This is a genomic window from Dolomitihabitans soli (genome assembly GCF_022213955.1).
Classification (GTDB): Bacteria; Actinomycetota; Actinomycetes; order Streptosporangiales; family Streptosporangiaceae; genus Streptosporangium_A; species Streptosporangium_A soli.
On sequence record NZ_JAKNTW010000001.1, the window covers coordinates 681366 to 737678 of the forward strand.

Sequence of the window (56313 nt, forward strand, 5' to 3'; positions counted from 1 at the left end):
GTCAGCCTGATTGGTCAGCCTGAGACGTCACCTGACCCTTGGGCATCGCCTGAAGCGAAGCGCTCGGAGCACCGGCCCTCGGCGACGAGGGCCGTCTTTGTGAGCGGTCCCGCAGCGCCGCGTACGTTCTCATGGGCGGTCGTCCTCATGAGCGGCCGTCTCCATGGGCGGCCGTCTTCATGAGCGGCCGTCTTCATGAGTTGTGCCGGGACGCGTGACCGGGCGGTCGCTCGACCGCGGCGGGGCGGGGCGGTGCGGTTGCGGTGCGGCTGTCGTGCGGCGCGTCCGTCGCGGTGCTGCTGAGTCGCGGTGCCGCTGAGCCCGGTCCGATTCGGGCCGGTGATCGCGCGCTTCCCGATAACGGTCCGGCATACTCGTGCCCCACGGGATTACCGCACGGCGGCACGACAACACTCGGTCCGATTTCACGCCTGAATCCGAATCAGATGGATGATCGTCCTCCCCCGTGCTCGCCCGGCCGAACACGCCCATGCGCGATGAGAACTCGCCTTTCCGCAGGCGATACGCACTCTGCGTACCTGCTCCGTCTCCGTGATGAACGTCACATAAACCCGGCCAGGTTGACAAGGGACGTCCGATCATTGGCATTGGCCCGAACTGATCGTGAAAGAGCCGACTCGCACGCACGGTCCCGAAATTTCCGGACCTGTGCCGTCTGTGCCGATCCCCGGCGGCCGGGGGCTCCAAGACGCCGCCCCGGCCCCTGATCGGCCGCTCCAGGGGTCTCTGCGGGCCGCTGAAGCGGCTCTGAAGCCGGCAATACGCCCGGCGTGCGGCTTCGGCGAGCTTTCGATCGCGATTACCGCTCATTTCCCATGTCAGGCCGTATAACGCCAGGGCCGGATCGGGAGTTTTCGCGCGAGAAGGGCCCGGCCGTTCAGCGGGCACGACCGGGGCGTGTGGGGCCGGAGTTTAACAGGGGACCGGCGAGGGGTAGGGGTGAATCGAGAAAGAAGTGACTGCCGGAGGCTTCGGGGGCGAGCGAATGGATCGCAGGATTGTGTGACTCATGTTACAGATGTGACGATCTTCAGGTTCGATTGAGGAATTGTGAGCAGGGTCACATTTAGGTAACTGAACCCCCTTATGTGCAGGGAAATCGAGCTGTACCGGCTGTCTAGTGGATCTTAATTCTTTGTTCGGGCTTTGCCGACATATGACGATCCGAGTACCTTCTCGCTCGCGGCGAGCAAGCCATGCCGTCGCCTCGAACATCGGCTGGAAATCAGCCGCTGTCTCCAAAAAGATCCATTGGTCGCCGCCACTCGAAGGCGCATGCCGTACTCCCTGCCGGGAGGTGGTGACCTGCCGAATCCATACAGCCAGGAGGTATGGAACCGGGGACCCAAAAGGCCCTTCTCGAAAGGGCCAGGGGTGAATCGGCGCAGCCGCGCCGTAGGGCGAACTTCCCCGCCCGAATCCGTCAGCTAACCCGGTAGGCATTCGTGGAAGAGTTGAGGAGCAATCCTGTCCACCTCAGTGAACACACTCCGTCGCCTCCGCCGTGCCCGCCTCTCCATCGGCGGTGCGGCACTCACCCTGACCGCCTCGGCGGGCGTGGTGACACTGCAGTCAACTGCGGTTGAAGCGGCGACGAGTACCGCACCGTCGCCTTCGACGGTCTCGCCCGACACGTCGACCCTGACCGAGCTGATCATTTCGGGGCCGACGACCACGAGCACGAACACGCCTGCCAAGGCGGAGCGCTCGGCGGCCACCGGGACGAAGGCCGTGACGAAGACGAGCAAGACCGCGAGGCAGCAGGCCAAAGCCGGCAAGGCCGTCTCGGCGGCCAAGAAACAGATCGGCGACCCGTACCGATGGGGGGGAACCGGACCCAACGGATTCGACTGCTCAGGTCTCGTCCAGTACAGCTGGAAGAAGGCCGGAGTGAAGCTTCCTCGCGTGACGCACAGCCAGTACGCACGCATCAAGACGAAGATCTCATTCGAGAAACTCCGCCCAGGCGACCTGATGTTCTTCAGCGGCAAGGGCCACGTGGGCATGTACGTCGGCAAGGGCAAGATGATCCACTCGCCGAGCAGCGGCAAGACGGTCCGCATCGAGAAGCTGAGCGGGTGGCGCAAGGCGTCCTTCAGCGGCGCCGTCCGGCCGGGTATCTGACCGGCTCCTCGCGGAACCCTGGTCGACACCCCGGCCGCCCTCCTTCGAGAAGGGCGGCCGGGGTGTCGACGATGAAGTACGTTGGGCGGCATGCCTGTCCAGGTGAGCCGCCGTCTGGCACTGTCCGGCCTGCTGGGCGTGGGCGGCGGCGTCCTGCTGACGGGAGCCGCGCGCGTCCGGCCGAGCGGGATCACCGTGTACGGCGAGCGGTCCACGGTGATCGGCTCGCCGGGTGACAGGGACCGCCTCGCCGCCATCGCGGCCGTCGCCGACAACGCGGTCGCCCGGGTGACCGCCCTGTGGCCCCTCCCCGGCCGTGCGGTGATCCAGGTGCCGGGCACGCTGGAGGAGGCGGCACGGCGCGCGGGCAGCACCGCCCTCGCCGGGCTCGCGGCGGTCGCCACGGCCCGCACGGTCGTCGTCGTCCCCGACGGGTTCGCCAGGCTGACCGACCTCGGCCGCGGTGTCGTGCTCACCCACGAGCTCACCCATGTCGCCACCGGCGCGGTCACCACCACGCACCTGCCCCGGTGGCTCACCGAGGGCTTCGCCGACTACGTCGGCTACCGCGACTCCGGCCTCGCCGTGCCCGACGCGGCGGCCGAGCTGGCCGAGGAGGTGCGCGCCGGCGTCGTGCCGCGCGAGCTGCCCGGCCGCCCCGACTTCGAACCGGGCTCGCCGCGCCTGGCCCAGGCGTACGCGGAGGCGTGGCTCGCCTGCCGCTACCTCTCCGGGCGGTACGGCGAGCGCGCGCTGGTCACGGTCTACCGCGAGGCGGTCGCGCGCGGTGTCCCCGCCGCGCTCGCCCGTCTCGGCCTCGACTCCTCCTCCCTGACCACCGGCTGGCGGGCCCACCTGGCCACGGAGCTGGGGTGATCGAGGGCCTGCGATGATACGAGCGGTCGGGGAGAACGGTGAGGCGGGATGGGCGTGGTTGACGGACTTGCCGGTGAGCGACGCGAAGGCGATCGCGGCGGCGGCGAGCGGACCGGGGGCGGGCGCAGGGCGGCGGGCTGGGCCCTGGCGGGCGTCGGCGTGGCGCTCGGGGCGATCGTCTGGGCGACGACGCCGTGGCGGGCGCTGCCGGCCGGGGCGCCCGAGGTGGCCGCCGACCCCGGCCGCGACTTCACGGCGGCGCAACTGGCCAGGGCACAGGCGTTCGACGCGGCGGTCAGCGTGCCGTCCTACCTGTCGCTGGCCCTCACCCTGGTCTTCGCTGGCCTGCTGGTGGCCACGCCGCTCGGCGCGCGGGTTGTGGGCCGGATCCGGGGGCCGTGGTGGGCGCGGGCGATCGGCGGCGTGGTGGCGCTCACGGCCGTCGTGGAGGTCGTGCGGTGGCCGCTCGGCATGTGGTCGGAGACCTACCTGCGCGACTACGGGCTCTCCACGCAGAGCTGGCCGTCCTGGACGGGTGACCGGCTGCTGAGCCTCGGCGTGCGCACGCTGCTGATCGCCGTGATGGTCGTGGCGGTCGTCGCGCTGGCGCGCAGGTTCGCGCGGTGGTGGATCCCCGCCGCGGTGGGCGCGTTCACCCTCACCCTGGTCGCCTCCTTCGTCTACCCGGTCGTGGTCGAGCCGCTGTTCAACGACTTCCAGCCGATGCCCGCCGGCCAGCTGCGCGATGACCTGCTGTCGATGGCCGCCAGGGACGGCGTGCCGGTCGAGGACGTGCTCGTCGCCGACGCGTCGCGGCGGACCACCGCGCTCAACGCCTACGTCTCCGGCTTCGGGGCGACCCGCCGGATCGTCGTCTACGACACCCTGCTGAAGGGCCCGCCGGGGGAGGTCGAGCTGATCGTCGCGCACGAGCTCGGCCACGCGAAGAACGGCGACGTGCTGTACGGCACGCTGATCGGCGGTCTCGGCGCGGCGGCGGGGGCGTGCCTGCTCTTCCTGGTCACCTCGGCCGGCGTGATCCGCCGCCGCACGGGCGTCGCGTCGCTCGCGGACCCGCGCGCGGTGGGCCTGCTGATGGGGTTGATGAGCCTGGCCGCCGTGCTGTCCGGCCCGGCGCAGAATCTGGTCAGCAGGCACATCGAGGCCCGCGCCGACGTGCACGCGCTCGACCTGACCCGCGACCCCGGCACGTTCGCGGCGATGCAGAGACGGCTGGCGGTCACCAACATCTCCGATCCGTCGCCCGACGCGGTCGAATACTTCCTGTACTCCTCCCATCCGTCCGCCCCTCAGCGGATCGCCGCCGCGCGATCGTGGGCGCTGCTGAACGGCCTCCCCGAGCCGTGAGCAGGACCCTGGTCGTCACCAACGACCTCCCGCCCAGGGCCGGCGGCATCCAGGCGTTCGTGCACGGTCTGGCGCTGCGCCGGCCGCCCGGCTCGGTGGTCGTCTACGCGCCCCGCTGGCCGGGCAGCGACGCCTTCGACCTGCGCCAGCCGTACCCCGTGGTGCGCCACCCCGGCCCCCTGATGCTGCCGCTGCCGTCGGTCGCGCGCCGCGCGGCCGCCCTGGTGCGCGCCCACCGGTGCGACACCGTCGTCTTCGGCGCCGCGGCCCCCCTCGGGCTGCTCGCCCCGGCCATGCGGGCCGCGGGGGCGCGGCGGATCGTCATGCTCACCCACGGGCACGAGGCGTCCTGGGCAGTGACGCCACTGTTCCGGCAGGTCCTCGCGCGGATCGGCGGCCACGCCGACATGGTCACCTATCTGGGCGAGTACACCCGCGGGCGGCTGGCGGGAGTGATCTCACCCGCCAAACTGGTACGGCTGGCCCCGGGCGTCGACACCGACCTGTTCCACCCGGGAGCCGGCGGAGACGGGGTGCGCAAGGCGTACGGCCTGGGCGATCGTCCCGTCGTCGTCTGCGTCTCCCGCCTGGTGCCGCGCAAGGGGCAGGACGTGCTGGTGCGGGCTTGGCCCCGGGTGCTGCGGGCGGTGCCCGACGCGGTCCTGCTGCTGGTCGGCGGCGGGCCGAGCAGGCGGCGGCTGGAACGGGCGGCCCGCGGCCTCGGCGACTCCGTGCGGATCACCGGGCCGGTGCCCTGGCACGCCCTGCCCGCCCACTTCGACGCGGCGCAGGTGTTCGCCATGCCGTGCCGCACCCGGCTGCGCGGCATCGACGCGGAAGGGCTCGGGATCGTCTACCTGGAGGCGTCCGCGACCGGTCTGCCCGTGGTCGCCGGCCGCTCGGGCGGCGCCCCCGACGCCGTACGGCACGGCGAGACCGGCCTGATCGTGAACGGGGCGGCGCCCGCGCAGGTGGCCGCCGCCCTGATCTCGTTGCTCGCCGACCCCGCCAGGGCGCGGGCGATGGGGGAGTCGGGCCGCGCCTGGATCACCCGCGAGTGGACCTGGGACCTGGTCGCCGCCCGGTTCGCCGAGCTGGTGGATCAGGCGTAGAGCTCGTCGACCTCCTTGGCGAAGTCGGCCAGCACGACGTTCCGCTTGATCGACTGCTTCGGGGTGACGTGCCCGGTCGCCTCGGTGAGCTCGATCTCCAGGACGGCGAACTTCTTGATCGCCTCGGCCTTGGAGACCATCCGGTTGGCGTCGTCGACCGCCTGCTGGACCTCGGCGGTGATCACCGGGTCGGCGCTCAGCTCGGCGAGGGTGGCGCCGCCTCGGCCGTTGGCCTGCTTCCACACCTCCAGCGCCTCGGCGTCGAGGGTGACCAGGGCCGCGATGTAGGGGCGGTCGTCGCCGACCACGACGGCCTGGCTGACGAGCGGGTGGGCGCGGATGCGGTCCTCCATGGGGGCCGGTGCGACGTTCTTGCCGCCCGCGGTGACCAGGATCTCCTTCTTGCGCCCGGTGATGCGGAGGTAGCCGTCGGCGTCGAGTTCGCCGATGTCGCCGCTGTGGAACCAGCCGTCGGCGTCGATGGCCTCGGCGGTGGCCGCCGCGTTGTTCCAGTAGCCGTCGAAGATGTGGCGGCCCTTGACGAGGATCTCGCCGTCGTCGGCGATCGCGACGGTCACGCCGGGGAACGGCTTCCCGACGGTGCCGATCTTGTTGGCTCCCGGCATGTTGACCGTGGAGGGCGCGGAGGTCTCGGTGAGTCCCCAGCCCTCGAAGACCTCGATGCCGACGCCGCGGAAGAAGTGGCCGAGCCGCTCGCCGAGCGCGGAGCCGCCGGACACCGCGTGGGACAGCCGGCCGCCGGTGGCGGCGCGCAGCTTGCCGTACACGAGCTTGTCGAAGACCGCGTGCTTGAGGCGTAGCCCGAACCCCGCGCCGCCGGAGCTCTCGGCCCTGCTCCAGGCGATCGCCGCCTCGGCCGCCGCGTTGAAGATCTTGGCCTTGCCCTCGGCGGTGGCCTTCTGCACGGCGCCGTTGTAGACCTTCTCGAAGACGCGGGGGACGGCGAGCAGGAAGGTGGGCCTGAGCGACTGCAGGTCGGGGGCCACGTTCTTCATGTTGGCGGTGTGGCCGAGCACGGTGCCGGTCTCGATGAGCACGACCTCGATGATCCGGGCGAAGCTGTGCGCCAGGGGGAGGAACAGCAGGCCGGCGCGGTCTTGCACCTCGAAGAGGCGTTCGAGCGGGCCCGCCACCACGTTGCGCGCGGTGAACAGCAGGTTGTCGTGGGTGAGGCGGCAGCCCTTGGGGCGTCCGGTGGTGCCCGAGGTGTAGATGACGGTGGCCAGGTCGGTGCCGCTCCTGGCGGTGCGGCGCTCCTCCAGGGTCTCGGCTGAAACCTCCGCCCCGGCGGCGGTCAGCTCGTCGAGCGCGCCGCTCTCCACGCACCAGACCGAGCCGAGTTCCGGCGCGGCCTCCCTGAGGGTCGCCTCGTGCGAGCCGAGCTCCACGAAGACGCGCTGGGCGCCGCTGTCGGACAGGATCCAGCCGATCTGGTCGGCCGAGGACGTCTCGAAGATCGGCACGCTGACCGCGCCCGCCGCCCAGATGGCGTAGTCGATGACGGTCCACTCGTAGCAGGTGCGCGACATCAGGGCGATCCGGTCGCCCGGTTCGACGCCCGCCGCGATCAGCCCGCGGGCCACTCCGCTCACCTGGGCGAGGAACTCGCCGGCGGTCACCGCCGCCCAGCTCTCGCCCGACTTGCGGCGGATCACCACCTTGCCGGGTTCCCGCTCGCCGCGCTGGAACACCGTGTCGGTGCAGTTGGCGGATGCCGGGACATCCACGAGCAGGGGGACGGTGTACTCGCGCACGGGATCGCTCCTCGCAGGTGGTGCAGGAAATCGATTTTGAGTGGACGCTACCGCGATAAGTTACGACTGGGTAGATGCCGTCACCCAGGCGTTACCAAGGTCGAACTTCACGCTGCCGACCACGTTACGTAGACAAGCGCTCGGTTGGTGCCGCGGCCGAGGTTAGGATGGCCTGCATGCGGGTTCATGTCGTGAGTGATGTGCACGGAAGGGCCGACGCCCTGGCCCGCGCGGGAGAAGGTGCCGACGCGCTGGTGTGCCTCGGCGACCTGGTCCTCTTCATCGACTACGACGACCACTCCCAGGGGATCTTCCCCTCCCTGTTCGGCAAGGCCAAGGCCGCCGAGTTCATCGGCCTGCGTACGGCGGGCCTCTTCGACGAGGCCCGCACGATGTCGGCCGCCCTCTGGGCCGAGCTGGGCGGTGACCCGCGCGACCACATCGACCGGATGGTCAACAAGCAGTACGCCGAGATCTTCGCCGCCATGCCGACACCGGCCTATCTCACCTACGGCAACGTCGACGTGCCCAGGTTCTGGCCCGACCACCTCCGCGACGGCCAGCACGTGCTCGACGGGGAGCGGATCGAGATCGGCGGCCTGACCTTCGGCTTCGTCGGCGGCGGCCTGCGCACCCGGTACCGCACGCCGTACGAGATCGACGACGAGGAGTACGCCGCGAAGGTCGAGGCGGTCGGCGAGGTCGACGTGCTGTGCTGCCACATCCCCCCGGCGGTGCCCGAACTGGTCTACGACGTGGTGGCCCGGCGGCTGGAGCGGGGCAGCGAGGCGACCCTGGCGGCGATCAAGAAAACGCAGCCCAGATACGCCTTGTTCGGGCACGTCCACCAGCCGCTCGTGGCGCGCACCAGGATCGGCCGCACCGAGTGCGTCAACGTCGGCCACTTCCGGGCCCGAGGCACGCCCTACGCGCTGGAGTGGTGAGGCGCGGATGCGAGTACGGTAAAGCCATGGCTGACCGCACCACCTCCAGCATCACGATCGGCGCCGGCCGGTCGACCGTCATGGCGGTGATCGCCGACTTCGCCGCCTACCCTGAGTGGGCGGGCCAGGTGAAGTCGGCCGAGACACTCTCCACCGGCGCGGACGGCAGGCCCGCCACCGTCAGATTCGTGCTGGACGCGGGCGTGATCAGCGACGAGTACGTCCTGGGTTACGACTGGCACGACGACGAGTCCGTCGGCTGGCGGGTCGTCGAGGCGGGCAAGATGGTCTCCGGGCTCACCGGCGGCTACCGGCTGGCCGAGACCGCCGCCGGCACCGAGGTGACCTACGAGCTGACCGTCGACCTGAGCGTCCCGATGATCGGGATGATCAAGCGCAAGGCCGAGAAGGTCATCGTGGACACCGCCCTGAAGGGGCTGAAGAAGCGCGTCGAGGCGGCATGAGCGAGCCGCGCGTCCTGCTGTTCACCGGCAAGGGCGGGGTCGGCAAGACCACCGCGGCCGCCGCGACGGCGGTGCTGGCCGCCCGCACCGGGCACAAGACGCTGGTCGTCTCCACCGACACCGCGCACTCGCTCGCCGACGCGCTCGCCGTCGCCCCCGCGGCCGAGCCCACCGAGGCCGCCCCCGGCCTCTACCTGCTTCAGATCGACACCCAGAAGGCGCTGGAACGGCAATGGGGGGAGCTGCGGGAATACGTCCGCGGCTTCTTCAGGGAGCTCGGCCTCGACGAGATCACCTCCGAGGAGATCACCGTGCTGCCCGGCGCCGAGGAGCTGCTGGCGCTGCTGGAGCTGCGCGAGCAGGCGAAGACCGGCCGCTGGGACGTCATCGTCGTCGACTGCGCCCCCACCGCCGAGACGCTGCGGCTGCTCGCCCTGCCCGAGGCGCTCGACTGGCACGTCAGCCGCCTGCTGCCGATCGGCCGCCGGCTCCTCAAGGCGATCTCGCCGGTGATCAGGCACGTCGCGAAGGTGAGCACCCCCGGCGACGACGTGGTCGGCGCGGGCGAGCGGCTGCACCGCGGCCTGCTGGAGGTCCGCGAACTGCTCACCGGCGACCACGCCTCGGTGCGCCTGGTGTTCACCCCCGAGGCCGTGGTCCTCGCCGAGGCCCGCCGCACCCTCACCTCCCTCAGCCTGTACGGCTACCGCGTCGACGCGGCCGTCGCGAACCGGGTCTTCCCCGCCGGCGGCGCGGACCCGTGGCGGCGCAGATGGGTCGAGGCCCAGGCGGAGCACCTCGCCGAGGCCGAGCACTCGTTCGCGCCGCTGCCCATCCACGTGGTGCCCTACCTCGACACGGAGCCGGTCGGCGTGGAGGCGCTCGCCGTCGTCGGCCAGGCCATGTACGGCGCGGCCGACCCGTTCGCCCCGCCGCCGGAGACCCGCCCGCTGACCATCACCGACGACCACGAACTGATCCTCGCCTTGCCGTTCGCCGACCGCGCGGACGTCGATCTGGCCAGGAAGGGCGACGAACTGATCATCACCGCCGGGCCGTACCGCCGCGTCCTGGCGCTCCCCGCCGCCCTCGCGCGCCGTACGGTCAAGGAGGCGGCGCTCCACGAGGGCCGTCTCCGGGTACGGTTCGAGTCGGGAGGGTCCGATGACTGAGAACAACGGAAACGAAGCGAGAGCCGAGTGGGAGCGCGCCCGCGAGCGTGAGCGCGCCCAGGAGCGCGACCCGCTGGGGTCGGTCGCCGACGAGGCGGCGAAGCTGTTCGACACCTTGCAGAACCGCGCCGCCAGAGAGGTGCGCCGCGGCCTGATCAAGGGCACGACGGCCGGCCTCGGCCAGGCGTTCGGCGGCGGCGGCGGGCGCAAGGAGCGCGACGTGTGGGAGGAGGCGGTCGCCGACCACCACGACGAGTACGTCTGCCGCGCCTGCCCGGTGTGCCGGGTGATCGCCGCGCGGCGCGAGGCGGGCGGTGTCGGCGACCATCTGGCGGCGGCCGGCGGTGAGCTGTTCGCGGCGTTCCGCCAGGCGGTCGACGTGGTGACGCGGCCGGCCCCGCCCCGCAGGCCCCGGGAGGACAACCCGGACGTGGAACACATCGACCTGGGCTGACGCCCGGATGGAAAGGTTGGGGAGATGGCGCTGACCATCGGTGTTGACATCGGCGGCACGAAGGTGGCCGCGGGAGTCGTGGACGACGAGGGCCACGTCGTCGAGCACACGTTGCGCCCGACCCCGGCAGACAGCCCGGACCAGGTGGCCCAGACCATCGGCGACGTGGTCAAGGAGCTGTCACAGGGCCGCGAGATCGAGGCGGTCGGGCTGGGCGCGGCCGGGTTCGTCGACGAGACGCGTTCGATCGTGCGCTTCGCGCCCAACCTCGCCTGGCGGGAGGAGCCACTGCAGCGGAAGGTCGCCGCCCTGGTCGGCCTGCCCGTCGTGGTGGAGAACGACGCGAACGCGATGGCCTGGGGCGAGGCCAGGTTCGGCGCCGGGCGCGGCGAGAGCCACGTCGTGTGCGTGACCGTCGGCACCGGCATCGGCGGCGGCATCGTGCTGGACGGCGGCCTCTACCGCGGCAGGTGGGGGATGGGCGCCGAGCTCGGGCACATGCAGGTGGTGCCGGAGGGCCGGCTGTGCGGGTGCGGCAAGCACGGCTGCTGGGAGCAGTACGCGAGCGGCAACGCGCTGGTCGCCAAGGCCCGCGAGATCGCCACCGCCGACCCGGCCAGGGCCAGGGTGATGCTGGAGCTGGCCGGCGGTGAGCCGGGCGACATCGAGGGCGAAGAGATCACCGAGGCGGCGCGGGCGGGCGACGAGGCGGCGCTCGCGGCCTTCGCGAGCGTGGCCAGCTGGCTCGGGCAGGGCATGGCCGACCTCGCGGCCGTCCTCGACCCCGGCTGCTTCATCCTCGGCGGCGGCGTGTCCAGGGCCGCCGACCTGTTCGTCGACGCGACCCGGGTGGCCTTCTCGCGTGCGCTGACCGGCGGAGGGCACCGTCCCCCCGCCGAGATCCGGCTCGCCGAGCTGGGCGCCTCGGCCGGTCTGGTGGGCGCCGCGGACCTGGCCCGCCACCGCTGAGGCCGATGCCCGCCGCCAGCGCCATGACGATCCCGTGACGATCAGGGTCGCGACGTACAACGTGCGTTCGATGTACGACGACGTGCCTGCGCTGACCAGGGTCATCAGGGCGCTGCGGGCCGACGTGCTGTGCCTCCAGGAGGCGCCGAGGCGCTCCTTCTGGCGGCGCAGGCGCGGCGGGCTCGCTCTGGCCACCGGGATGACCGTCGCGGCCGGGCGGCGGCGCGGCGGCATGGCCGTGTTCACCGGGCCCGGCGTGCGGATCCTGCACGCCGAGCACCACCTGCTGAGCTTCGACCCCGGGCTGGAGCGCCGGGCGACGGCGCTGGCCGTGGTGGAGGCCGGCGGCCTGCGGCTCGCGGTGGCCTCGGTCCACCTGGACCTGAACGCGGCCGCCAGGGTCCGGCACGCCGCGGAGGCCGTCGCCCTGCTCGAGGCGGCCGCGGCGCGGTACGGCGCGGCGATCGTGCTGGCGGGCGACATCAACGAGCGTGCCGACGGGGACGCCTTTCGCCACCTCTCGGACCGGCTCACCGACTGCTACGCGTCCGCGCCGCGGGGCGACGGGCTGACCTTCTCCGCCCGCCGGCCGGGAGCCAGGATCGACGCCGTCTTCGCAGGTCACGGGGTGAGCGTGGAGTCGTGCGGCGGAGCCGACGCCGACCCCGCCGACCTGGCCGCCGCCACCGACCACCTGCCGGTGGTGGCGGAGCTCGGGGCGAGCTGAACGGGGGTTCGTGTCCTCCGCCGCTGGATGGTACCCGTACGATTTGGCTATGACCACCCGCCGCTCTGTGCGGCGTGCGCTGGCGGTGTGCTCGGGGGCCGCGCTCATCGCCGGACCGATCGTCCACGACACATCGGCCGCGCACGCGCACGCCGATCCGACGCGCCCGCCCGCCGTGGCCGAGGCCTGGCAGCAGTCCGCCAGCGTCCGCCTGCAGGGCGACGGCTCGCTGTCCGACGTCGCCGGGCTGTCGGGCACCGACGTCTGGGCGGTCGGCCAGCAGAACATCTGGGACGCCTGGGAGAACCGAGGCGCCATCGCCCACTGGGACGGCCGGGCCTGGACCGAGGTGGGCATCCGCAACGACGACACCGGAGCCGGGCACCTGCGCTCGATCGCCGCCGCGTCCCCGACCGAGCTGTGGACCGTGGGAGCCGCCCACGACGGCCTCCCCTACGTGGCGCACGGCGACGGCGCCGCCTTCGACCGGGTGGGCGTGGACCAGTTGCGGTCCGGCGACTGGCTGGGCGGGGTGGCCGCGGTCCCGGGCAAGGTCGTCGCGGTCGGCAGCCGCGACCGGCGCCCGCTGGTCGTCAACCGCACGGGCGGGGTCTGGCAGGTCGCGCCGACCCGCGGCGAGGGCACCCTGTACGGCGTGTCGCTCTCGGCCAAGGGCGAGGGCTGGGCCGTCGGCGACGGCGAGGGCGAGCCGCTGATCATGCGGTCGTCCGGCGGCTCCTGGAAGTCCGTGAACATCCCCGACATCCCCGGCGGCTACCTGCGCGACGTCCACCTCGACGGGCCGAAGCAGGCGCTGGCGATCGGCGGGGTCTACCGCGGCGGGGGCAAGGTCGCGCCGCTGGCGCTGTCCTGGAACGGCAAGCGCTGGACGCGGCTCAGGCTGCCCGACGCCGACGCCAGCCTGTACGGCGTGACCGGCGACGGCAAGGGCAGGTTCTGGATCTCCGGGTTCGATCCGGGCAGGCCGGGACAGGCCTTCGTGCTCTACGACGACGACAGGTCGAGCATGAGGATCATCCGGGGCGAGACGGCCGCCACGTCGCGCACGATGCGCCTGCAGGCCCTGAGCTACCTGCCGGGAACCTCCGCCGTCTGGGCCGTCGGCCACGTGGTCGGCGCCGGCGACACCTACCGGGACGTCGTGGAGAGGTTCGGCCCGAAGGGCACGAAGACCACCTCCTCGTAGCCCACCGCGAGATCGCGCGCCCGAGGTTCGGGCGGGCAGGACGCCGGAGGGCGTCGAGCGGGCCGGAGCGGCGGCACGCAGAGCTGGAGCGAGGCTAGATCACTGCGCCGTCGTCCCAGCCGGAGTCGCCGCCGGACCCGTCGCCCATCCGCACCACCAGGGCCACGAACCCGCCGATGAAGGCGGCGACCGCGGCGAACAGCGCCCAGCCGCGCATCTCCCAGCCGAGCACCGCGGCGAGCAGGAGGTAGGCGGGGCCGCCGAAGAGCGCGACCCAGGCGATCTTGGTCGCCGGGTCGGTCCTGGGCAGTGGCGGGGGCGGCGGCGGCACGTAGTGGCCCTCGTCGTCCTGAGCCTTCTGCTCGTCCTCGGGCGTGTCGTCCGGCACGGCGTCGAAATCCTGCGTCGTCTGCTCGGGCTCGTCGGGCTGCCCGAGCGCCCGGCGCGCCGGATCGCCGGGCAGGTTCTCACTGTCCGGCCACGGCTGGCGGTCCGAGGTGTGCTCGGCCGGCTCGTTGAATGAGGCGACGATCTGCCGCCAGACCTCGTCCTCGTCGCTTTGGGGTGTCACTACCTGGGCCTGTCACTCATCGCCCGCTGCCTTCCTCCCGAGACCGCGCACCCCCGTCGGCGATCAGTCCCTATGTAAGGGTACCGATGCGTGCGTACTGATGAACTCCAGGCTCCCCGTGAAGATCCGATCAGCGTCGTTGTCGAGGGTCGCGACATGATAACTGTCTCGCAGTTCGACGACGGTGAGGTTGCCTCCGGTGAGTCGTTCACGCAGGATCCTGACGCTCGTGGGTTTGACGACGTGGTCGTCCGGGCTGTGGAAGACGAGCAACGGCTGGGTGACGTCGTCGAGGTGCTCCTGCACCCGTGCCCACAGCCGGGGCAGCGTGGCCGCCGCCTTGACCGGGGTCCGGGTGTAGGCGAGCTCGGTGGCGCCCTTCTTCTTGATGTCGCCGGCCACCCCGGGCACGGAGTTGATCAGCAGCTTGAGCACCGGGGCGAGCCTCAGCAGCGGCACGTCGATCGTGATGGACGGATTGACCACCAGCACGCCCCGCACCGCCGCACCGTGGACCTGGGCGAGGCGCAGTGCCATGCACCCGCCCAGGGACAAGCCTGCCACGAAGACCTCGGCGCAGCGCCCGCGCAGGTCGGCCAGGGCCTTGTCCAGCTCCGCGTACCAGTCCTCCCAGCGGGTGCGGGCCATCTCCTGCCAGGTCGTGCCGTGGCCGGGCAACCTGGGGAGCGACACCGTCAGGCCCGCGCCCGCGAGATGCTCGGCCCAGGGGCGGAGCGACTGCGGCGTACCGGTGAAGCCGTGACACAACAAGACACCGACCGGGCCTCCCTCATGACGGTACGGCTCGGCGCCGGGCAGCACAGGCATCGGGCTCCTCCCAGAGCGGTTCGCCTGATCGTCGCATGACAAATGCTGATTTGGGAGGGGGTCTTGGGTCGGAAGTGTGGGCGCGTGGACCGGAAGGTGGGAAGATGGTCTCTGTCCCCCGAGGCCGACGGCGGAGAAGAGGTGCCACGTGTTCTACTGGGTGGTCAAAGCCATCTTGGCGCCCCTGCTGCACCTGATCTTCCGCCCGTGGGCCGAGGGCGCGGAGAACGTGCCGAAGGAAGGCCCGGTCATTCTGGCCGGCAACCATCTCTCCTTCGCCGACCACTTCTTCGGCGCCCTCTTCCTGCCTCGCAAGGTCATCTCGCTCGGCAAGGCCGAATATTTCACGGGCAGGGGCCTGAAGGGCTACTTCAGCAGACTCTTCTTCTCCGGCGTGGGCACCGTGCCGATCGACAGGTCGGGCGGCAAGGCCAGCGAGGCGGCCCTGAGCACCGGCATGCGCGTGCTCAAGGAGGGCCACGTGCTCGGCATCTACCCCGAGGGCACCCGTTCGCCCGACGGCCGGCTCTACAAGGGCAAGACCGGCGTCGCCAGGCTGGCGCTGGAGTCGCGGGTGCCGGTGGTCCCGTGGGCGATGGTGAGCACCTTCGAGATGATGCCTCCGGGGCGGTTGCTGCCCAAACTCGGCATCCGGCCCGGGGTGCGGTTCGGCAAGCCGCTCGACTTCTCCCGCTACTACGGCATGGAGGAGGACCGGTTGGTCCTCCGGGCGGTCACCGACGAGATCATGTACGCGCTGATGGAGCTCGCCGGTCAGGAGTACGTCGACAAGTACGCCGCGAGCGCCAAGGTCGAGACGGCCCGCGCGGCCAAGAAGGCGAAGGCCGACTAGCGGTCAGCCGATCGCCAGCCGGGCCCGTTCGATCAGGCGCATCATGGCCAGGCTGTCGGCCAGCGGCATCACCGTGCTCTCGGTCGCGCCGGCCGCCAGGCGGTCACGGACCTCCCTGATCTCGCCCACGTAGCCGTTGTCGGACGGGTCCACGGTGATCTCCTCGATGTTCCCCCCGCCGTGCAGCACCATCCGGCGGGTGGCGAAGAAGGGCCCGTCCAGCTCCGCCCGCAGCTTCGTGCCGACCACCGTCGCGGTGTTGGCCAGCGGGCTGACCAGCGAGGTGTCGAGCAGCGCCCGCGCTCCGTCCGGGTAGCCCAGCAGCAACCCCGCCTCGGCGTCCACGCCCGACGCGGCCTGCGCGCCGGTCACGGCCATCGTCTCCGGCTCGCCGAGCAGGAGCTGCGCCAGGGCGAGCGGGTAGATGCCCAGGTCGAGCAGGGCGCCGCCGCCGAGCGACGGGTTCCACAGACGGTGCGCGGGGTCGTAGGGGAGGGAGAAGCCGAAGGAGGCCGTCACCGAGCGGATCGTGCCGAAGGCGCCGTCCAGCACGAGCGCGTGCAGTCGCCGTACGAGCGGGTTGAAGCGCATCCACATGGCTTCCATCAGGAACACGCCCGAGTCCTGGGCGAGTTTCACCATGCGCTCGGCGTCGGCGACGGTGGCGGTCAGCGGCTTCTCGCAGAGGACCGCCCGCCCGGCGGCGATGGCCAGCTCGGTGACCTGCAGATGGTGGGAATGCGGCGTGGCCACGAAGACGGCGTCCACCTCGGGGTCCCGCACCAGTTCGGCGTAGGAGCCGTAGGAGCGTGGCGCGCCCAGGTCCTCGGCGAGGCGCCGGGCGCGGCCGGCGTCACGTGAGCCGACCGCCGCCACCCGCATGCCGGGCTCGGCCGCGATGACCTGGCCGACAACACGCGCGATTCCCCCGGTGGCCGCAATACCCCACGAAAACAATAAATTTCCCCTCTTAGGTGGAACTGGTGGACTCGCGAATGACCAGTTCCGGCTGGAACATGATCTGCTGATGGGCGTGGGTGTCCGGATTGTCGCACTCGTCGAGCAGCAACTCGGTGGCCACCTGCCCCAGACGGTGGGTCGGCTGCCGGACCGAGCTGAGCGTGACCGCGGAAGCCGAGGCGAAGTCGATGTCGTCGTAGCCGATCAGCGCCACGTCGGCGGGCACGCGGACGCCCGCGTGCATCAGGCCGCGCAGCACTCCCAGGGCCAGCAGGTCGTTGGCGCAGAAGACGCCGTCGGGGAGCGGCCCCTGGGCGAGCAGCTTCTCGGCCGCCTGCTGGCCGTGACGGGCGGTCATCGCCGTCATCGAGATCTCCTGGAGCGCGGTGGCGGGTGTACGGCCGGCCGCGAGCAGCGCCCGTTCGGCCCCCTGCCTGCGCTCCAGGCACTGCCGGATCGTGGTGGGCCCGGTGACGTAGGCGATGCGCCGGGCGCCGCCCTCCAGCAGGTGGGTCACCGCCATCGCGCCTCCGGTGACGTCGTTGACCGCGACGGAGCACTGGTCGGCGCGGGCGGCGGGGTGGTCCACGAAGACCACGCAGATGCCGCGCTCCTTCAGCCGGTCGATCCTGCTCAGGTCTTCGTCGGACGGCGTGATGAGCACGCCCCGCACCCGCTGCTCGGCGAAGACGAGCAGGTTGCGCTCCTCCTTGAGCCGGTCGCCCGAGGAGTTGCCGAGGATCACCGCGTAGCCGCGCTCGCTCGCGACGTCCTCGACCCCGGTGGCCACGTCGGTGAAGAACGGGTTGCCGATGTCGATGACCGACAGCCCGATCGTACGGCTGTGCCCGGCGCGCAGGCTGGAGGCCGATCCGTGCCGGACGAACCCCAGCTCCCTGATGGCCCGCTCGACCCGGGAACGGGTGGAGGTGGCGACCTTCTCGGGGCGGTTGAGCACGTTGGAGACGGTGCCGGGCGAGACACCCGCGCGAGCCGCCACGTCTTTGATGCTCACCGAGCTCATGGACGTTGATTAAAACGTAACAAGCCCGCTGACGCCAGTTGGCTTCAGGTCTTGCGCCGATGACAGGCAAACGTTTTAATCCCCCCTAAAAGTAACCGTAACAAATGATCGCCCGATCGATGGCGTTCAGTGAAGCGCTTCGACAGCTGATTTCGATGAATCGGCGCGGTTTGCCGACACGTGGGTTCCGGCACCGGGAAAGCGCTTACCGCATATCTGAGGAGTGAGGACATGAAACACATCAAGGGCCGGGCTCGCCTGGCCGCCGCACTGTGCGCGGGGCTGCTCGTCACGCTCGCCGGCTGCGGCGTGGGCGGTGGCGGCGGGGAAGCCGCGACGGAGAAGACCAAGATCAGGTTCTCCTGGTGGGGCAACCCGGAACGGGCGGAACTCACCCAGAAGGCGATCGACCTGTTCGAGAAGAAGAACCCGGGGATCGAGATCCAGCCGGACTTCGCCGAGTTCGAGGCCTACTGGCAGAAGATGGCCACGGAGATGGCAGGCGGCGGCGGCCCCGACGTCCTGCAGATGGACTACTCCTACCTCAAGCAGTACGCGAGCCGTAACCTCATCCTCGACCTCGGCGGGCAGGCGAGCAAGGGCGCCCTCACCCTGACGGGCTTCAGGCAGGGGCTCGCCGACACCGGGAAGATCGACGGGAAACAGGTCGCCGTCCCGTGGTCGGGCAACACCTTCGCCATGCTCTACCGCCCCGACATCTTCGCCGAGGCCAAGGTGGACCTGCCGAAGAAGGGCTGGAGCTGGACGGAGTTCCACGCGACGATCGAGAAGCTGAGCAAGGCCGCGGTGGTCAAGGACATGAAGGGGGCCGGTGACTACACCGGCGTCTACCACCTCATGGACCTCTGGCTGCGCCAGCAGGGCAAGTCCTTCTACACGCCGGACGGCAAGCTCGGGTTCGGCAAGGAGGAACTGCGCACCTGGTTCACCCAGACCAAGCAGTTCCGCGACGACGAGTTGCTGCTCAGCGCGCAGCGGGCCGCGCAGCTCGACCCCAAGCCCGCCCTGAGCGCCGACGCCGTCGCGATGGAGCCCAACTGGGACAACTTCATCGGCCGTTATGTCGGCGAGGCGCCCGACGCGGAGTTCGCCATCGGGCCCGTCCCGTCGCTGAAGCCCGACACCGCCGGGCTGTATCTCAAGCCCTCGATGCTGCTCAGCGTGTCGACGCGGTCCCAGCAGCCCGACGCGGCGGCGAAGCTCGTCAACTTCATGGTCAGCGATCCCGAGGCGGCCAAGATCCTGGGCACCAACCGCGGCATCCCGGCCACCGAGGCCGCGCTCGCGGCCCTCGAACTCAACGACGTCGACCAGATGATCGTCGACTACGAGAAGAGCGTGGCGGACCTGATGCAGCCCGCGCCGCCCCCGCCGCCCGCCGGCGCGGGCACCATCGAGCAGGCGATGCGCGACATCTCCGAGGAGCTCAACTTCAAGCGGTTGACGGTCGACCAGGCGGTCGACAGATTCTTCACCGAGGCCGAGCAGGCGATCGCCGCCGGCACCGACTAGGCGCGTCATGACCCAGACGACGCTGACGAAGGGGCCCGCGCGCCGTGGCGCGGGCCCCCGGCGGGCGGTGGCCGGGCCGGCCCCCGGGCGGAGCGACGCCCGGGCGGGATACCTCTTCCTGTCCCCGTGGATCATCGGGATGGCGGTCCTCACGCTCGGCCCGATGCTCGCCTCGCTGTATCTCTCCTTCACCAACTACAACCTGTTCAACACGCCGGACTGGATCGGCCTGGAGAACTACCGCAAGATGTTCGCCGACGACCAGTTCCACCAGACCGTCTCGGTGACCCTCCGCTACGTCCTGCTGGCCACCCCGTTGAAGCTCGGGGCGGCGCTCGCCGTCGCCATCTGGCTCACCCAGAGCCGCAGGGCGATGGGGCTCTACCGCACCGCGTTCTACGCTCCCTCGCTCCTCGGGGCGAGTGTCGCGATGGCCATCGTGTGGCGGGCGCTGTTCGCGGACGACGGCGTGCAGGACCAGCTCACCAGCTCGGTCGGGCTGGGCATCGGCGGCTGGGTCGGCAATCCCGACTACTCGCTGCTGATGCTGGTGCTGCTGGCCGTCTGGCAGTTCGGCGCGCCGATGGTCATCTTCCTGGCCGGCCTCCAGCAGGTGCCCAGGGAGCTGTACGAGGCGGCCGAGGTGGACGGCGCCGGACGGTGGCGCAGGTTCGTCTCGGTGACCCTGCCGATGATCTCGCCGGTGATCTTCTTCAACCTGCTGCTGGAGACCGTCCACGCCTTCCAGGTGTTCACCTCCGCCTACGTCATCAGCGGCGGCGACGGCGGGCCGGCGGGATCGACGCTCTTCTACACGCTGCACCTGTACCAGCGCGCGTTCTCCGACTACCGGATGGGATACGCCTCCGCGATGGCCTGGGTGCTGCTGATCGTGGTGGGCCTGGTGACGGCGCTGCTCTTCCGCACCTCGCGGGCCTGGGTGCACTACGCGGGGGGATCACGATGAACCGCACCACCACACGCGGGGGGATCGCGGCGAACCGCACCGCCGGACGCGGCGGGGCGCGGTCGATCGCCTGGCACGCGGGGTCCCTGCTGATGCTGGGCGTGGTCCTGTATCCGCTGGTCTGGCTGGTCGGCGGGTCGCTGAAGCCGTCGAGCGAGATCGTGGGCAGCACGGACCTGATCCCGGCGAGCCCGGTCTTCGACAACTACCTCTCGGCCGCCGAGGGGATCGCCAGGGTCCCGGCCTGGGCGTTCTTCGTCAACTCGCTGATCATCTCGACGCTGACCGTGGTCGGTGTGATCTGCTCCTGCTCGCTGGCCGCCTACGCCTTCGCCCGGCTGCGCTTCAGGGGCCGGGGCGTGATGTTCGTCATGATGATCGCGACCCTGCTGCTGCCGTTCCACGTCATGCTGATCCCGCAGTACATCATCTTCAACAACCTCGGGCTGGTGAACACCTACGTCCCGCTCATCCTGCCGAAGTTCCTCGCCGTGGACGCCTTCTTCGTCTTCCTCTTCGTGCAGTTCATGCGGGGCATCCCGAGCGAGCTGGACGACGCCGCGAAGATCGACGGCGCCGGGCACGGGCGGATCTTCTGGAACGTCCTGATGCCGCTCGCCCGGCCCGCGATCATCACGGCCTCGATCTTCGCGTTCATCTGGAGCTGGAACGACTTCCTCGGCCCGCTCGTGTACATCAACACCCCGGGGAACTACCCCCTCCCGCTGGCGCTCCGGCTCTACATCGACCAGGAGGCGAACTCCGACTACGGGGCGATGATCGCCATGTCGTTGCTCTCGCTGGTGCCCGTCGTGCTGTTCTTCCTCGCCTTCCAGCGCTATCTGGTGCAGGGGATGGCCACCTCGGGACTGAAGGGGTGACCATGAGCTCCACGACCGAACGCCCGGCCGACACCGGCCGCTTCGCCCTCTTCGCGGAGTGCGCCATCACCGGCGTCTGGTTCACCGTGGCCGCGCTGCCCCTGGTGACGGCCCTGCCCGCGTTCGCCGCGAGCTGCGCCCACCTGCGCAAATTCCTGTACGGCTACCGCACCGGGCTGCCCGGGTTCGTGGCCGACCTCAAGGAGGCGTGCAAGGGATCGTGGCGGGTGAGCCTGGCCGGCTGGGCGGCGCTGGCCGTACTCGCCGGAGACGTCGTGATCGCGCGGTCGGGGCTGCCCGGCGGGCCGGTGGTGGCGGTGCTCACCGGGGCGGCCGGACTCGCGGTGATCGTCGTGGGCCTGCGCGCGGCGGCGGCCTGGACGGCGGGCGAGTCGTGGGCGGCGCTGGCCGGCCGGGCCGCCGCCCAGGCCAGGGCCGATCTCGCCGGATCGGCTCTGCTGGTGGGCGGCGTGGTCGTGGTGGCCGTCGTCACCTGGCAGTTGCCGCCTCTTTTCGTGCCCGCCGCGGGCTGTCTGGCGGGCGCCGCGCTCGCCGTACAGCTGAGGGGGCGGGACGGCTGAGAGCGCGGTTGGCCGGCGCGGTGATATCCGTGGTGTAACGCATCGGAAACGCCCCATTGACACCTCCTCGGAAGCTGGCTTAGCTTCCTGCCCAAACGTTAAAACGTTTTTCACTTCCGGGGAGGTGTCTTGGTGGAGGTGCCGCCCACACTCGCGCTCGCCTCGGTCAGCAAATCGTTCGGCGCCGTGCGGGCGCTGCACGAGGTCTCGCTGCAGCTTTTCGCCGGTGAGGCCCACGCGCTCGCCGGTGAGAACGGTGCGGGGAAGTCCACTCTGGTCAAGATCCTCGCGGGCGTGCACCGGCCGGACGGCGGGCAGATCGTGCTTGACGGCGAGCCGGTGCGGTGGAACGGCCCCGCCGACGCCCAGCGCGCCGGGGTCGCCGTGATCTACCAGGAACCCACGCTGTTCCCCGACCTGTCGGTGGCGGAGAACATCTTCATGGGCCGCCGGCCTCGCCTGCGGTTCGGCCGGATCGACCGCCGGACCACGAACGCCGAGGCCGCCAAGCTGTTCACCCGGCTGGGCGTGACGCTCGACCCCGGGCAGCCCGCCCGCGGCCTGTCCATCGCCGACCAGCAGCTCGTGGAGATCGCCAAGGCGCTGTCCGGGGACGCCAGGGTGCTCATCATGGACGAGCCCACCGCGGCGCTGTCGGGCAACGAGGTCGCCCGGCTGTTCTCGGTGGTCACGGCGCTGCGCGAGCACGGCTGCGCGGTCCTGTTCATCTCCCACCGGCTGGACGAGATCTTCACGCTGTGCCAGCGGGTCACGATCCTGCGCGACGGGGCCTGGGTGGCGAGTGAGCCGGCCGCCGCGCTGACCCCCGAGGACCTGGTCCGCCGGATGGTCGGCCGTGATCTGTCCACGCTCTACCCTAGGCGGGAGACGGTCCCCGGCGAGGTCGCTCTCACCGTCGAACGCCTGACCAGGGAGGGCGTCTTCACCGACGTCTCCTTCCAGGTACGGCGGGGCGAGATCGTCGCCCTCGCCGGGCTGGTCGGGGCCGGGCGCACCGAGGTGGCGCGGGCGATCTTCGGGATCGACCGGTGGGACGCGGGGACGGTCCGGGTGGACGGCCGCCGGCTGCCTCCCGCGAGCCCCTCGGCGGCCATGGCGGCCGGTCTGGCCCTGGTCCCGGAGGACCGGAGACAGCAGGGGCTCGTCATGGAGATGTCCATCGAGCGCAACATCGGCCTCACCGGCCTGGCGGCGCTGCGCCGCGGACCGGTGATCAGCAGGACCGCCGAGCGCGACCGGGCCCGCGACTGGGCGATCCGGCTCCAGCTCAAGTTCGCCCGCCTCACCGACGCGGTGAACGTGCTGTCCGGCGGCAACCAGCAGAAGGTCGTGCTCGCCAAATGGCTGGCCACCGAGCCCGCCGTACTGATCGTGGACGAACCCACCCGGGGCATCGACGTCGGCACCAAGGCCGAGGTCCACCGGCTGCTGTCGGAGCTGGCGGGCAGGGGCATCGCGATCCTGATGATCTCCTCCGACCTGCCGGAGGTGCTCGGCATGGCCGACCGGGTGCTGGTGATGCACGAAGGGCGGCTCGCCGCCGAGATCCCCCGGGAGGCGGCCACCGAGGAGAGCGTCATGTCCGCCGCGACCGGACGGACCGCCGCGTGACCGCCCTGGCCGCCGGCGGCCGCAGCGCACGCGACCTCGCCGGCCTGGTGTTCCGGGCCAGGGAGCTGAGCCTGGTCGCGGCCCTGGCGGCGCTGGTCCTCGTCACCACGGTGGTGAATCCCAACTTCCTGTCCGGCCAGGGCGTCGAGGACATCTTCCTGAACACCTCGATCCTGGCGCTGCTGGCCGTCGGCCAGACGATGGTCGTGATCACCAGGAACATCGACCTGTCCGTGGGGTCGGTGGTCGGCCTCGTCGCCTTCGCGACCGGCAAGTTCCTGGCCGCCGACCCAGACGGGCGCGGCATCGTGACGGCCCTGGTCTTCGGCGTCGCCATCGGCGCGGCCTGCGGGCTGCTGAACGGCCTGCTCGTCAGCTTCTGCCGGGTGCCCGCCCTGGTGGTGACCCTCGGCACGCTGTACGTGATCCAGGGCGTCGACCACTACGTCGCGCACGGCCAGCAGATCAACGCGGTCGACCTGCCGCCCGCCCTGCTGCACCTCGGCAACGAAGGCGTGCTCGGCGTCCCGTTCCTACCGATGATCACGGTCGCGGTGATGCTCGCCGTCGGCTACTACCTGCGCTCCTACCCCTCGGGCCGGGAGTTCTACGCGATCGGCTCCAGCCCCGACGCCGCCCGGCTGGCCGGCATCCCGGTGCGCCGGCGGATCCTGTTCGCCTACCTGTTCAGCGGTGCGCTCGCCGGACTGGCCGGGGTGCTGTGGCTGGCCAGGTTCGGCACGGTCATCGCCGGTACGGCACGCGGCTACGAACTGCTCGTGGTCAGCGCCGTGGTGGTCGGCGGCGTGGCCATCGTCGGCGGCGTCGGCACGGTGTACGGCGCGGCCCTCGGCGCCCTGCTGCTCACCACGATCGGCAGCGCCCTGGTGGTGCTGAAAGTGAGCTCCTTCTGGCAGCAGGCCATCACCGGCGCCCTCCTGCTGCTCGCCATCACCGTCGACCGGCTGCTCGCCCTGCGCGTCGCGCGCCTGCTGAGAAGGAGGAACGCCCGCCATGGCGGCTGACCTTCCGCGGACCGTCTCCCGGTTCCTGCGCTGGGACGTGCTGATCACCGCGCTGCTGGTCGCGGTGTTCCTCGGCGGCGCGGCCACCTCGCCCGACTTCACCGGCGCGGGCAACCTGTCCTTCGCGCTCGGCGACCTTGGCGAGATCGCGCTGATCGCGCTGGCGATGACCCTGCTGGTGGTGGCCGCCGAGGTCGACCTGTCGGTGGCCTCCGTGCTCGGCATGTCCAGCGCCCTGCTCGGCGCGCTGTGGGACGCCGGCTGGGCGATCGAGACGATCATCCCGCTGGTGGTCGCCGTCGGCGCGGTCTGCGGCCTGGTCAACGGGCTGCTGGTGACCAGGCTCGGGCTGCCCTCGCTGGCCGTCACCATCGGCACCCTGGCGCTCTACCGCGGCCTGGCGTACGTGATCCTCGGGGACCGGGCCGTCGCGGAGTTCCCCCAGCAGTACGTCTCCCTCGCGGTGGACACGGTCCCCGGCACCCCGATCCCGTACCCCGTGGCGATCTTCGTCGTGCTCGCCGTGATCACCGGCGTGGTGCTGCACGCCACCGGGCTCGGCCGTGCGCTGTTCGCCATCGGGGCCCAGCGCGACGCCGCCTTCTTCGCGGGCATCAGGGTCAACCGGATCAAGCTCGTGCTGTTCGTGGTGGCCGGCACGGTCGCCGCCTTCGCCGGCGTCGTCTACACCCTGCGGTACGGCAGCGCCCGCGCGGACAACGGGCTGGGCATCGAGCTGGCCGTCATCGCGGCGGTGCTGCTCGGCGGGGTCGACTTCGACGGCGGCAAGGGCACCCTCGCCGGGGTGGTCGCCGGCGTGCTGCTGATCGGCATCGTGCGCAACCTGCTCATGCTGGGCGACGTGGCGACCGAGATCCAGTCGATCGTCACCGGGCTGCTGCTCATCATCTCCGTGCTCACTCCTCGCCTCATGGCGGTCGTCAGGGAACGACGTCGGCCTCCCCGTCTGGAAGGAACCGCCCCATGACCAGATCTCCCCGGCGACTCGCCCCGATGGTGCTCCTGCTGGCGCTGGCCCTGACGGCCTGCGGCGGCACGACCAAGGAGAGCGCCCAGAGCGAGAACACCGCCCCGCCGGCCACCGAGTCCGCCGCCAAGGCGAACCCGGACGCGCCGCTCAAGCAGGGCCTGAAGCTCGCGTTCCTGCCGAAGCAGATCAACAATCCGTACGAGACGATCGTCGACAAGGCGGGCATCGAGGCGGCCAAGGAGTTCGCGGCGCAGGCCAAGGAGGTCGGCCCGTCCGACGCCTCCGCCTCCTCGCAGATCTCCTACATCAACACGCTGATCCAGCAGGGGCAGGACGCGATCCTGATCGCGGCCAACGACGCGAACGCGGTCTGCGGCCCGCTCAAGCAGGCCATGGCCAAGGGCATCAAGATCGTGTCCTACGACTCCGACGCGGCCCCGGAGTGCCGCGACATCTTCATCAACCAGGCCAGCTCGGAGGAGGTCGGGCGCAGCCAGGTGAAGCTGCTCGCGGAGATGGTCGGCCACAAGGGGGAGATCGCGATCCTGTCGGCCACCGCCAACGCGACGAACCAGAACACCTGGATCGACTTCATGAAGGACGAGCTGGGCAAGCCCGAGTACAAGGACATGAAGCTGGTCAAGGTCGCGTACGGCGACGACGACGACCAGAAGTCCTTCCAGCAGACCCAGGGTCTCCTTCAGGCGTACCCGGACCTCAAGGGCATCATCTCGCCCACCACGGTCGGGGTCTCGGCCGCCGCGCGGTACATCTCCGGCTCCAAGTACAAGGGCGAGATCGTGCTGACCGGGCTGGGCACGCCGAACCAGATGCGCCAGTTCGTCAAGGACAAGACCGTCGAGAAGTTCGCCCTGTGGAACCCGAAGGACCTCGGCTACCTCGCCTCCTACGCCGCCGCCGCGCTCGCCTCCGGGCAGATCACCGGCGAGCAGGGCGAGACCTTGAAGGCCGGCAAGCTGGGGACGCGGACCATCGGCGAGAACGGCGAGATCATCCTCGGCCCCCCGTTCACCTTCGACGCGGGCAACATCGACGACTTCGACTTCTAGGGGGATCGCATGCGACGCGTGTGCTTCCTGCTCAAGGTCCGCCCGGACCGCCTGGAGGAGTACCGGGCACGGCATGAGAACGTGTGGCCCGAGATGCGGGACGCCCTGCGCGAGACCGGCTGGCACAATTACTCGCTGTTCCTGCGCGAGGACGGTTTGCTCGTCGGCTACCTGGAGACCGACGACTTCGAGGCCGCCAAGGAGGCGATGGCCCGGACCGGTGTGAACGCCCGCTGGCAGGCGGAGATGGCGCCCTTCTTCGAGGAGTTAGCCGGACGCCCCGACGAGGGCATGCGACCACTGTCCGAAGTGTTCCATCTGGAGTAGGAGAAAGAGTTACATGACAGACAGGATCACGCCACGCCGTACGAAGGTCGGGCTCGTGGCGGGTGGGCTGGGAGCCTACTGGCCCCAGTTCCCCGACCTGCTCCCGCAGCTTCAGAAATCGGCCGGGCGCGTGTCCGAGCGGATGAACGAGCTGGGCTGCGACGTCGTGGACGTCGGGTTCATCTCGGACGCACAGGAGGGGGCGGCCGCGGCGGAGAAGTTGCGCGCGGCCGGTTGCGACATCATCGTCGGGTTCCTGACGACGTACATGACGGCGACGATGCTGGTGCCCGTGGCGCAGCGCAGCGGCGCCCCCGTGCTGCTGATCAACCTGCAGCCCACCGAGTCGATGGACCACGAGAACTTCGACACGGGCCAGTGGCTGGCGTACTGCGGGGCGTGCCCGTTGCCGGAGATGGCCAACGCGTTCATGCGCGCGGGCATCCCGTTCAGGTCCGTCTCCGGCTACCTGGAGGACGAGCGGGCCTGGACCAGGATCGCCGGCTGGGTGCGGGCCGCCGGGGTGCGCGGGGCGCTGCGCGGCGGTCGGCACGGGCTGATGGGCCACCTCTACCCGGGCATGCTCGACGTCGCGACCGACCTCACGCTGGTGCCGGTCAACCTCGGCGGGCACGTGGAGGTGCTGGAGTTCGACGACCTGCGGGTGCGGGTGGAGAAGGTCACGGACGCGGAGACGACGGACCGGATGGCCTTGGCCCGCGAGGTGTTCGAACTGGCCGACTCGGTGGACGAGGCCGACTTCGCCTGGGCGGCCAAGGTCTCGGTCGGCCTGGACCGCCTGGTCGAGGACTTCGAGCTGGACAGCCTGGCCTACTACCACCGGGGTCTCGACGGTGAGATGCACGAGCGGCTCGGCGCGGGCATGATCCTGGGCTCCTCGCTGCTCACCGCGCGCGGCGTCCCGGCGGCGGGGGAGTACGAGCTGCGCACCTCGCTGGCCATGATGATCATGGACCGGCTCGGCGCGGGCGGTTCCTTCACCGAGTTGCAGGCGCTCGACTTCCTGCGCGGCCACGTCGAGATGGGCCACGACGGCCCCGCGCACCTGGCGATCAGCTCGCACCGGCCGCTGCTCCGCGGGCTGGGCGTCTACCACGGCAAGCGCGGCTGGGGCGTCTCGGTCGAGTTCGACGTGGCCCACGGCCCGGTGACGCTGCTCGGCCTGCTGCAGAAGCGGGACGGGCGGTTCGCGTTCGTCGTGTCCGAGGGCGAGGTCGTGGACGGCCCGCACCTGAAGATCGGCAACACCACCTCGCGGGTCGATTTCGGCTGTGACCCCGGCGAGTGGACCGATGCCTGGAGCGCCACCGGGATCTCGCACCACTGGGCCCTGGGCACGGGGCACCGGGCGGCGGAGTTGCGCGCCCTGGCCGACCTGATGGACCTGGAGTTCGTCGAGGTGGCGCCGCGCCGTTGACACTCGCTCCGAGTGAGCCATAATGTCCGTAGAATCTGATTAAAACGTTTTTATCTGGGGAGATGCATGGACGCCGTCAAGTCGGCGCTGCGCGGGCAGCGGATCGAGACGCCTTCGTGGGCGTACGGGAACTCCGGCACCCGGTTCAAGGTGTTCGCCCAGCAAGGCGTGCCGCGCGACCCGTTCGAGAAGCTCGCGGACGCCGCACAGGTGCACGCGTTCACCGGAGTGGCGCCGACGGTCGCGCTGCACATCCCCTGGGACAAGGTCGGCGACTACGCCGCCCTCGCCGCCCACGCCCGTGAGGCGGGGGTGGAGATCGGCGCGATCAACTCCAACGTGTTCCAGGACGACGACTACAAGCTGGGCAGCGTCACCCACCCCGACCCGGCGGTCCGCCGCAAGGCGCTGGACCACCTGCTCGACTGCGTCGACATCATGGACGCCACCGGTTCGAAGATCCTGAAGCTGTGGTTCTCCGACGGGACGAACTACCCCGGCCAGGACGACATCAGGGCCCGGCAGGACCGGCTGGCCGAGGCGCTGGCCGCCGTCTACGACCGGCTCGGCGACGACCAGCGCTTCCTGCTGGAGTACAAGCTGTTCGAGCCCGCCTTCTACACCACCGACGTGCCCGACTGGGGCACCGCCTACGCGCACTGCCTGAAGCTGGGGGACAAGGCGCAGGTCGTGGTCGACACCGGGCACCACGCGCCGGGCACCAACATCGAGTTCATCGTCGCCTTCCTGCTGCGGGAGGGGAAGCTGGGCGGCTTCGACTTCAACTCGCGCTTCTACGCCGACGACGACCTGATGGTGGGGGCCGCCGACCCCTTCCAGCTCTTCCGGATCATGTACGAGGTGATCGCGGGCGGCGGGCTCGGCCCGCACGTGGCGTTCATGCTCGACCAGTGCCACAACATCGAGCCGAAGGTCCCCGGCCAGATCCGCTCGGTGATGAACGTGCAGGAGGCCACCGCCAAGGCGCTGCTCGTCGACCGGGACGCCCTGGCCGCCGCCCAGTCGGCCGGTGACGTGCTCGGCGCCAACGCGGTGCTGATGGACGCCTACAACACCGACGTCCGCCCGCTGCTCGCCGAACTGCGCGAGGAGATGGGGCTGGCTCCCGACCCGATGGCCGCCTACGCGCGGTCCGGCTACTTCGAGAAGATCTCCGCCGCCCGGGTCGGCGGCGCGCAGGCGGGCTGGGGGGCCTGATGGACATCGGCGAACTGCTCGACCGCTGCCACGAACTGGGCGCGGACCCGCGCAACACCAACTACGCCGGGGGCAACGCCTCCGCCAAGGGCCCGGCCGTCGACCCGGTCACCGGGACCGACATCGAGCTGATGTGGGTCAAGGGCTCGGGCGGCGACCTCGGCACCCTGAAGGAGAGCGGCCTGGCCGTACTCCGCCTGGACCGGCTACACGCGCTCAAGGACGTCTACCCGGGTGTCGAGCGCGAGGACGAGATGGTCGCCGCGTTCGACTTCTGCCTGCACGGCAGGGGAGGCGCGGCCCCGTCGATCGACACCGCGATGCACGGCCTGGTGGACGCCCCGCACGTCGACCACCTGCACCCCGACGCGGGCATCGCGATCGCCACGGCGCAGGACGGCCCCGAGCTGACCCGCCGCGTGTTCGGCGACCGGGTGGTGTGGGTGCCGTGGCGGCGTCCCGGCTTCCAGCTCGGGCTCGACATCGCCGCGATCAAGGCGGAGAACCCGCAGGCCATCGGCGTGATCCTCGGCGGACACGGGATCACCGCGTGGGGGACGACCAGCGAGGAGTGCCGCGACCGCTCCCTTGAGATCATCCGTACGGCGGAGCGGTACCTCGCCGAGCACGGCCGCCCCGACCCGTTCGGCGCGGTCGTGGGCCCGGCGCTGCCCGAGGCGGCCAGGCGGGAGCGCGCCGCCGCGCTGTTCCCGGTGATCCGCGGCCTCGCCTCCACCGACGCGCGGCAGGTCGGCCACTACACCGACAGCCCCGAGGTGCTCGACTTCCTGGCGCGGAGCAGGCACCCGGAGCTCGCCGCCCTCGGCACCTCCTGCCCCGACCACTTCCTGCGCACCAAGGTCGCCCCCCTGGTGCTCGACCTGCCCGGTGACGCCCCGATCGACGACGTCGTGACCAGGCTCGGCGAGCTGCACGCCGCCTACCGGGAGGACTACCGGGCCTACTACGAGCGGCACGCCCTCACCGGCTCGCCGCCGATGCGCGGCGCGGACCCGGCGATCGTGCTCGTCCCCGGCGTCGGCATGTTCAGCTTCGGCAAGGACAAGCAGACGGCCAGGGTCGCCGGCGAGTTCTACGTCAACGCGATCAACGTGATGCGCGGGGCCGAGTCGGTCTCGCGTTACCAGCCGATCGAGGAGTCGGAGAAGTTCCGGATCGAGTACTGGGACCTGGAGGAGGCCAAGCTCCGCCGGATGCCCGCCCCCCGGCCGCTCGCCACCCGGATCGCCCTGGTGACCGGCGGCGGTTCGGGCATCGGCGCCGCCACCGCCAGGAAGCTCGCCGCCGAGGGCGCCTGCGTGGTGATCGCCGACCGTGACCTGGGCGCCGCCGAGAAGGTGGCCGCCGAACTGGGCGCCAAGGCCCTGCGCGCCACCGACGTCGCGGTGGCCGTCGAGGTGGACGTCACCTCCGAGGACCAGGTCGCGTCCGCCGTACGGCAGGCCGTACTGGCCTTCGGCGGGGTGGACCTCGTGGTGAACAACGCCGGCCTGTCGCTGTCGCGCTCCCTGCTGGAGACGACCGTGGACGACTGGGACCTGCAGCACGACGTGATGGCCCGCGGCTCGTTCCTGGTCTCCCGGGAGACCGCCCGCGTCATGATCGACCAGGCGATGGGCGGGGAGATCGTCTACATCTCCTCCAAGAACGCCGTCTTCGCCGGGCCGAACAACGTCGCGTACGGCGCCGCCAAGGCCGACCAGGCGCACCAGGTCCGGTTGCTCGCCGCCGAACTGGGCGAGCACGGCATCAGGGTCAACGGCATCAACCCCGACGGGGTGGTGCGCGGCTCCGGCATCTTCGCCTCCGGCTGGGGCGCGAACCGGGCCGCGGTCTACGGGGTGGCGGAGGAGAAGCTGGGCGAGTTCTACGCCCAGCGCACCCTCCTCAAGCGCGAGGTCCTCCCCGAGCACATCGCCACCGCCGTCTTCCACCTCACCCAGCTCACCCACACCACCGGCCTGCACATCCCGGTGGACGCCGGAGTGGCCGCGGCCTTCCTCCGCTAGCCGTACCGTCTCCACCGGCCGGGTCGCCGCCGAGCGTGGCGGCCCGGCCGGTGGCGTGGCCGGGTCGTGGCGGCGCAGTCTGGGCGCGAGTCCGACCTATCGGCTTCTCAAGCGCGTCGACCTCATTCCCGGAACCGCGGGAACGTCTCTGCCTACAGGGCGGCGCGGACCTGGCGGATGTGCTCGGGGGTGGTACGGCAGCAGCCGCCGATGAGTGAGGCGCCTGCGTCCCGCCAGTCCTTGGCCGCCGCGCCGAACTCCAGCGGGTCGGCCAGCCCGAGCCACCGGTGGTTCGCGGCGTCCCAGCTCTCCCCGGAGTTGGGGTAGGCGACGGCGGGCAGGTTGGCGATCTGGCCGATCAGTCCGGGCACCAGGCGGGGCGGGGTGCAGTTCACGCCGACCGCCACCACCTGGGAGCTGCCGGCGAAGAGGGCGGCGCACTCGGCGAGCGGCGTGCCGTCGCTGATGTGCCGCTCGTCCCTGCCGGTGAAACTCACCCACGCGCGCACGTCCGGCGTCTCGGCGAGCAGCCGGGCGAGCGCCCTGGCCTCCGGGTACGAAGGGATGGTCTCGCAGGCCAGCAGGTCGGCCCCGGTATCCGCGAGGATCTCCCACCGTGGCCGGTGCCAGCCGAGCAGCGCCTCCTCGTCCAGCCCGCCGTAGTCGCCGGTGTACTCCGAGCCGTCGGCGAGATAGGCCCCGTACGGCCCGACGCTGGCCGCCACCAGCCCGCCGCCCGCCTCGTCCCTGGCCTGGGCGGCGAGTTCGACCGACAGCCGGATCAGCCGCGCGGACTCGGCTCGCGACAGACCGCGTCTGGCGAAGCCGGTCAGGCTCGCCTGGTAGCTGGCCGTCGTCGCGACGTCCGCTCCTGCGGCGAAGTAGTCGCGGTGCACCCGCCGGATCAGCTCCGGGTTCTCCACCAGCAGTTTCGCCGACCACAGCTCGTCGCGCAGGTCGGCACCCAGCGCTTCGAGGTGAGTGGCCAGCCCTCCATCCAGAACCAGGATGTTCTTGTCATACCCCCCAGTACTCACCGAGTCAGCGTACGTGCTCGACCTGCTGGTAGAACCCAAGGAGACGGCTCGGGAGGGGGTCTCGGCCGACGGCTGTTCGGGCGCACGTCCAGCTGTCGCAGGCTGCCGGTGAACGGCGCGAGGCCGCCCCCACCGGGAGCCCTGGGGGGCGGCCTCGGGACGGGGATTCGCCGTCCTGGAGCCAGGTGTGCCTGACGGTTAGTTCTTGCTCCAGATCGCCGCGAAGCGGTCGCCCTCGGTGTCCATGACCGTAGGACGGTAGCCCAGGGCCTTCAGTTCGGTGGACTTCAGCGTGTAGGTGAGACGGGAGAGGTTCAGGTGCTCCTTCAGCCCGCTCACGTTGCCCTTGCTCCACACGGTGGTGTAAAGGTTGCCGGGCTCGATGGCCATGAGCACCGGCCGCAGGCCCTGCTGCACTCGCTTGGCGAGCTCCAGGGTGCGCTGCTCGAGGTTCTGACTCGTGGTCACCTGGGAGGTCACGTTGGCGTTCCCGACCACCCAGACGGCCGCGTAGAGCGGCTGCTCGACGGTGCCGTACACGTTGATCGAGGAGATGACCATGCCCAGCGAGCCGAGCCTGGCGTTGAGGGCGGTGAACGCCTCCTTGGTCAGGCCGAGCTTGGACTGGATCTTGCTGGTGGTCTTCTCAAGGACCGCCGCGAAGATCGCGCCGGAGCCGGTTCCGGTGCCGGAGATCAAGGTGGGCTGGAAGCCCGACTTGGTCAGTTCCGTGATGCGCTTCTGCAACTCGGTGGCCGACAGGCCCTGCAGGACATTGACCTTGCGGGCGGTGTCCTTGACCCACACGGACGCGTACCGCGGGCTGGCGGCGTTGGTCACACTCAGCGCCGACGGGACATAACCCTGGCCCAGGAGGTCCTTCACCTTCTGGAGGTGATCGGTCAAGGGCAGGTTCTGCAGGGAGAGAAAGTCCAGCGGCAGGTTCTGGGTGCTCTGGACGGCCGCGGGGGTGGCGGCGGCCGCAGGGGTGGCGAGAGCGGCCAGGGGGGCGAGAGACGCGGCGAGGGCCGTGGTGAGGGCGACGATCCTCGGGGTGGTACTCCTCATGATCCTCCTAAGTAAAGGTTGTCCCAAAATTTCGGACGAGAAAGGACCATAACAGGGGAGAGGAGGGGGTTGACTACCCTTTGGCAGTAATTGACGCCAGGGAGTTGCAGAGCATGAGTTCGGCTCGCCCGGGACGGTTCGCCGCCATGTCGTGCCTGAGCAGGGAGATCTTCAGATTCGCCGCCAAGTCACCGGATTCCTCGTGCGTGCGGATCGCTGACCAGAACGCTGACAAACGGGATGGGTTGCTTGTCCGAGGCCGCCTCGCGTTTCACCTGGAACCAGGCCGACCTGCCCGCCTCGCCATCGCGTCGAATCGCCTCACTGGACCGCCAGGACGTCCACCAGTCAGAGTCCACGTCCACCGTTGTCCTCCGCCGCCCGCGCCTGTACGGCCGGGGCGCACTCGCGACCGCCCCATCGTCGGTCACCCCCACCTGAACCGTCCCGGAGACGCGTGGCATTTCGTTTATCTTTACGCCGGTTTCTGCTTTATGCGCGCGCCTCCGACATGACGATGTCGGCCGCGTTGCGAGCGCGCCATTTACCGGGCCGCGATGAAATATCCACCATGGTCGCCGGGTGGGCCCCATTGATGCTTGCGCCATACGACTTGACGCGAACTGGAGCCACGGATTCCGGTCAAATCACCAGGAACGGTTGTCCGGTCGCGGACAGGTCAGGGAGGTGGAAACGCCGAGATCGCGCAGGTCCCAGCCCTCCGGTCAGCCGAATGAATCGCTCGTACTGCCTGCCGGATCGAGGGAGGATTGCGACCGACTACGGGCTTGTGACCTCTATCAAGAACCGATACGAAGCCACACGACTATGGGGCGTGTCCTGAGCAAGAATCCCTCGAAAATGATCGCGAAACGAGTCACTAATGGGCCAGAGCGCCGCCCTGTGGCGAAAGTCGTCACGCTCTTCGGACAACGGCGGCCAGTGTGGCGAGGTCCTCTGCCGCGAACACTTCCTCACCCCGGTGTGGTGGCAAGACGGCCGGCCGGTCGCGGGTCCCATCGAGGAACGCCACCCAGTCCGATGAGGAGCGGCCGCCAACCGCACCTTTCCATGGCAGGTTCGTGAAAGCTGCCTGGACCGTCCTGCGTCATCCTCGCTGAGCGGGGTCGGTCCCGGCGGAAACCGTTTCCGTTGGCTTGGGCTCTTGCGCCAGCATGCCGGAGTGACCTTGCTATGGAGGCCCTGATGGATGATGCGAGCCCTGAGCCCAGGCTGATCTTGCTGTGCGGGCTGCCTGGCTCCGGGAAGACGACGCTGGCCAGGCGCTTTGCGAGAGAAATTCCAGCGGTGCGTCTGTGTCCGGACGAATGGATGGCTGATCTCGGCATCGACCTGTTCGATGAACCCACGCGCGACCGGCTTGAGAGGCGATTTTGGGAGCATGCTCAGGATCTGTTGAGGCTAGGCCAGAGTGTGATCTTGGAGTTCGGCTTCTGGGGGCGTACTGAGCGGGATGAGAAGCGTTTGGGCGCGCGTGCACTCGGCCTTCCCGTCGAGTTGCACTATCTGGCTCCGCCGATCGATGAGCTGTGGCGCCGCCTCGAAGCCCGCAACGAGCAGGGGTCGCCGGGGACGGTCCCGGTCAGCCGCGAGTTGCTTGAGGAGTATGGGAAGCTCTTCCAGGCCCCCGACGACGATGAGCTTGCTCTTTTCGACGAACCGCCTGCGGGCCGACGTGGATGACCGGCTGCTTGCGGTGCGGGCGCGGGCAGACGAGTGACGCGAAGGCCGTCCTGGTCGCTGGCTCGGTGAACCTGGCTTCCAGGTCGGACCTCATCTGGGTCTGCAGGCTGGTGTTCTGGTGCCGGACCGCCTGCCGCGACGAGTGGCCCGCACGGTTCTGAGGGGGCCGGGGCGCAGCAATGCGCTCCGGCTACCCGACGATTCCTGAGCCGTTACAGCGGCGCCAACAGCATGAGGACCTCATCGCGGTCGTCATCAGGCGCCAGGCGAAGCGCACCAGGCCAGCGGCCGATCTCCTTCCAGCCGAGTCCTGCGTAGAAGTCTTCGAGGCCGACCCCTGCTCGTGCGGCAAGGTGGAGTTGCTCGAGTCCCATCTCATCACGAGCGATCTTTCGCGCCTCGGTCATCAAGGTCGATCCGATCCCACGGCCCCGGAAGTCGGTGCGCGACTGGACGTGGTGAACGGTGCCCCAGTGCGCGATCAGCGGGTTGACGTCGCGACGGATGTTCAGCCAGCCCGCGAGAACCCCGTCCACGAACCCGAGCACGAGACGACTGCGCTCGGGGGCCAGGTCGGCGATGATGCGGTCGGCCACTGGCCTCACCTGGGCGGCATCGACGGGTGGGAAAGGAAATCCAGCCGCTCCTCCGGCATTGGAAACCGCTATCCAGCAGGCGACCAGTTCCCCGGCCAACTCGGTGTCGATCTCCTGCGGATGAACGACCTGGCGGAGCTCGAGCATGTCGTTGCCGATCATGGACAGAAGTATCCCAGCACGAGCAATCCGGTCAGGGGGTGGATGGGGCCAGGCGCCGTGGTTCTCACAAACAGTCATTTCTGCGAACTACACGCCGTCACTTTGACTACGCAGAGCTACTCACCGGCGACCAGCTCGCCACCCGGATGACCAGCCTCGCCCAGCAACTCACCACCGCGAAAGCCGCCGTCGCCGCCGCCGAGGACGCCCAGCGGCGACTCGCCGAACACGGCGGCGCCGCCGAACGTGACCTGACCGCCCGGCGCGAGGCCTTGACCGGCCAGGTCGCCCAGGTCGACGCGGCCGAGCAGGCCGCCCGCCGCCAAACCGGACGGGCCCGGCCGCTGATCCTGCCGAAGGCGTGTTTTCCCTGGTCACGTGGTTGTGACGGGATTCCTGTGCAGGGCCGGCTCCTGATGGCTCCCGTGACGCCTGTGCCGTCGCGGTGATCAGGTGGCCGCGCCGCGGGCGACGTAGACGTTCATGCCGGTGAAGTCGAGGGTGATGTTGTAGGGCTTGTAGAAGCTGTGGAAGAAGGTGACCGGTACGTCGAACCCGAGGGGAGCGAGCTTCGAGTCTGGGTTCGTGTAGCAGTAGATGTCCTTGGCGACGGCGTTGCCGAGGCGGATGTCCTTCGGGTAGCAGGGGTAGGCGACGGCTGGGTGGCTGTGGGCAAAAGTCCCGATCGGGCGGTCGTGGTCGGTGCGGATCTGCAACTGCTCGGCCGTTTCCCCATGCGCGACCGCGGCCGTCTCGCTGCCTCCGCCGATGGGCATGGCCACTACCCGTGGGCCGGAACCGGCGATGCTGCCCCTGCTGTGGACCATGTGCTCACGGGCCAGCCACAGCGGCAGGGGCTCGGCGCCCGCCCGTTTGGCGGCGGCGCGTGCCTTGTCGGCCGTTTCGGGGGTTCTGCGGCGCAGGATCAGCTGCCGGCCCGCGTAGTCGAAGGTGGTCAGCAAGTGGTAGAAGACCCATGTGCCGATCATGCCGTCGTTCTCGGTGGTGACATCTCCGCCCGACTCCCACTCCATCCACGACACGGGGAGGTTGCGCAGTTCGATGCCGCCCAGCTTGAACGACTCCAGCACACCCCCGTGCCGCCATACCTTGCCGTTCAAGTAATCGATCTTCGAACTGGCGACGGCGCTCAGCCCGGCCTCCTTGGCCACCGTCGCGGACACGCTCAGCGACGGGGCGCCGGTGTAGAACGTGAAGCGCTTCGGCGGTCCGCCGTTGACCGAGACCCCCTCTACCAGCGGCTGGGGGTCCATCTGCAGCAAGCGCACCTGCGCGATGTCGCCGTGGATCTGATACGGCTCGCCGCGGAATGCCGCGAACAATTTGGCCGAGCCTTCGTCGCCGGCCGCTTGCCAGTGGGGTGCGGAGAGGGCGAGTTCGTCCTGCCGGATGTAGCAGTCTGCCATCAGCCGGTTGGCGTCCTTGTCATCAGGCGCCAGCTCGATGGCCATCTTGAGGTATCTCTCGGCGTCGGGGAACCGGTTGGACAGCAGCCCGACAAAGCCGCGCCGGCGGGCCGCGTGCAGGTTCTTGGGGTCTGTTTTCAGGATCTCCTCATACGCGCGGCTGGCCTGCTCGAACTTCCCGGCCTTGAACAGCGTGTCCGCGTCCCCGCTGCCGGCCAGCGCCGTGGCCGCCTTGCCCAGCAGCGGTGCGGCCGCGGCCGCACCGGCCACCACGGAGGCGCCCCGCAACAGCGAACGCCGGCTCCATTTCCCGTCATTACCCAAAGCCTTCTCCTTTTCGTGATCACCTTCGCCGGAACTCTCTGTCCAGCGGACCGGTCACAGCCGGGTTTCGCCGCCCGCTCGGCACCTCGCCCGCAGTTCGCCCGCCGACCCCATCCACTGTCGGCCGGCCGTGTCCCCGCCTCGTCCGCGCCGTGTCACGGTCGTGTCACGGCCGCAGCCGACGGTGGCAGCGTCGAGCAACCGCGGCATGCGGCAGACAACGCGCGCACATCCGGCACCAATCGTGGTTCGTGACAAAAGCGCTGGCCGGGTGGAATTGGCACCAGATGAGGCCGCCGAGGCGGTCGAGCGCCACGACGGCCCGAGTTGGACGCCGCGCAGGCGTTGCGCCGCTGGCGGACCCTGACCGCTCTGCTCACTGGGATGGCCGAGGTCTTAGGCCGTAGCGCCTACGAGGTCCGCATCAGCGCTACTCCGGTGGCTCGTCGGTGTTCCAGTTCCAGCTGGTGATCGTGGTGCGCATCAGGCGGGCGGCGGTTGACAGGTGACTGTCGGCGGCCCAGAAGAGAGTGACCGCGCGACGGCAGTCGGGGCTGTCGACGGCGATCCAGACGAGTGGCGCCCGCATGGAGCTGTGCCGGGCGAAGGCGGGGACGAGACCGATGCCTAGTCCCGCGCTGATCAGGTCCACGATGGCGCCGGGCTCGTCGACTTCACAGACGATCTTCGGAGTGAGGTCTCGTGCGGCGAAGAGCCGATCGAGCAGCCTGCGTTGCCAGTGCCCCTTGCGGGCGGTGACGAAGGACTGATCGGCAAGTTCGTCGATGGTCACCGAAGCGCGGCCCGCCAGCGGATGATCGAGCTGCGTGGCCACCCCCACCACCTCGTCGAGCAGCCGGACCCCCTCCAGGCCCTCGGTGTGGATCGGCTGGGAGGCGACACACAGGTCGATGTCCTGGGCTCGCAGATGGTGGGCCATGTCCTCCGCTGCCATCCAGCGGAGTTCGATCTCGATGGTGGGGTGGGCGCGCTTGTAGGCCGCCAGCGGCCTGGTGAGGGTGAGGAAGGTTTCCGAGGCCAGCCGTACGGTCCCGACACCCTCGCTGACGGCCTCGGCGACGGCCCGCCGTCCCGCCTCCAGCTCGCCGAGGGAGCGTTCGACGTAACCGCGGAAGAGTCTGCCCGCGTCGTTCAGCCGGAGCCGGCCGCTGCGATCGAACAGGGGTGTGCCCAGCTCGCTCTCCAGGCGGGAGATGGTACGGCTCAGCGACGGCTGCGCAACGCGAAGCTCCTCGGCCGCGCGGCTCAGGTGCTCCAACCGCGCCACCACCAGGAACTGCCTGAGCGCGTGCAGCTCCATCATGCCTCCCAGTACATAACACCATTGCAATATTGATCTTAGACAAGATAACTCGCAAGCCATAGCGTCGAAGGCGTACGCACCTTGAGGACAGTGAGGAGATCTCATGGCCACCGTGGCCAACAGCCCGGGATCCCACGCTGCGCATCGGACGACACCCACGGCCTGGACACTGCGGGCCGTCGTCAGCGCGCACATGGCGGCGATCGTCGGCCAGCCGGTGTTCGCCGGGGTCTATCTGACCGGCGACTACGACAGCCTGCACTGGCACGCGGTCGGCGCGGACGTGGTCACCTCCATCGGCTGTCTGCAGCTGATCGTGGCGATCGTGGTCTGGGTCCGGCTGCGTCAGGTCTGGCCGTTCCTCGCCACGATGGCGGTGGTGGCGGCCGAGACGGTGCAGTACTTCGCCGGGTTGGACGGCGCGCTGTGGCTGCACCTCCCGCTGGGCGTGATGACCGTCGCCGCGCTCGTCGTGCTGTTCATCGCCGTCTGGCGCCGGCCCCTCCGGCGGCGGGCGGCTCGCGATGCGTGAGCACACTGCCGGCGGCATGACGAGGCGAGGGGTGCTGGGCATCGGCGGGGCGCTCGGGCTGATGGCGGCCACCGGGCTGTCGGCCTCGGCCGCGCTGGCCCGTCGGCCGTCGATCACCGGCGCCGAGTTGCGCAGCGCCGTACCACTACCGCCGCCGTTCCAGGTGCCGCTGCCGATTCCGTCCCTGCTGAAGCCCGTCAGCGCCGACCGTTACGAGATCACCCAGCGCGAAGCGAGTGCGGAGATCCTGCCCGGTCTCAAGACGCCGCTGTGGACGTACGAGGGCACCTTCCCCGGTCCGACGATCGAGTCGCGCCGCGGCCGACCCATCACCGTGACGCATCGCAACGAGCTGCCCGTGCCGACCGTCGTGCACCTGCACGGCGGCCGGACCCCGGCGGATTCCGACGGCTACCCGACCGACCTCGTCCTGCCCGAGGGCTGGCCGGACGCCGCCCACGTCACGCGCACCGGCCAAGGCGGGCACGGCCCTGGGCACGGTATGCAGGGCATGCACGATCCGCGGGCGGTGGTGACCCGGCTGACCCGCGACTACACGTTCCCGCTGGACCAGCGGCCGACGCTGCTGTGGTACCACGACCACCGGATGGACTTCACCGCCCCCGCGATCTGGCGGGGTCTGGCCGGGCTGCACATCGTCCGCGACGATGCCGAGGACGCGCTCGGCCTGCCCGCCGGGCGGCGCGAACTGCCTCTCATGATCGCCGACCGCGCGTTCGGCGCCGACGGCAGCCTCGACTATCCCGCCCTCGATCCCACGCTGCGGGAGCGGCCGGGCGTGCGCGAGCCGTACCTTGCCGGAGTCCTCGGTGACGTGATCCTGGTCAACGGCGCCCCGTGGCCCGTGCACGAGGCCGACGCCGCCCGGTACCGGCTGCGCATCCTGAACGCCTCCAACGCCCGGCACTACGAGCTCGAAGCGATCACCGACGACGGACGCCGGCTCGACCTCGTGCAGATCGGCGCCGACCAGGGACTGCTCGCGACGCCGGTCACCCATCGGCTCCTGCCGATCGCGCCGGCCGAACGCTACGACGTGATCGTCGACTTCTCCGGCGTCCCGGTCGGCAGCCGCGTCAGACTCCTCAACCGGCTCGGCTCCGGCCGTACCCGCGACGTGATGGCCTTCCGGGTCGCGCGCAAGGCCACCGACGACAGCCGCATCCCGCGTGTCCTGTCCACCGATCTGCCTGCCTGGCGCCGGCCGGACGCCGTCAGGGTGCGCGACTTCTCCTTCCGGGCCGGGCGCATGCGCGGCGGTCACGGATGGCTGATCGGCGGGCTGCCGTTCGACCCCGCCCGCTCCGACGTCACCGCCGGATTCGGCGACGTCGAGGTGTGGCGGCTGGTCGCCGACGTTCACCATCCCGTCCACCTGCATCTGGTCGGCTTCCGGGTGCTCTCGCGCCGCGGCCGGCCGCCGCTGCCCCACGACGCGGGCCTGAAGGACACCGTCTCCCTGCGGCCGGGCGAAGCGGTGGAGATCATCACCCGTTTCGACGGCTACCGCGGCCGCTACCTGTTCCACTGCCACAACGCCGAACACGAGGACATGGGGATGATGGCCAACCTCGAAATCATCTAGGAGCATCGCCATGCCGCCAAGCTCGGCATGGTCATAAGCCTCGCCGGCCCGAAAGCCGCCCAACCCTCGCGTCTCGACCACGGCTACGCCGGGCCGATCACCCTCATCGGCGACGAACTCCGCCTGCCTTACCCGAGGCCCGCGCTGCCCAAGGGCTACCCGGTGGGCATGTTCGGCCACCGTCATCGTCGAGCCGGTCCCGGCGAGAGTGCCTCGTCTCGTCGGGACCGAGATGCCTAAGTGGTCGACGTGTCGGTGCTCCGTACCACGACCGGGCCGAAGAGGCCGGTTACGCGCTGGCCGGGGAAGACGAAGTGGGTGGGGCTCACCGAGTCCAGGTAGGGGGCCAGGGTGCCGAGGACGAGGATTTCCACGGTGTGCTCGCCGCCGTCGAGCTCGCCCAGCTCGAAGCGGTACGGCGAGCAGATCCGGACGCCGGCCGGCCGCCCGTCGATCGTCACCTCGGCGGTGCCGCGGACCCTGCCCAGGTCGAGCACCGCCGTACCCGAGGCGTGGAACGTGGTCCGGTAGCGGACGCCGCCCGAGTAGCCGGCGAGGCCCTGGTCCTCCCAGTCGCCCAGCCCGATGGTGCCGGGGCCGCAGGTGAAGCGGACCGGGCCGGCCAGCGCGGCCCCGCCCTCGAAGCCCGGACGCGTGGCGACGCGCAGCTCCAGCGTCCGCGCCGAGCCGTCGAGGGGGGTGTGGCTCACCGGGCCGTGCGCGTCGATCTCCACGCGTACGGCGCCGGGCGGTACGTCCACCAGGAACCGGGCCTCGCCCTCGGTGGCGTCCGGCACGGCGAGGACGGCGGGCAGGGCCGTGGCGCACGACTCGATCCAGCCGGTGTCGGGGAGCGGGTGCGGGCGCCTGGTCAGGTGTAGCGCCGCCGGGTCGCCGTGCTGGCGCCGCCGTACCTTCGCCGGGGTGACCGCGTCGGCGTGCGGGGCTGGGGCGGTGGGGTCGTCGGCCGGGGTCGTGCTGGTCCAGTGGGGGCCCGAGACGGCGAGGCCGTCGGTCAGGACCGCGCCCGCGGTCTCCAGGGAGATCGTGTTGGTGCCCGGTTGGAGCAGCTGGGCGACGTCGTAGCGGCGGACACGGGGGATCTCGGCCTCCGCGTAAGGGTCGAAACCGCCCTGAATGCCCGCTTCCTGGCCGTTCACCCGGACCACGCACGGCTCCATCGAGGCCACCTGGAGGAGGCCGCCGCCAGGGCCGACGGTGGTCTCCAGGGAAGCACCGGTGATCCACTCGGGGCGGACGGCCTGGGCGGGATCGCGCACCAGGGAGACGTGGGCGCGCAGCCGCAGATCCTCCTCCGGGGTGAGGCGGAGGTCGAGCAGATGGTCGCCCGGCGGGAGCCGATCCCGGGAGACGGCGAGGTGACCGGCGTCGTCCAGCGGCAGGTCCACGCCGTCCAGCGTCGCGGCCTTGGCCGTGGGCGCGCCCACCACCAGCGACGACTCCTCCGGCACGGTGATCCGGGTGCGGAACCACACCTCCTGCCCGGCCGCCGCCTCCCCGAAGTCCAGGAACTCCTCGGGGACGTGACCCTTCGGGCCCAGGACCTCCCGGTGGATCGGATCCTTGTGGATGCCCCGCGAGGTGGAGTAGACGACCGGCCGCCAGTCGTCGCCGGTCCGCCACAGCCCGTGCGGGCCGAAGGTGGCGTGCACCTCGCCGCCCTCGTGGTCGCGCAGGGTCCAGCGTTCGACGGTCGCCTCGGCCGTGCCGAAGTCGCCCCAGGTGTCGTCGAGGGTCGGGACCAGCTCCATCTCCCAGGTCGAGCCGAGATCCAGCGCACGGCCGCCCACCGGGAGCGGGCGGTGCTCAGGCACTCCGTCCGTCTCGGTCGTGAAGATCAGCAGCGCGGCCGGGCCGTCGTCGAACGGCACCTCCACCTCGACCGTGTCCCCCTTCGCCTCGTACGGCAGGGCGCGGAGTTCGCCGCCGAACGGGCTCGCCAGCACGGGCGTCGTCCCGGCGACGCCGCGCACCCTGACCCGCATGCTCTCGCGGTAGCGCGCCGGGTCGAAGTCGTAGGTCACGTCCAGCCAGCCCAGGTCGACGCCGCGTTCCTCCGGCCGGGCGACGCCGACGTCGCTGGCCCGGGGGAAGACGGCGGTCAGGAAGACGACGGTCGTCCCGTCCACCTCGCGGACCAGGGGCGGCACCGGGGCCTCCACCCGCGGCGTGAACCCGGCCAGCGCCTCGCCGAGTCGATCCGCCGACGCGGCGAAGCGGGCCTGGCCGCTGTCGAACCTCGCCCGCAGCCGCGCCGACTCCGGCAGCGCCTCCACCGCGATCAGCAGGCCGCCCCCTTCGACGAACTCGTCCAGGCGGGCGGCCGTGTCCTCGTCGAGAACCGTGGCGGCCGGAAGGACGACGACCTGGTACGACTCGGTGGCGACGGTCAGCCGGCCGTCCTCGACGCTCGCTCGGTGGACGGAGTCGTCGTCGATCACGTCGGCGTCCAGGCAGAGCCGGTCCAGCGCGCCGGGAACCACCTGGAACCAGGCCATGTCGCCCACGAGCTCCCGGTACACCCGCTGCGCCCTGGCCGCCTCCTCCACAGCGCGCCGAACCGGGCCGCCCGGCTCCACCGGGGTGCTTCGAGGATCGGTCAGGGCCGCCGGATCCGCCGCGGCCGAGGAGACCGGGGGGACGGCGGACTGGGCGGTGGCGGTGGGGAAGAGGACGGCGATGTCGCAGAGATGACGGCCGAGGGAGAGCGCGGCGCACAGCCGGGTGACGGCGTCGGCGAAGACCCGGTGGTGCCGCCAGTACGGCTGCCGCCAGTCGGTGCCGGGCGGCGCCCACTCCCACCAGCCGGCCTTGGTCGTGTAGTAGACCGCGTGCGGGTTGTAGAGGGTGGCCCCGGCGCGGAGCCAGGGGAGCAGCCAGTCGAAGGTCTCCGCGAGGGTGCCGCCCCAGCCGCTGGAGTGGAAGGACTCGATCCAGGTGCGCGGCCTGCCGTACAGGTGGGCCAGGGAGGAGTGCAGGCGGGCGTCGCCGTGGTGGTCGGAGCCGGGGGCGCTGAACCAGCGGTGCGTGCGGGTGTAGTCGGCGTAGAGTTCCACGCCCTCCACCGGGTGCCCGGCCCTGGCGGGGTCCTGCTGGTCGCAGCCGCTCAGCAGCCCGTTGCGCTCGTGCCACTCGGCGAGCGGCCGGAAGAACGCCTCCTCCGCCAGGTCGGCCCGGGTGCGGTGGAAGTCGCGCCGGGCGGCCGGGTCACGGTCGAGGGACTCGGCGGTGAAGGGCCGGCCGCGCCGGGCGAGGAACTCCTCGGCGAAGGACGCCGACCAGGTGGGCATCGCGGGCAGCTCGTCCTGGAAGGAACCGGCGATCACGCTGCCGAACCGGTGGCCGAGGCGGCGTTCGAACTCGCCGTGCACCCGGTCGATGAGCGTGGCGCAGGCCGTAGGGGAGAGGTAGTCGAAGCCGCGGCGGGTGACGGTTCCGTCGGGGGCGAGCCAGTGCCCCGCGTACTCGGGGTGCTCACGCACCAGCCGGGCCTGCAGGTCGGCGCCCGAGAAGCCCAGCTGGTCGTAGAACCACAGGTAGGCGCCCAGTTCCGCGGCGTCCTCGCACACCCCGTCGAGCAGCTCCCACCAGGGCTCGGACAGGAACGGCGGCTCGTCGGCGTCCGCGCCGAACAGCGGTCCCGACGGCGCCAGGTTGAGGATCACCAGGTTGTGCACGCCCCCGGCGACCAGCCGTTCCATCTGCCAGCGCAGCCGCGTCCGGAGCAGCGGCTCCCCGCTCCACCACCAGATCGCCGCGGGGGAGTGCGTGCGCGGCGGATCACGCAGCACCTCGAACAGCCGCGCCGCCGGTCGTCCGATGCCCGATGCTGGTTTGTTCTCCGGTCTCACTGCTTCTCCTGCGCGAACGAGTGTGTAAAACGTTTTTATCCCACGCCCTCGGGCGATCCCGCGCTAGCCCTTCAGGCCGCTGGAGAAGCCCTTGATGACATAGCGCTGGAGCACGAGGAAGATCAGTACGATCGGGAGCGCCCCGAGCACCAGACCGGCGAAAACCAGGCCGTAGTCGGAGACGTACTGGCCGACGAAGGCGAAGACGCTCACCGGGACGGTCTCGTAACCGGAGCCGCCGAGGTAGAGCAGCGGGGTGAAGAAGTCGTTCCAGATGAAGACGGCGTTCAGGATCAGCACGGTGCCGGTGATCGGCCGCAGCAACGGGAAGACGACCTTCGTGAAGGCCGTCAGGTGGCCCGCGCCGTCGATCTGGGCGGCGCTGGCGTACTCCCGGGGGAGCGCGCGGATGAAACCGGTGTAGAGGAACACCGTGAAGGGGAGCTGGATCCCGGTGTAGAAGATGATCATGCCCGCGTGGGTGCCGATCAGCCCGAGATCCGTGACGAGCCGGTAGAGCGGGATCATGCCGAGTTGGAACGGCAGCACGATGCCCAGCAGGAACAGGACGTACAGCCCGTAACCGAGGCGGGTCTGCGCACGGGCCAGGAAGTAGGCCGCGAAGGACCCCAGCGCGATGAGCGCGACCAGGCTGACCGTGGTGATGATCGCGCTGTTGGCGAGCGAGGGTCCAAGCGCCGCCGCGGACCAGGCGGCGCCGAAGTTCCCCGTGGTCGGCGGCGCGGGCAACGACAGCGGCGACTCGGCGATCTGCCCCGGGTCCTTCAATGACAGCGTGATCAGCGCGTAGACCGGGAAGAGGAACGCGACGGCCACCACGATCATCACCACCTCCAGGAGGAACGTCCTCCCCCCGTAGCGCAGATGCGTCACTGGGCCACCTCCCTGGAGCGCAGGTAGTAGAGCTGGATGAACGAGACGGCGGCCACGAACAGCGCCAGCACCAGCGCGACGGCGGTGCTGTAGCCGAACTTGCCGAAGACGAAGGCCTGTTTGTAGAGCACGGTCGACAGCGTCTCCGTGGCGTAGCCGGGCCCGCCGCCGGTGGCCGCGAAGACCTGGTCGAACAGCTTGAGCCCGCCGATCGTGGACAGCATCAGGTTGATGGTCAGCGCGGGGGCGAGCAGCGGCCAGGTGACGAAACGGAAGCGCTGCACCGTGCTGGCTCCGTCGATCATCGACGCTTCGTGCAGCTCGGCGGGCACGCCTTCGAGCCCGGCCAGGAAGATGACCATGGAGTAGCCCGCGTTCTGCCACACGACCATGCCGACGATCGACCACAGCGCCAGCGAGGGATCCCCGAGCCAGTCCTGGCTGGGCAGCCCGACCACGGCGAGCAGCCCGTTCAGCCCCGCCCCCGGCGCGGGGTTGTAGACGTACTTCCACAGGAAGGCCACCATCACCGGGCTGACGACCACGGGCGCGAAGAAGATCACTCGTAGCAGGGTCTGGCTCTTGATCCGCGCGTGTACGCCGAGGGCCAGCAGCAGCCCCACACCGTTCTGCACCACCACGATCGCGACCGTGATCAGCAGTGTGTTGACGATCGAGCCGAGCGCCTGCTCGTCACCCAGCATCGCCTGGAAGTTCGCCAGGCCGACGAAGGACATGTCGCCGATGCCACTCCAGTCGGTGAAGGCGTAGACCACGCCCGCGATGCTGGGGTAGAGGACCACGGCCGCGTAGACGAGCAGGGCGGGCGCGGCGAACAGCCAGGGCGGGGAGAGGGCTCCGGACCGCCTTTTGCGGCGTCGCGTGGAGGGTTGGGTGCTGACGCTCACTTGGCGTACGCCTCGTCCATCTTCTTCAGCGCCTCGTCGATCTTGATCTCGCCGGCGAGCAGGTCCTGGACCACCGCGAAGTGGGTCGGCTGCACCTCCGCGTTGGGCCAGCGCTGGTCCATGAACGGCACGGCCCGGTCCTTGGTGAACGACAGGAACGACTCCAGGACCGGGTCGATGGTGGAGGACGAGTCCTGGGTCAGCGGGATCGCCGCGATGGTCTTGGCCCAGGCGTTGATGTTCTCCTGCTTGCCGAGCCAGTCGATGAACGCGGTGGCCTCCGCCACGTTCTTGCCCTTGGCGGCTGCGCCCAGGCCGACCACCACGCCCGCCGGGATCCACACCTGCGCGGCGTCGTCCGCGCCGGGCAGCGGGAACATGGACAGGTCGTCGGGTGTCGCGGCGGACTTGCGGAAGTCGGGGAGCACCGCGGAGACCTGGATCGCCATGCCCGCCTTGCCGGTGGCGACCATGGAGGTCTGCTGCTCGAAGGTGGTGCCGTTGGGGTTGTCGTTGAAGAAGCCGCGCTTCTGCAGCTCCAGGTACATCTCCAGGGCGTCGCGCCAGCCCGACTGGGCGAAGCTGGTCTGCCCGGCGGCCTGCTTGTCGTCGAAGCCGGGGTCCTTGGCGTAGACGGTCGAGGGGACCAGCGCGTAGGTGATGAGCTGGGTGACCCACGGCGTCTGCGCGCCCAGCGCGATCGGCGGCAGGCCCGCCTTCTTGATCTTCTCGCAGACCTGGAGGAACTCGCTCCAGGTGGTCGGCGGGGCGTCGACTCCCGCCTTCTCGAAGACCTTCTTGTTGTAGATGGCGCCGATCACCGAGGAGCCGGCCGAGTAGATGTAGGTCTTGCCCTCGTGCTGGAACGCCGGTTTGAAGCCGGTCGGGATGGTCTGCGCCCAGCTCTGTGCCGACAGGTCGGCCAGCAGCCCAGCCGAGGCGATCTGGTTCATCGACATCGCGCTGCCGTTGCCGGGATACACGACGTGCAGGTCGGGGGCGTTGCCCGCGCCGAGCTGGGTGCGCACCGAGGTCTGCACCTGGTCGGTGGGCGCGTACGACGGCGCGATCGCCACGCTCGCCTTGACCTTCTGGTAGGCCGCGACCAGCGCGTCCATCGGGGCCTTCTGGTCGGCCACGCCCACGAACCGCAGACGGGTGGCCGCCGCACCGCCGGTTCCCGCCGTAGTGCCGCTGTTCGTCTGGGTCGAGCACGCCGCCAGCGTGGCGGGCGCGGCGGCGGCCACCGCCAGGCCACCCATCATTCGGAAGAACTGGGCGCGGCTGATCCGGGCGTTGCGCAACGACTCGGTCTCACGGGACATTTTCACTCCTCGGGACATGCGCGGGGCGCGTGCTCCCCGTGGTCGCCCCGCGAGCTGGCCTTGACGCAAGTTGTTAATTTTAACGTTTTAACGTGTGACGTTGTGATTGTGTGGGGTGGAGACTACGAGCAGCCCGATCGGGTGTCAAGGGTCGTCTCCAGGGTGTGAGGGGACCGTCGTCACGCGTGGAGTTCGGTAAAATGCGCGATCAACGACCCCTTGGAGCCCGGCCTATGAACTCTCGTCAGAACATCGCCGCCGGGACCGCCAGGCGGCAGGCGATGGCCGAGCACGTGATGCGGCAGGGCTCCGCCTCGGTGGCGGAGCTGGCCGAGACCTTCGCGGTCAGTGTGATGACGATCCACCGTGACCTCGACGAACTTGAGCGCCAGGGCATGGTGCGCAAGTTCCGCGGCGGCGCGACGGCCCAGGCCTCCAGCGTCTTCGAGAGCAACATCGTCTACCGGCTGACCGCCAACACCGAAGAGAAGGAGGCCGTCGCGAGGCACGTCGTCAAACTGATCGAGCCCGGAAACTCGATCATGCTGGACGACTCGACCACCGCGCTGGCCATCGCCAGGCAACTCGGCACGGTCACCCCCCTGACGGTGGTGACCAACTTCCTCGCGGCGATCAAACTTCTCACCACGGTGCCCGGGGTGCGGCTGATGGCGCTGGGCGGGGAGTACCACCCGACGCACGACTCCTTCCTCGGCGTGGCGTGCGTCGACGCGATCGAGGCGATGAGCACCGACGTGGTGATCGTCTCGACCTCGGCGGTGTCCGACCGGTACGCCTTCCACCAGGAGCAGGAGATCGTGCTGGTGAAACGGGCGATGCTCGGCTCGGCCACCCGGCGGATCCTGGTCATCGACCACAGCAAGCTCGACCGGGTGGCGCTGCACAGGGTCGCGCCGCTGGAGATGTTCGACCTGATCGTGGTCGATTCCGGCGCCCCCGCCGCAGCCGTCGAACGGCTCAGGGAGAGGCACCTCAACGTCGAGGTCGCAGCTTTGTAACATCCAAGCTGTTAACTTCGCAGACCTAGTCTGACCTGGCCAATTGTGCCTCAGGCGACCGCTTGTGCGATCGGTCTGCCCGGATGTTCCCGAACTCACCGCAGGCGTTCTTTGCTAGTTAACGTAATGTCTTGTTAAAACCCAACACAACTTGATACAAAGTGTGAGCTGCAGCGGATCGACCTCCCGTTCCCCCCTCTCCCTGGGAGATCCATGGACGCCGAACGGCGGCTCGCCGCCAACCTGTCCGACCGCTCCCGCCGAGGTTTCCTCGGCTTCACCGGCGCCGCCGTCGCGCTCGCCTTCACGACCGGACTCGCCGACCCGTGGACCCGCGAAGCGCCCCTGGCGAGGTCGGCCGACTACCCCTTCCAACTCGGCGTCGCCTCGGGCGACCCGCTCACCGACAGCGTCGTGCTCTGGACCCGCCTGGCCCCCAAGCCCCTGGAACCGCTCGGCGGCATGCCGTACACGCGGTCGAAGGTGGAGTGGGAGATCGCCGAGGACGAGGGGTTCACCAGGCGGGTGCGGCACGGGTCCGCCTGGGCCACGCCGGAGCTCGGGCACTCGGTGCACGTGGAGGCGCGCGGGCTCAAGCCGGGCCACGAGTACTTCTACCGGTTCAGGGCCGGCGGCGAGGTCAGCCCGGTCGGCCGTACGAAGACGGCGCCGGTGCGGAGTGACCTGCTGAAGCTCGCGTTCGCGTCGTGCGCCTCCTGGCCGGACGGGTTCTACACCGCCTACCGGCACCTGGCGGCGGAGAACCCCGACGTGATCTTCCATCTCGGCGACTACATCTACGAGTACGGCATCCTGGCCAACGGTGGCCGGCGCAACGTGCCGGTGCCCGACCAGTTCAGGGTCCAGTGCGACACCCTGGACCGGTTCCGGATCCAGTACGGCCTCTACAAGAGCGACCCCGATCTGCAGGCCGCCCACCAGGCGGCGCCGTGGATCGTGACCTGGGACGACCACGAGGTGCTCGACAACTACGCGGCCAACGTGGGCCCCGGCGGCAACGTCAGCGAGCAGGACTTCCTGGTGATCAGGGCCAACGCCTACCGGGCCTACTGGGAGAACCTGCCGTTGCGCCTGCCGCAACTGCCCCAGGGGCCCGACACCCGGCTGTTCCGGCGCTTCACCTTCGGCGACCTCGCGCAGTTCAACGTGCTCGACGCCCGGCAGTACCGCTCGGACCAGGTGTGCGGCGACGGGCAGCAGATCGACTGCGCCGAGCGGCTCGACCCCTCCCGGACCATGCTGGGCGACGAACAGGAGAAGTGGCTGCTGGACGGCCTCGGCCGGTCCCGGGCCCGGTGGAACGTCATGGCCCAGCAGATGGCCATGTCGCAGCTCGACTTCGACGCCGGCACCCCGCAACGGCTCAGCATGGACCTGTGGGACGGCTACCGGGCGGCCCGCGACCGGGTCTTCCAGGGGATCACCGAACGCGAGGTGCGCAACCCCGTCGTGCTCACCGGCGACATCCACTACAACCTCGCCGGCGAGCTGAAAGCGAACTTCGACGACCCGAACTCGGAGACGATCGGCATCGAACTGGTCGGCACCTCCATCAGCAGCGGCGGCAACGGCAATCCCGCCACCGGCCTCCCTCCCGGCGGACGCGACCCCGTCAATCCGCACATCCGCTTCTCCAGTTACACACGCGGATACGTCACCTGCGAGGTGACGCCCGGCCAGTGGCGCACCGACTACCGGGTGGTGCCCTACATCGACAAGCCGGGCGCGCCCGTGGAGACCAAGGCCACCTTCACCACCCTCGACGGCCGGCCCGGCCTGAACGTCGGAGCATAGAGATGAAGTCGAAGCGAATCACCCTGGCCGTGGCGGCGCTCGCCGCAGTCGCGATCGCCGGTCCCGTGGTGGCCGTCGCCGAGGCGGGCGGCGAACCCGGCCCGGCCGTACGGACGCCGCCCGAGGCCGTCGCGCCGCAGGAGCAGCCCGCCCCCGCGGTCGAGGTGCGTGCGGCGCGGGACGGGGCGGGGAAGGGCAGGCTCGTGCCGATCGCCGGGGTGGACAAGCTGGCGGTCGTCGCCGGCGCCGACCCGGACTGCCCGGCGGCGATCCAGGTCGGCATGCGCAACCAGAGCGGCAAGAACGTCTACGCCGACATGCTCGTGGCGTTCGACGGCCCGCTCCGCCCGTCGCGGCCCATGGTGTCGAGCTACCTGCCCTCGGGCTACGAGCTCGGCGCGAAACTGCTGCTCGCCGCGCCCCCGGACGTCACCCCCGGCGACTACGGCCTGAACCTGGAAGCGGGGGACGAACGGCTGGCGGTGCCGGTCTCGGTGGTCGGCATCGACGACCTCGACAACGGCGGGAACCTCGCCCTGCGCCGTCCCGCCGCCGCCTCCTCCACCGTCCTGTCGGGCAACTACCCCGCCTGCGGCGTGGTCGACGGGGACAACACCTCCGACGGCTGGGCAGGCGGCAACGGCTGGAACGACGGCACCTCCCGGGTCTGGCCGGACACCCTCGACATCACCCTCGGCGCGCCCAGGCAGGTTTCCCGGGTGGACCTCTACACGCTCGACACCGAGCGCTACCCGGCGGCCAAGGTCGGCCTGCGCGACTGGGACGTGCAGGTCCGCGTGGCGGGAGAATGGCGGACCGTGGCCGAGGTCCGCGGCAACGTGACGGGCATGGTCCGCTCCGACTTCACCGCCGTGAACGGCGACGCGGTCCGGATCGTCACCCTCGCCTCCAACAGCGGCGACTACAGCCGCGTCATCGAGGTCAAAGTCCGCTGACCGTTTCCGTCCCCGACGACTGGACCGACTGACCTGGGCGCGTGATCGAAGCGGGCCGGGTCACCGGTCTGTCGTCCGAAACCAGACCACCGTGCCCGCTTCGTCATGCCGCGAGCCCCACCGAGTCGCGAGCAGATCCACGAGCCACAGACCACGCCCGCCGTCCCCGCCGAACCCCGGCACCTGTACGGCGGGCGCACTCGTGGCCGAGCCGTCGTCGGTCACCGTCACCTGGACCGTCCCGGCGACGCAGCCCACATGAACGGTCACCCAGCCGTCTCTGCCCGAGTCCGAATGGGCGACCGCGTTGGTGACGACCTCGCTCAGCATAAGCAGCACATCATCGAGCACCGACGCTGTGATCCGCCCGGCCAGTAGCTCGCGTGCCCATTTCCGCGCCTCCGACACGGAGATTTCCATTCCGGGGAATTTTCTCTCCCATCCGTGGTGCGTGCCTTTCTTGTTCTCGTGCTGCCGTGCTGTCACGGGGACACCTCTGACAGGATGATGTCGCCCGCGTTGCGGACGTCCGCGCACACCCATTCACCGGTTATTCGACCTGGCCGCCGCAAACGCCTCCACCACGGTCGCCAGGTGAACCACCATTCGCGGTCACGCCGTATGACCTCGATGCGGACGGGCGGCGCGGCCGCCGGCCGTACCTCCAGGAACGGGTGCCCGGTCAGCAATGCCAGAGAGGTGCGCACGCCGAGAGCGCGCAGATCCCGGTCCAGCCGTATGAGGTGAATCAATCGCTCATAATGCGCGGCCGCTGCTACGGTCGCGCATTCCCCGCTATGGCCGAAGTGCGAAGCACCACTCTTTCCGGTCATGCGTCACTCGCCTCTGAATCACGGCTTCGGGAGCACTTTCTTCCGCCCTGTCCCAGGCGGGAGGGCGTGTGCTTAGATTCCTTCATGGCACGGCGGCCCGTAAGCGGATTGGCAACCCAACGCACGACGGATAATGACGGGTGCTGGTCTATCGAGGTCTGAACTGGTTTATCGCTCTAACGAAGTCCGTTTCTCGCTATTTTGGGAGGAAATGCGATGAGGGCCGAGCCCGTCTTCGACCCTGGATCACCCCGGGTGCGTTTCGGTGCCGAGATGCGGCGGTCGCGAGAGGCCGCACAGTTGTCACAGGCCGCCGTGGCGGCACGTCTCGGATGCACGCAGACGCAGGTGAGTCGTCTGGAGATCGCCACCAGGACGCCGTCGAAGTCCGACGCCGAGAAGCTCGACCAGCTCTTCGGATCGGCCGATGGCGACCATTTCGCGCAGCTCTACCAGCGCATCGTCTCCCGCCCCGGCGGACCGGTGTGGTTCAGGGGCTGGGTCGAGGAGATCGAGCCCGCCGCCCGGATACTCCGCTCCTGGGATCCCCTCCTCGTCCCCGGCCTCCTCCAGACCGAGTCCTATGCCAGGCATCTCTTCAGTCATGGCCCTCGAATTACTCCTGAGGAGATAGAGGAGCGTGTTCAGGCCCGCGTACGACGCCAGCGGGTTCTCGACCGCGACGATGCTCCCTCGCTCCTCGTCCTCATCGATGAGGGAGTCCTACGCCGAAAGGTCGCCGGTTCGAAGGTGATGCGAGACCAGTTGGACCACCTGTTGGAGATTGCCAAGAGGCCCGCCGCTTCCATCCAGGTCGTCGACCCGGAGTGTATGGCAGGGCTGGCGGGAGCTTTCATGATCGCAGAACTCCCGGATGGACAGCCGGACACCATTCACATGGACTCGCCAGCCCAGGGGCAGGTGACGACCGATCGTGATCTCGTAGCCTCGATATGGAACCGATATGAAGCGATACGACTGTGGGCCTATCCTGAGCACGTATCCCTCAAAATGATTGAGGAAGTGAAGCAGGAATGGACCTGAGCGCCGCCCTGTGGCGGAAGTCGTCACGTTCTTCGGACAACGGCGGGCAGTGCGTGGAGGTCGCCGCCAACCTGCCCGGTGTGGTCGCCGTCCGCGACAGCAAGAATCCCGACGGCCCCAAGCTGCTCTTCACCCCCGCCGAATGGCACGCCTTCCTCGGCGGCGTCAAAACCGGCGAATTCGACCGCTGACCTGCTCCCTCGCGGCCCCGTCGTATCCGGCGGGCATTTGCCCTGCAGGTGGCCACATCCGCTTTCGTACGGCCTGGCCCCCGTCGGCGCAAGCCGTCGCGAAGAAAGCCGAGACGATCCCCGCCGACCTGAAGCGGGGGCACGGTCGAGTCTCGGTTCAGCCGTCGATCACCGTGATCGGCGGAACACGACGGCGGCGCCCAGGGCCGAGGCGGCGGGGACGAAGACATCCCCCGACGGGGTCGGCATGACCGGAAATCCGTTCTCCTGGAGGTGGGACCTCGTCGCCTCCTGGTCGCCGACCGCCACGGCGAAGGCGACGAAGGCCGGTAGGGCGGGCGGGCGTTCGCCGGGGAGCAGCCGGTCCAGCTCCGTGTCCGCGACGAGTGTCACCCGCGATCCCTCCAGGTCGAAGACCCGGACGGTGCCCTCGGAACGCGCGGCGCGCCCCAGGTAGGCCGCGTACCTCTTCTCGGTCGCGACGAGATCGGGCTCGGCGACGCACAGGACGACGTCGACCAGCTCGACCGCGCCGTTGGGGTGATCTTCCAGGTCGGCTCCCGGAGGGATGTCCTCCGCCATGCCGACCCGCCCTTCGGGGACCCGGCCGGGTTCGAGATCGGGCTCGGCGCCGTCGATCTCCAGGTAGCGGATCGGATCAAGGCGGGATCCGGCCGGCGTCTCGACCTTGCGCCGCAGCACGTTGACCCCTCCGTGGCCGACCCCGGAATCGGTCAGCCGGGTCGCGAGCGCCTCCGCGTCGGGGGTCTGGCACATGAGGATGTGCAGGCCGTCGAACCTCGCCAGGCAGGTCTCAAGGTTGGCGACCGTGCGATCGATGATCTCCGTCAATCGCGGCAGCGCCTCGGCCGGGGCCACCAGCGGGACCAGGTTCGTGTCCGCCGGCAACCGGCCGGAACCGTCGCCGCCGAGCGCCGTCACCAACTCGACGAAGTTCCGCCGGAAGGCGATATGGGTGTTGGCCGCCCCGAACGGACGGGGAGCCGCCCCTTCCTCGGGCGGCATGCTCGGGCACGACGGCGCGGGCAGCAGGAACCCCATCCGCCGGTACACCTCGATGGCGGACCCCAGATCGCGCACCACGACGCCCACATGGTGCAGGTGGCCGATGTCATGACTCATCGCGAACCCTCCAGAACGACTTGATCTCGACGCGACATTTCGGAGCTTCTCTCCTAATTTAGGAGCATACTCCGATATTAAGAGTCGGATGTTGTCCGGTTATGCTTCGAGGACGTCAACGCGGGTGGAAACGGGAGCATGAGTCAACTGCCACACACCGCTCCCTCGGCCCCGGGCGCGTGGGAGCGCAAGCGGGCCAGGGCGAAGACCGCGATCCAGCGGCAGGCGCTGCGGCTGTTTCGCGAGCAGGGTTACCACGCCACCACCGTCGAACAGGTCGCCGAGGCCGCCGACGTCGCGCCCAGCACGGTCTTCCGCTACTTCCCGACCAAGCACGACCTCGCGGTGCTCGACGACTTCTACCCGTTGTCGACGCCGGTCACCGAGGCGTTCAGGGCGCAACCGGCCGAACTGAGCGTGCTGCGGGCGTTTCGCGAAGCGCTGCGGGCGGCCTTCGAAGCCCTGTCGCCGGCCGATCGCGAGGCGCGTTTCGAACGCGACCTGGTGCTGCTGACGGTTCCCGAACTGCTCGCCGCGAACTTCGGCACCATCGACAGGGCGATCGACGTGCTGTCGGCCCTGGTGGCGGAACGAACCGGTCGCGACCCCGGCGACGGCGCGGTGCGCAGCCTGACCAGGGCCGTGTGCGGCGTCGCGCTGGCCGCGCTGTTCGAGGCGGCGCACAACCCGGACCTCGACCTCGTCGAGCAGGTCGACCGAGCACTCGCCGACCTGGAAACCGGCCTGACCCTCTGAGGGCCGCCTGGGAAACAGGCCTGACTCTCTGCGGACCGCCCGGAACCGCCGAGCGGAGCCCAATCGCGCCGGTCAGGCGTCGCGGGGCTCCGGTAGCGGCGGGACCTCCCCGGCCTGCGCCTTCCGCTCGTACTGCCGCCGGGCCCACTCGGTCACCGGCTCCACCCACACCGCCGTGCCGTACGCGCAGATCTCCGACCACGGAGTGTTTCCCACCGGGCTGCCCTCGTAGCGCATCCCGACGATCGCGTTCGCGCCGTACCGCTGGGCCGAGACCATCATCCGCCCGGTGGCGTCGGCGCGGGCGCGGCTGAAGGTGTCGATCATCGCTGACGGGTTCACGCCGAAGCTGGATCCCGTCGCCGCGTTCCTGACCGTGAGCCCGTAGACGTATCCGTAAACCAATCTGATCTCGTACCCGGGCAACTCATCCGTCGTCACGATCAGCATCGGCAGATTCTACGCGTCAGCCGACCGGCGAGGTATAGAGGTCATCAAGGGTGACCAGAGCCACCCGAGACCAGGGCGGCGAGCCCTCGACCGAGCGCGGTCCAGACATGCCGCATCACCGCGTGGTAGAGACCGATCAACGATCGGTATAAGCGTACTTATAATAAGTACGCTTATACCTTTGT

General features: G+C 70.1%; 53 protein-coding genes and 1 riboswitch (1 of these 54 cut by a window edge). Of the genes, 34 read left to right on the forward strand and 19 right to left on the reverse strand.

Features of this window, described 5'->3' with window-relative positions; genetic code table 11:
* The first annotated feature begins 1317 nt into the window (after positions 1-1317).
* A riboswitch (cyclic di-AMP (ydaO/yuaA leader) is annotated at positions 1318-1478 on the forward strand.
* Positions 1479-1500: 22 nt separating this feature from the next.
* The 4 genes from MBA17_RS03095 to MBA17_RS03110 all read left to right on the forward strand — a co-directional run bounded on the left by MBA17_RS03095 (position 1501) and on the right by MBA17_RS03110 (position 5501).
* Entirely contained in the window at positions 1501-2145 is a 645-nt protein-coding gene (locus tag MBA17_RS03095) for a C40 family peptidase (protein ID WP_238494670.1), read from the forward strand.
* Between the two features lie 90 nt (positions 2146-2235).
* Positions 2236-3021: a gluzincin family metallopeptidase gene (locus tag MBA17_RS03100; protein ID WP_238494671.1), complete on the forward strand. Its 786-nt coding sequence runs from the start codon at positions 2236-2238 to the stop codon at positions 3019-3021.
* 48 nt (positions 3022-3069) lie between these two features.
* Positions 3070-4389, forward strand: coding sequence for a M48 family metallopeptidase (locus MBA17_RS03105; RefSeq protein WP_238494672.1), 1320 nt, complete (start codon positions 3070-3072; stop codon positions 4387-4389).
* On the forward strand, positions 4386-5501 hold the full coding sequence (locus tag MBA17_RS03110; RefSeq protein WP_238494673.1) for a glycosyltransferase family 4 protein: 1116 nt from the start codon (positions 4386-4388) through the stop codon (positions 5499-5501). The genes MBA17_RS03105 and MBA17_RS03110 overlap by 4 nt, the downstream gene beginning before the upstream one ends.
* Here the strand turns inward: MBA17_RS03110 and MBA17_RS03115 are convergent.
* Positions 5492-7276, reverse strand: a complete 1785-nt coding sequence (locus MBA17_RS03115) for an AMP-dependent synthetase/ligase (protein ID WP_238494674.1) — start codon at positions 7274-7276, stop codon at positions 5492-5494. The two genes, MBA17_RS03110 and MBA17_RS03115, sit on opposite strands and share 10 nt — an antisense overlap.
* Positions 7277-7452: 176 nt before the next feature.
* Between MBA17_RS03115 and MBA17_RS03120 the strand changes: the two genes are divergently transcribed.
* From MBA17_RS03120 to MBA17_RS03150, 7 genes are read left to right on the forward strand one after another with little or no spacing between them, the layout of a single operon-like run.
* Positions 7453-8220 carry a metallophosphoesterase family protein gene (locus MBA17_RS03120; RefSeq protein ID WP_238494675.1) on the forward strand — a complete coding sequence of 256 codons (768 nt, stop codon included), beginning with the start codon at positions 7453-7455 and terminating at the stop codon, positions 8218-8220.
* Positions 8221-8246: 26 nt separating this feature from the next.
* Entirely contained in the window at positions 8247-8684 is a 438-nt protein-coding gene (locus tag MBA17_RS03125) for an SRPBCC family protein (protein ID WP_238494676.1), read from the forward strand.
* Positions 8681-9856 (forward strand): ArsA family ATPase, encoded by a 1176-nt coding sequence (locus MBA17_RS03130; RefSeq protein WP_238494677.1) that lies wholly within the window; start codon positions 8681-8683, stop codon positions 9854-9856. Before MBA17_RS03125 ends, MBA17_RS03130 begins: the two co-directional genes overlap by 4 nt.
* Positions 9849-10310, forward strand: coding sequence for a DUF5304 domain-containing protein (locus tag MBA17_RS03135; RefSeq protein ID WP_238494678.1), 462 nt, complete (start codon positions 9849-9851; stop codon positions 10308-10310). Before MBA17_RS03130 ends, MBA17_RS03135 begins: the two co-directional genes overlap by 8 nt.
* 24 nt (positions 10311-10334) lie before the next feature.
* On the forward strand, positions 10335-11279 hold the full coding sequence (locus tag MBA17_RS03140) for an ROK family glucokinase (RefSeq protein WP_238494679.1): 945 nt from the start codon (positions 10335-10337) through the stop codon (positions 11277-11279).
* 34 nt (positions 11280-11313) lie between these two features.
* Complete coding sequence (locus MBA17_RS03145) at positions 11314-12006, forward strand: endonuclease/exonuclease/phosphatase family protein (protein ID WP_238494680.1); 693 nt, start codon at positions 11314-11316, stop codon at positions 12004-12006.
* 49 nt (positions 12007-12055) lie between these two features.
* Complete coding sequence (locus MBA17_RS03150) at positions 12056-13213, forward strand: hypothetical protein (protein ID WP_238494681.1); 1158 nt, start codon at positions 12056-12058, stop codon at positions 13211-13213.
* 94 nt (positions 13214-13307) lie between these two features.
* Here MBA17_RS03150 and MBA17_RS03155 read toward each other — a convergent pair whose 3' ends face one another.
* Positions 13308-13784, reverse strand: a complete 477-nt coding sequence (locus MBA17_RS03155; protein WP_238494682.1) for a hypothetical protein — start codon at positions 13782-13784, stop codon at positions 13308-13310.
* 63 nt (positions 13785-13847) lie between these two features.
* Complete coding sequence (locus MBA17_RS03160) at positions 13848-14612, reverse strand: alpha/beta hydrolase (RefSeq protein WP_238494683.1); 765 nt, start codon at positions 14610-14612, stop codon at positions 13848-13850.
* 148 nt (positions 14613-14760) lie between these two features.
* On the opposite strand from MBA17_RS03160, the gene MBA17_RS03165 reads away from it, so the two are divergent.
* Positions 14761-15465: a lysophospholipid acyltransferase family protein gene (locus MBA17_RS03165; protein WP_238494684.1), complete on the forward strand. Its 705-nt coding sequence runs from the start codon at positions 14761-14763 to the stop codon at positions 15463-15465.
* Between the two features lie 3 nt (positions 15466-15468).
* Here MBA17_RS03165 and MBA17_RS03170 read toward each other — a convergent pair whose 3' ends face one another.
* On the reverse strand, positions 15469-16422 hold the full coding sequence (locus MBA17_RS03170) for a Gfo/Idh/MocA family protein (protein ID WP_238494685.1): 954 nt from the start codon (positions 16420-16422) through the stop codon (positions 15469-15471).
* 13 nt (positions 16423-16435) lie between these two features.
* Complete coding sequence (locus tag MBA17_RS03175; protein WP_238494686.1) at positions 16436-17449, reverse strand: LacI family DNA-binding transcriptional regulator; 1014 nt, start codon at positions 17447-17449, stop codon at positions 16436-16438.
* Between the two features lie 231 nt (positions 17450-17680).
* Here MBA17_RS03175 and MBA17_RS03180 point away from each other — a divergent pair, with 231 nt between their 5' ends.
* From MBA17_RS03180 to MBA17_RS03235, 12 genes are all read left to right on the forward strand, one after another.
* A complete protein-coding gene (locus MBA17_RS03180; RefSeq protein ID WP_238494687.1) occupies positions 17681-18982 on the forward strand; it encodes an ABC transporter substrate-binding protein in 1302 nt (433 codons plus the stop codon).
* 7 nt (positions 18983-18989) lie between these two features.
* A complete protein-coding gene (locus tag MBA17_RS03185) occupies positions 18990-19949 on the forward strand; it encodes a carbohydrate ABC transporter permease (RefSeq protein WP_238494688.1) in 960 nt (319 codons plus the stop codon).
* Positions 19946-20830: a carbohydrate ABC transporter permease gene (locus tag MBA17_RS03190; protein ID WP_238494689.1), complete on the forward strand. Its 885-nt coding sequence runs from the start codon at positions 19946-19948 to the stop codon at positions 20828-20830. The genes MBA17_RS03185 and MBA17_RS03190 overlap by 4 nt, the downstream gene beginning before the upstream one ends.
* 2 nt (positions 20831-20832) lie before the next feature.
* The gene (locus MBA17_RS03195; RefSeq protein ID WP_238494690.1) at positions 20833-21411 is read left to right on the forward strand and encodes a hypothetical protein; all 579 of its coding nucleotides are present in this window, start codon (positions 20833-20835) and stop codon (positions 21409-21411) included.
* A 132-nt stretch (positions 21412-21543) separates the two neighbouring features.
* Positions 21544-23043, forward strand: coding sequence for a sugar ABC transporter ATP-binding protein (locus tag MBA17_RS03200; RefSeq protein WP_238494691.1), 1500 nt, complete (start codon positions 21544-21546; stop codon positions 23041-23043).
* On the forward strand, positions 23040-24068 hold the full coding sequence (locus MBA17_RS03205) for an ABC transporter permease (protein WP_238494692.1): 1029 nt from the start codon (positions 23040-23042) through the stop codon (positions 24066-24068). The genes MBA17_RS03200 and MBA17_RS03205 overlap by 4 nt, the downstream gene beginning before the upstream one ends.
* Positions 24058-25056, forward strand: coding sequence for an ABC transporter permease (locus MBA17_RS03210; protein ID WP_238494693.1), 999 nt, complete (start codon positions 24058-24060; stop codon positions 25054-25056). Before MBA17_RS03205 ends, MBA17_RS03210 begins: the two co-directional genes overlap by 11 nt.
* The gene (rhaS, locus tag MBA17_RS03215; protein ID WP_238494694.1) at positions 25053-26129 is read left to right on the forward strand and encodes a rhamnose ABC transporter substrate-binding protein; all 1077 of its coding nucleotides are present in this window, start codon (positions 25053-25055) and stop codon (positions 26127-26129) included. The genes MBA17_RS03210 and rhaS overlap by 4 nt, the downstream gene beginning before the upstream one ends.
* Positions 26130-26138: 9 nt before the next feature.
* Positions 26139-26456: an L-rhamnose mutarotase gene (locus tag MBA17_RS03220; protein WP_238494695.1), complete on the forward strand. Its 318-nt coding sequence runs from the start codon at positions 26139-26141 to the stop codon at positions 26454-26456.
* A 13-nt stretch (positions 26457-26469) separates the two neighbouring features.
* Positions 26470-27894, forward strand: a complete 1425-nt coding sequence (locus tag MBA17_RS03225; RefSeq protein ID WP_238494696.1) for an L-fucose/L-arabinose isomerase family protein — start codon at positions 26470-26472, stop codon at positions 27892-27894.
* 66 nt (positions 27895-27960) lie between these two features.
* A complete protein-coding gene (gene rhaI, locus MBA17_RS03230; RefSeq protein ID WP_238494697.1) occupies positions 27961-29112 on the forward strand; it encodes an L-rhamnose isomerase in 1152 nt (383 codons plus the stop codon).
* Positions 29112-31142, forward strand: coding sequence for a bifunctional aldolase/short-chain dehydrogenase (locus tag MBA17_RS03235; RefSeq protein WP_238494698.1), 2031 nt, complete (start codon positions 29112-29114; stop codon positions 31140-31142). Before rhaI ends, MBA17_RS03235 begins: the two co-directional genes overlap by 1 nt.
* A gap of 152 nt (positions 31143-31294) precedes the next feature.
* Here MBA17_RS03235 and mmuM read toward each other — a convergent pair whose 3' ends face one another.
* Positions 31295-32179 carry a homocysteine S-methyltransferase gene (mmuM, locus tag MBA17_RS03240; protein ID WP_238494699.1) on the reverse strand — a complete coding sequence of 295 codons (885 nt, stop codon included), beginning with the start codon at positions 32177-32179 and terminating at the stop codon, positions 31295-31297.
* Between the two features lie 198 nt (positions 32180-32377).
* Positions 32378-33247, reverse strand: coding sequence for a hypothetical protein (locus MBA17_RS03245; protein ID WP_238494700.1), 870 nt, complete (start codon positions 33245-33247; stop codon positions 32378-32380).
* A 1206-nt stretch (positions 33248-34453) separates the two neighbouring features.
* Between MBA17_RS03245 and MBA17_RS03250 the strand changes: the two genes are divergently transcribed.
* A complete protein-coding gene (locus tag MBA17_RS03250) occupies positions 34454-34951 on the forward strand; it encodes a P-loop nucleotide/nucleoside kinase family protein (RefSeq protein WP_238494701.1) in 498 nt (165 codons plus the stop codon).
* A gap of 212 nt (positions 34952-35163) precedes the next feature.
* On the opposite strand, the gene MBA17_RS03255 is transcribed toward MBA17_RS03250, so the two are convergent.
* Positions 35164-35709 (reverse strand): GNAT family N-acetyltransferase, encoded by a 546-nt coding sequence (locus MBA17_RS03255; protein ID WP_238494702.1) that lies wholly within the window; start codon positions 35707-35709, stop codon positions 35164-35166.
* A gap of 146 nt (positions 35710-35855) precedes the next feature.
* On the opposite strand from MBA17_RS03255, the gene MBA17_RS03260 reads away from it, so the two are divergent.
* Positions 35856-36158 carry a hypothetical protein gene (locus MBA17_RS03260; RefSeq protein ID WP_238494703.1) on the forward strand — a complete coding sequence of 101 codons (303 nt, stop codon included), beginning with the start codon at positions 35856-35858 and terminating at the stop codon, positions 36156-36158.
* Here MBA17_RS03260 and MBA17_RS03265 read toward each other — a convergent pair whose 3' ends face one another.
* Both MBA17_RS03265 and MBA17_RS03270 read right to left on the reverse strand, forming a co-directional pair.
* Positions 36159-37460: a tetratricopeptide repeat protein gene (locus MBA17_RS03265; RefSeq protein WP_238494704.1), complete on the reverse strand. Its 1302-nt coding sequence runs from the start codon at positions 37458-37460 to the stop codon at positions 36159-36161.
* 430 nt (positions 37461-37890) lie between these two features.
* Positions 37891-38784: a LysR substrate-binding domain-containing protein gene (locus MBA17_RS03270; protein ID WP_238494705.1), complete on the reverse strand. Its 894-nt coding sequence runs from the start codon at positions 38782-38784 to the stop codon at positions 37891-37893.
* Between the two features lie 103 nt (positions 38785-38887).
* Here MBA17_RS03270 and MBA17_RS03275 point away from each other — a divergent pair, with 103 nt between their 5' ends.
* Both MBA17_RS03275 and MBA17_RS03280 read left to right on the forward strand, forming a co-directional pair.
* A complete protein-coding gene (locus MBA17_RS03275; RefSeq protein WP_238494706.1) occupies positions 38888-39316 on the forward strand; it encodes a hypothetical protein in 429 nt (142 codons plus the stop codon).
* The gene (locus tag MBA17_RS03280; protein WP_238494707.1) at positions 39309-40922 is read left to right on the forward strand and encodes a multicopper oxidase family protein; all 1614 of its coding nucleotides are present in this window, start codon (positions 39309-39311) and stop codon (positions 40920-40922) included. Before MBA17_RS03275 ends, MBA17_RS03280 begins: the two co-directional genes overlap by 8 nt.
* Before the next feature lie 236 nt (positions 40923-41158).
* Here MBA17_RS03280 and MBA17_RS49145 read toward each other — a convergent pair whose 3' ends face one another.
* The 4 genes from MBA17_RS49145 to MBA17_RS03300 form a co-directional block, all read right to left on the reverse strand.
* Positions 41159-44794, reverse strand: coding sequence for a hypothetical protein (locus MBA17_RS49145; protein WP_455432676.1), 3636 nt, complete (start codon positions 44792-44794; stop codon positions 41159-41161).
* 63 nt (positions 44795-44857) lie between these two features.
* A complete protein-coding gene (locus MBA17_RS03290) occupies positions 44858-45688 on the reverse strand; it encodes a carbohydrate ABC transporter permease (protein WP_238494708.1) in 831 nt (276 codons plus the stop codon).
* Entirely contained in the window at positions 45685-46596 is a 912-nt protein-coding gene (locus MBA17_RS03295; protein ID WP_238494709.1) for a carbohydrate ABC transporter permease, read from the reverse strand. Before MBA17_RS03295 ends, MBA17_RS03290 begins: the two co-directional genes overlap by 4 nt.
* The gene (locus MBA17_RS03300; protein ID WP_238494710.1) at positions 46593-47921 is read right to left on the reverse strand and encodes an extracellular solute-binding protein; all 1329 of its coding nucleotides are present in this window, start codon (positions 47919-47921) and stop codon (positions 46593-46595) included. The genes MBA17_RS03295 and MBA17_RS03300 overlap by 4 nt, the downstream gene beginning before the upstream one ends.
* 233 nt (positions 47922-48154) lie before the next feature.
* On the opposite strand from MBA17_RS03300, the gene MBA17_RS03305 reads away from it, so the two are divergent.
* The 3 genes from MBA17_RS03305 to MBA17_RS03315 all read left to right on the forward strand — a co-directional run bounded on the left by MBA17_RS03305 (position 48155) and on the right by MBA17_RS03315 (position 51711).
* Positions 48155-48940 (forward strand): DeoR/GlpR family DNA-binding transcription regulator, encoded by a 786-nt coding sequence (locus MBA17_RS03305; protein ID WP_238494711.1) that lies wholly within the window; start codon positions 48155-48157, stop codon positions 48938-48940.
* Positions 48941-49153: 213 nt separating this feature from the next.
* Positions 49154-50755: an alkaline phosphatase D family protein gene (locus tag MBA17_RS03310; RefSeq protein ID WP_238494712.1), complete on the forward strand. Its 1602-nt coding sequence runs from the start codon at positions 49154-49156 to the stop codon at positions 50753-50755.
* A gap of 2 nt (positions 50756-50757) precedes the next feature.
* A complete protein-coding gene (locus MBA17_RS03315; protein ID WP_238494713.1) occupies positions 50758-51711 on the forward strand; it encodes a discoidin domain-containing protein in 954 nt (317 codons plus the stop codon).
* 60 nt (positions 51712-51771) lie between these two features.
* Here the strand turns inward: MBA17_RS03315 and MBA17_RS03320 are convergent, their stop codons facing one another.
* Entirely contained in the window at positions 51772-52131 is a 360-nt protein-coding gene (locus tag MBA17_RS03320; protein ID WP_238494714.1) for an ATP-binding protein, read from the reverse strand.
* Between the two features lie 62 nt (positions 52132-52193).
* Entirely contained in the window at positions 52194-52463 is a 270-nt protein-coding gene (locus MBA17_RS03325) for a hypothetical protein (RefSeq protein ID WP_238494715.1), read from the reverse strand.
* Between the two features lie 297 nt (positions 52464-52760).
* Between MBA17_RS03325 and MBA17_RS03330 the strand changes: the two genes are divergently transcribed.
* Together MBA17_RS03330 and MBA17_RS03335 are read left to right on the forward strand one after the other, a co-directional pair.
* On the forward strand, positions 52761-53588 hold the full coding sequence (locus MBA17_RS03330; RefSeq protein WP_238494716.1) for a helix-turn-helix domain-containing protein: 828 nt from the start codon (positions 52761-52763) through the stop codon (positions 53586-53588).
* On the forward strand, positions 53579-53779 hold the full coding sequence (locus MBA17_RS03335; RefSeq protein ID WP_238494717.1) for a DUF397 domain-containing protein: 201 nt from the start codon (positions 53579-53581) through the stop codon (positions 53777-53779). Before MBA17_RS03330 ends, MBA17_RS03335 begins: the two co-directional genes overlap by 10 nt.
* Positions 53780-53947: 168 nt before the next feature.
* Here the strand turns inward: MBA17_RS03335 and MBA17_RS03340 are convergent, their stop codons facing one another.
* Positions 53948-54922, reverse strand: a complete 975-nt coding sequence (locus MBA17_RS03340) for a VOC family protein (protein ID WP_238494718.1) — start codon at positions 54920-54922, stop codon at positions 53948-53950.
* Positions 54923-55060: 138 nt separating this feature from the next.
* Between MBA17_RS03340 and MBA17_RS03345 the strand changes: the two genes are divergently transcribed.
* Positions 55061-55678: an acyl-CoA-like ligand-binding transcription factor gene (locus MBA17_RS03345; RefSeq protein ID WP_238494719.1), complete on the forward strand. Its 618-nt coding sequence runs from the start codon at positions 55061-55063 to the stop codon at positions 55676-55678.
* 72 nt (positions 55679-55750) lie between these two features.
* Here MBA17_RS03345 and MBA17_RS03350 read toward each other — a convergent pair whose 3' ends face one another.
* Together MBA17_RS03350 and MBA17_RS03355 are read right to left on the reverse strand one after the other, a co-directional pair.
* On the reverse strand, positions 55751-56128 hold the full coding sequence (locus tag MBA17_RS03350; protein WP_238494720.1) for a YbjQ family protein: 378 nt from the start codon (positions 56126-56128) through the stop codon (positions 55751-55753).
* Between the two features lie 184 nt (positions 56129-56312).
* A protein-coding gene (locus tag MBA17_RS03355) for a VIT domain-containing protein (RefSeq protein WP_238494721.1) crosses the window boundary here: on the reverse strand, position 56313 shows a 1-nt sliver of it. 2402 nt of this gene lie beyond the right edge of the window; only 1 of the gene's 2403 nt is visible here; its start codon lies beyond the right edge, outside the window — the gene reads right to left on this strand; its stop codon straddles the right edge of the window (only 1 of its three bases is visible, at position 56313).

Bases quoted from the DNA above. Each gene is read 5' to 3' on its own strand.
- MBA17_RS03100 (WP_238494671.1), top strand. From the start codon at position 2,236: ATGCCTGTCCAGGTGAGCCGCCGTCTGGCACTGTCCGGCCTGCTGGGC.
- MBA17_RS03105 (WP_238494672.1), top strand. From the start codon at position 3,070: ATGGGCGTGGTTGACGGACTTGCCGGTGAGCGACGCGAAGGCGATCGC.
- MBA17_RS03120 (WP_238494675.1), top strand. From the start codon at position 7,453: ATGCGGGTTCATGTCGTGAGTGATGTGCACGGAAGGGCCGACGCCCTG.
- MBA17_RS03125 (WP_238494676.1), top strand. From the start codon at position 8,247: ATGGCTGACCGCACCACCTCCAGCATCACGATCGGCGCCGGCCGGTCG.
- MBA17_RS03130 (WP_238494677.1), top strand. From the start codon at position 8,681: ATGAGCGAGCCGCGCGTCCTGCTGTTCACCGGCAAGGGCGGGGTCGGC.
- MBA17_RS03135 (WP_238494678.1), top strand. From the start codon at position 9,849: ATGACTGAGAACAACGGAAACGAAGCGAGAGCCGAGTGGGAGCGCGCC.
- MBA17_RS03140 (WP_238494679.1), top strand. From the start codon at position 10,335: ATGGCGCTGACCATCGGTGTTGACATCGGCGGCACGAAGGTGGCCGCG.
- MBA17_RS03150 (WP_238494681.1), top strand. From the start codon at position 12,056: ATGACCACCCGCCGCTCTGTGCGGCGTGCGCTGGCGGTGTGCTCGGGG.
- MBA17_RS03160 (WP_238494683.1), bottom strand. From the start codon at position 14,612: ATGCCTGTGCTGCCCGGCGCCGAGCCGTACCGTCATGAGGGAGGCCCG.
- MBA17_RS03175 (WP_238494686.1), bottom strand. From the start codon at position 17,449: ATGAGCTCGGTGAGCATCAAAGACGTGGCGGCTCGCGCGGGTGTCTCG.
- MBA17_RS03180 (WP_238494687.1), top strand. From the start codon at position 17,681: ATGAAACACATCAAGGGCCGGGCTCGCCTGGCCGCCGCACTGTGCGCG.
- MBA17_RS03185 (WP_238494688.1), top strand. From the start codon at position 18,990: ATGACCCAGACGACGCTGACGAAGGGGCCCGCGCGCCGTGGCGCGGGC.
- MBA17_RS03190 (WP_238494689.1), top strand. From the start codon at position 19,946: ATGAACCGCACCACCACACGCGGGGGGATCGCGGCGAACCGCACCGCC.
- MBA17_RS03195 (WP_238494690.1), top strand. From the start codon at position 20,833: ATGAGCTCCACGACCGAACGCCCGGCCGACACCGGCCGCTTCGCCCTC.
- MBA17_RS03210 (WP_238494693.1), top strand. From the start codon at position 24,058: ATGGCGGCTGACCTTCCGCGGACCGTCTCCCGGTTCCTGCGCTGGGAC.
- rhaS (WP_238494694.1), top strand. From the start codon at position 25,053: ATGACCAGATCTCCCCGGCGACTCGCCCCGATGGTGCTCCTGCTGGCG.
- MBA17_RS03220 (WP_238494695.1), top strand. From the start codon at position 26,139: ATGCGACGCGTGTGCTTCCTGCTCAAGGTCCGCCCGGACCGCCTGGAG.
- MBA17_RS03225 (WP_238494696.1), top strand. From the start codon at position 26,470: ATGACAGACAGGATCACGCCACGCCGTACGAAGGTCGGGCTCGTGGCG.
- rhaI (WP_238494697.1), top strand. From the start codon at position 27,961: ATGGACGCCGTCAAGTCGGCGCTGCGCGGGCAGCGGATCGAGACGCCT.
- MBA17_RS03235 (WP_238494698.1), top strand. From the start codon at position 29,112: ATGGACATCGGCGAACTGCTCGACCGCTGCCACGAACTGGGCGCGGAC.
- MBA17_RS03245 (WP_238494700.1), bottom strand. From the start codon at position 33,247: ATGAGGAGTACCACCCCGAGGATCGTCGCCCTCACCACGGCCCTCGCC.
- MBA17_RS03250 (WP_238494701.1), top strand. From the start codon at position 34,454: ATGGATGATGCGAGCCCTGAGCCCAGGCTGATCTTGCTGTGCGGGCTG.
- MBA17_RS03255 (WP_238494702.1), bottom strand. From the start codon at position 35,709: ATGATCGGCAACGACATGCTCGAGCTCCGCCAGGTCGTTCATCCGCAG.
- MBA17_RS03260 (WP_238494703.1), top strand. From the start codon at position 35,856: ATGACCAGCCTCGCCCAGCAACTCACCACCGCGAAAGCCGCCGTCGCC.
- MBA17_RS03270 (WP_238494705.1), bottom strand. From the start codon at position 38,784: ATGATGGAGCTGCACGCGCTCAGGCAGTTCCTGGTGGTGGCGCGGTTG.
- MBA17_RS03275 (WP_238494706.1), top strand. From the start codon at position 38,888: ATGGCCACCGTGGCCAACAGCCCGGGATCCCACGCTGCGCATCGGACG.
- MBA17_RS03280 (WP_238494707.1), top strand. From the start codon at position 39,309: ATGCGTGAGCACACTGCCGGCGGCATGACGAGGCGAGGGGTGCTGGGC.
- MBA17_RS03300 (WP_238494710.1), bottom strand. From the start codon at position 47,921: ATGTCCCGTGAGACCGAGTCGTTGCGCAACGCCCGGATCAGCCGCGCC.
- MBA17_RS03305 (WP_238494711.1), top strand. From the start codon at position 48,155: ATGAACTCTCGTCAGAACATCGCCGCCGGGACCGCCAGGCGGCAGGCG.
- MBA17_RS03310 (WP_238494712.1), top strand. From the start codon at position 49,154: ATGGACGCCGAACGGCGGCTCGCCGCCAACCTGTCCGACCGCTCCCGC.
- MBA17_RS03315 (WP_238494713.1), top strand. From the start codon at position 50,758: ATGAAGTCGAAGCGAATCACCCTGGCCGTGGCGGCGCTCGCCGCAGTC.
- MBA17_RS03320 (WP_238494714.1), bottom strand. From the start codon at position 52,131: ATGGAAATCTCCGTGTCGGAGGCGCGGAAATGGGCACGCGAGCTACTG.
- MBA17_RS03330 (WP_238494716.1), top strand. From the start codon at position 52,761: ATGAGGGCCGAGCCCGTCTTCGACCCTGGATCACCCCGGGTGCGTTTC.
- MBA17_RS03335 (WP_238494717.1), top strand. From the start codon at position 53,579: ATGGACCTGAGCGCCGCCCTGTGGCGGAAGTCGTCACGTTCTTCGGAC.
- MBA17_RS03340 (WP_238494718.1), bottom strand. From the start codon at position 54,922: ATGAGTCATGACATCGGCCACCTGCACCATGTGGGCGTCGTGGTGCGC.
- MBA17_RS03345 (WP_238494719.1), top strand. From the start codon at position 55,061: ATGAGTCAACTGCCACACACCGCTCCCTCGGCCCCGGGCGCGTGGGAG.
- MBA17_RS03350 (WP_238494720.1), bottom strand. From the start codon at position 56,128: ATGCTGATCGTGACGACGGATGAGTTGCCCGGGTACGAGATCAGATTG.